The organism is Bradyrhizobium sp. USDA 4541 (assembly GCF_024171085.1).
Taxonomy (GTDB): domain Bacteria; phylum Pseudomonadota; class Alphaproteobacteria; order Rhizobiales; family Xanthobacteraceae; genus Bradyrhizobium; species Bradyrhizobium australafricanum.
The window spans coordinates 2,603,983-2,660,412 of the sequence record NZ_JALJZF010000001.1 but is presented as its reverse complement, the minus strand read 5'-3'; the positions used below and the strand labels follow the sequence as shown (position 1 = coordinate 2,660,412).

Below are 56,430 nucleotides of genomic sequence, written 5' to 3'. Positions count from 1 at the left end.
CCGCTGCGATGGGACGCTTATCGGGCGACATGCTCGATCAGCCAGTCGCCCTCGCCGCCTTGCACCCAGCAGTTACGGGCATAGCCGCCGCGCGCGACGATGGCATCGGCGTCCATGCCGGTCTCTGCTGCGACTTCCTCGATCGCCGCACGTGCGGCGAGGACGGTTCCGGATGCCGGAATCGCGCACAGCGCGGCAGCCGGCACGCCATCGACTTCAGCAATCAGGAAATGGGCGACGTGATACCATGACCGCACCCGCGCCACGGCGAGCCGTGTCATGAACGCCAGGCATTCCGCCTCGCCCCGGTCGAGCGCGATGTCGAACCAGCCGCGCGGCAACGGGCCGCGCTGCGCGGCCAGAACAATGCGGGCGATGAAGCCGGCGTCGTCGGATCGTGCGGGACGGATCGAGGATCGTCCCGCGCCGATCATCTCAGGTGTTCTTCAGCGCGACGCGGAATTCGGCCTCGGTCTTGGCCTTGACCTCGTCGAGCGTGACGCCGTCGGCGAGCTCGATCAGCGCCATGCCGTCCTTGCCGTGCTTGTCGATGGTGAACACCGCCAAATCCGTGACGACCATGTCGACCACGCGTTCGCCGGTCAGCGGCAGGTTGCACTGCTTGAGCAGCTTCGGACCGTCCTTGGCGGAATGCTCCATCACGACCACGACGCGCTTGACGCCGGCGACGAGGTCCATGGCGCCGCCCATGCCCTTCACCATCTTGCCGGGGATCATCCAGTTGGCGAGGTCGCCGTTCTGCGCCACCTGCATGGCGCCAAGGATCGACAGATCGATATGGCCGCCGCGCACCATGCCGAAGGAATCGGCCGACGAGAAATAGCTGGTCGAGGGCAGCTCGCTCACGGTCTGCTTGCCGGCGTTGATCAGGTCGGCGTCGACCTCGTCCTCATAGGGGAACGGGCCCATGCCGAGCATGCCGTTCTCGCTCTGCAGGCTGACGTCGATGCCGTCGGGGATGTAGTTCGAGACCAGCGTCGGGATGCCGATGCCGAGATTGACGTAATAGCCGTCGCGCAACTCCTTGGCGGCGCGGGCGGCCATCTGTTCACGGGTCCAGGCCATGTGGCTCTCCTGAAGGATTATGTTTTAGGCGGCGGGCCGCGGACGGGTGTTGCGGAACTCGATCCGCTTCTTGCCGGTCCCGACCTCGACGATGCGCTTGACGAAGATGCCGGGGGTATGGATGTGGTCCGGATCGATCTCGCCGGCCGGCACCAGGTGCTCGACCTCGGCGACGGTGACCTTCGCCGCGGTGGCCATCATCGGGTTAAAGTTGCGCGCGGTCTTGCGGTAGACCAGATTGCCGGCGGTGTCGCCCTTCCAGGCATGGACGATGGCGACGTCGGCGAACAGGCCGCGCTCCATGATGTACTTCTCGCCGTCGAATTCCTTCACTTCCTTGCCCTCGGCGATCAGCGTGCCGACGCCGGTCTTGGTGTAGAAGGCCGGGATTCCGGCGCCGCCGGCGCGGATGCGCTCGGCCAGCGTGCCCTGCGGGTTGAACTCGAGCTCGAGCTCGCCGGCGAGATACTGTTGGGCGAACAGCTTGTTCTCGCCGACATAGGACGAGATCATCTTCTTGATCTGGCGGGTCTCCAGCAGCCGGCTGAGGCCGATGCCGTCGACGCCGGCATTGTTGGAGACGACGGTGAGGCCCTTGACGCCGGACTCGCGGATCGCGTCGGACAGGGTCTCGGCGATGCCGCAGAGGCCGAAGCCGCCCGACATGATAATCATGCCGTCCTTGAGGAGACCATCGAGTGCCGATTTGGCGTCGGGATAAACTTTGTTCATGCAGCGAATACCTGATGGAGGGCGCGGAACGGCTGTGGCAAAGCGGATTATTAGGCGAAATCTTCGCAATGCGTCAATCACGGCCCGGTGCGGCGACGGGCGGCGGCCCGCGGCAGCAACATGGCCTTGAAAGCGACAAGAAAACCCTTCAAGTTGCGTGGGTTGGCAGGGGCCTCCGGCGAGAGCCCGCTGTGTTCGACGACGACCCGACAAAATTCAACCCGACCCGGATATGTCATTGACGATGGCCCAAGGAATTAAGCGCCTGGGGATGCCGATCGCGGCGCTTTTCGGCCTGGCGCTGGTCGGGCTGGTCGGAACGTCGTGGTTCCTCAACCGGGACGCGCTGCAGCGCGCGGTGGAGGCGCAGATCCGCGCCGTGACCGGGCTCGAGCTCGTCGTCAACGGCCCGATCGACGTCTCGGTTTTTCCGGGCAGCTACGTCTCCTTTCATAATGTCGGGCTGAAGGGCGCCGATACCATCGGTCCCGCCCTGCAGGTCGACGTGCTGACCGCCAATCTGCGCCTGCTGCCGCTGTTGCTGCGGCGGTTCGAGATTGCCGACGTCATGATGCTCCGTCCGCATATCCATGTGGTCCGCGACGGCGCCGGCGAGAGCAACTGGACGCCGTTCGTCGAGACCATCGCCAAGGCGATGACGCCCGGCGCCGAGAACCAGGTGTCGTTCTCCGAAATCCGGATCCAGGACGGCGAGCTGAACTACCAGGACGGCACCAACAACATCTCCGAGCAGCTCGGCGATATCGACCTGTCGCTGGCCTGGCCCTCGATCTCGCGTTCCTTTGCCGCAACCGGCCAGTTCGACTGGCGCGGCGAACGCGTCGACGGCTCGATCAGCGCCAGCGACTTCGTCGCGCTGTTGTCGGGTGACCGCTCCGGCCTGAAGGCACGGCTCGCCAGCGCGCCGCTGAAAGTTGCTTTCGACGGAACCGTCGCCAACCGCACCAGCCTGATGATGGAAGGCGTCGCCACCATGGACTCACCGTCGCTGCGCAACGCGTTGCGCTGGATGGGCCAGGCGCCGCCCGGCGGCGGTGGCGGCTTCGGCCGCTTCGCGCTGAAGGCCCGCGCCAATGTGGTCGGCGGCTCGGTCGCGCTCACCAATGTCAATGTCGAGCTCGACGGCAACGTCGCCGAGGGCGTGATGACCTACGCCAATAACGGCCGGCAGACGCTGCAGGCGACGCTTGCCGCCGGCAATCTCGATTTCACGCCCTACATCTCGACGTTCCGCCTGCTGGCCAGCGGCCAGCGCGACTGGAACAGGCAGCTGTTCGACCTGTCCTCGCTGTCGTCGACCGATCTCGACATGCGCCTGTCGGCGGCCAAGGTGACGGTCGGCCCGTCCAAGCTCGGCCGCACCGCGTTCGGCGCCAATCTGCGCGGCGGCGCGCTGGCGCTCAGCGTCGGCGAGGCGCAGATGTATGGCGGCATCGCCAAGGGCTCGTTCGCGATCGCGCGCTCGGATGCGGTCGCCGACGTCAGGGCGCAATTCCAGTTCACCGATGTCGATCTGCAGGCCTGCGCCAGCGAATTGTTCGGCATCAACAAGCTGTCCGGCCGCGGCAACCTGAACGTCTCGCTGACGGCCTCGGGCTCGAGCCCGTTCGGGCTCGCGTCGTCGCTCGACGGCACCGCGACGCTGAATGGACATGACGGCGCGATCGCGGGCTTCAATGTCGAGCAGCTGTTGAAGCGGCTGGAGAAGCGGCCGCTGTCCGGCGGCGGCAATTTCCGCTCCGGCTCGACGCCCTACGACAATCTCAGCATCTCGGTGAAATTCGCCGACGGCGTCGCGACCGCTGACGACATTCATGTCGAAAGCCCCACCGCGAAGATCACGCTGACCGGCACGGCCTCGGTGCCGTCGCGCGAATACGATCTCAAGGGCGTCGCCAGCCTGACCTCGGCATCGGCCGGCGGCAACGGTTTCGATCTGCCCTTCGTGATCCAGGGGCCGTGGGACGATCCGCTGATCTTCCCCGATCCGGAAAGCCTGATCCGCCGCTCGCCGGCCTCCGCCCCGCTGCTCGATGCGGTGAAGGATCGCAAGACCCGCGACGCGGTGCGCTCGGTGATCGAGCGCTTCACCGGCGGAGCCGCGCGGCCCGCGGCGGCGCCCGATGCTGCGGCAGGCGCGCCCGGCGGCGCACCGGCGGCGTCGGCCGAGAATGCGAAGTCAAACTGATCGAATCCATTCACTTTGCGCATCGATGCACCGGGACCGATCCACGCGCTCGCCGCAAACCCCTACGCAAGTCGGCGGCGCGACATCTTTATCGGGTCACGGGCATGCGCTAGTGTTTTCTCCAACCGGTTAAAAAGCCGGCCTCATGAGGGAGAACAACGTGAGATCCAAGGTTATCGGTGCGCTATCAATTGCGGTCGCCGCGGTCGGCCTGTTCGCCGCAACTGCACCCGCTCTGGCCCAGGGCAAGACGATCACCGTCTGGTGGGGCAAGGGATTTTACAAATCCGAAGACGACGCGCTGCTCGAGACGATCAAGAAATTCGAAGCCAAGACCGGCATCAAGGTCGAACTGTCGCAGTACGCGATCCAGGACATGATTCCGAAGACGGTCGCCGCGCTCGATTCCGGCACCGTGCCCGACGTCGCCTATTCCGACACCTACGACGTGCAGGCCCAGGGCAAGTGGGCGTTCGAGGGCAAGCTCGAAGACTTGTCCGACATCATGCTGCCGATGAAGGATGCCTTCGCGCCGAACACGCTGGAAGCCGCCCTGCTCTACAATGACGTCGCCAAGAAGAAGTCCTATTACGGCTTCCCGCTGAAGCAGCAGAGCATGCACGTTCAGATCTGGGGCGACATGCTCGAGAAGGCCGGCTTCAAGGCCGCCGACATTCCGACCAAGTGGGAGGATTACTGGACGTTCTGGTGCGACAAGGTGCAGCCCGCGATCCGCAAGGCGACCGGCCAGCGCATCTACGGCGTCGGCCAGCCGATGGGCGTGGAATCCACCGACTCGTTCCAGTCGTTCTACACCTTCATGGACGCCTATCACGTCAAGCTGGTCGACGACGACGGCAAGCTCCTGGTCGACGATCCCAAGGTGCGCGACGGGTTGATCCACGCGCTGAAGGACTACACCGACACCTACATCAAGGGCTGCACGCCGCCCTCCTCCACGACCTGGAAGGACCCGGACAACAATGTCGCCTTCCACAACAAGACGATCGTGATGACCCACAATTTCACGATCTCGATCGCGGCGAAGTGGTTCGAGGACTCCACCAACCCGGCGCTGACCGACGCGCAGCGCGCCGCCGGCAAGCAGGCCTATGAGCAGGACATCATCACCGCGTCCTTCCCGAAGGCGCCGGACGGCTCGACCATCAAGTACCGCTCCGACGTCAAGACCGGACTGATCTTCGCCAACGCCAAGAACAAGGCCGAGGGCAAGCAGTTCATCGCGTTCCTGATGCAGGAAGACAATGTGCGGCCCTATGTCGAGGGCGCGCTCGGGCGCTGGTTCCCGGTGACCAAGGCCAGCCAGGCGAGCCCGTTCTGGCAGGCCGACCGGCACCGCAAGGCGGTGTGGAATCAGTTCACCGGCGGCACCGCGCCGTTCGACTTCACCAAGAACTGGAAGTTCACCATCCTGAACAACGAGAACGTCTGGGCCAAAGCCATGAACCGCGTCGTCAGCGAGAAGGTGCCGGTGGACAAGGCCGTCGACGAACTGATCGCCCGCATCAAGCAGGTCGCGGGGTAACATCAACGATGACCGGCACTGCCGACACTTGCTCCGCATCGTCCCGGCGAAAGCCGGGACCCATACGCCGAGGCAGTAATTTGGGAGCAGGCTGGTCGCCGGCTTTCTGGCAACGGCCGGGCCCTGTGGTTATGGGTCCCGGCCTTCGCCGGGACGACGACGTAGGCGACATCTTAGAGTAACCGAATGGCGATCACACTCTCCGCATCCGATGCGCCCTCGCCGCCGTTGTCGGCGCGGCTGTCGCCGCCGCAGGTCTGGGGCATCGCGCTGCTCGCGCCCTATCTGCTCGTCTTCCTCGCCTTCGTGGTCTATCCGGTCGGCTACGGCCTGTGGCTGGCGCGCCATCCGGCGAGCTATGTCGCACTCTATCATGACCCGATCTTCGCGCGCGCGGCGGTCAACACGCTGATCTTCCTGGTCATCGGCATCAACATCAAGATGCTGATCGCGCTGTTCCTGTCGGGCTTCTTCGCCCAGCAGCGGCCCTGGATCAGATGGCTGTCCGTCATCTTCATCCTGCCCTGGGCGGTGCCGTCGATCCCGACCATCCTGTCGGTGCGCTTCATGCTCAATCCCGAATGGGGCGTGGTCAACCAGTTGATCTTCAAGTTCACCGGCGATGACGGCCCGAACTGGCTGAACGATCCGGCGGTCGCGCTCGCAATGGCGATCGGTGTCCACATCTGGAAGTCGCTGCCGTTCTGGACGCTGATCCTGCTGACCGGACGGCTCGCGATCTCGCACGATCTGTACGAGGCCTCCGACGTCGACGGCGCCAATTGGTGGCAGAAATTCCGCTACATCACCTGGCCGTCGATGCAGACGCTCTACATCACCTGCACGCTGCTCTCGATGATCTGGACGCTGGGCGATTTCAACAGCGTCTATCTGCTCACCGGCGGCGGGCCGGCCGACCTCACCCATGTGCTGTCGACGCTCGGCATCCGCTATCTCAGGCTCGACCAGCTCTCGCTGGCGATGGCCTCGATCGTCTGCGCCATGCCGTTCGTGCTGCCGCTGGTCTATTTCATGATGAAACGGTTGTCGCGATGAAGCTGCCCACCCTCCGCGAAGTCGGTACCGAGGCCAAGCTGCTCCTGATCGGCATCCCGGTCTTCATCTGGACCATGATTCCGATCTACCACATGTTCGTGTTCGCGATCTCGCCGAAGGAGGACGCGTTCACCGGCAAGCTGTGGCCGACGCATCCGACGCTGCACAATTTCTCGATCGTGTTCCACCAGCAGCATTACTTCCTGCGCGACTTCTGGATCCAGTTCTGGAATTCGACCGTGATCGCGCTCGCGGTCGGTGCGCTGACGCTGTTCGTCGCCACCGCCGCCGCGTTCTCGATCTCGCGGCTGCGCGTGCCGGGCGGCCGCGCCGTCATGAACTTGGCGCTGTTCACCTACTTCATTCCGGCCGCGTTCCTCGCCGTGCCGATGTACCGCACCATGGGCAATTACGGCCTGCTCAACAATCACTGGTCGCTGATCCTCGCGATGGTGACGATCGCCGCGCCCTACGCGATCTGGGTCTTGAAGCAGGCCTCCGACAAGCTGCCGGTCGAGCTCGACGAGGCCGCGACGATGGACGGCGCCACCACACTGCAGCTGTTCCGCCTGGTCTATGTGCCCTTGATGATGCCGTCGCTGGTCGCGGTCGGCACCTATGCGATCCTGCTCGCCTGGAACGAATATCTCTACGCGTTCCTGCTGCTGTCGAAGGACACCGACATCACGCTGCCGGTTGCGCTCGGCAACTTCCTCGCCGCGGACGACTCGCCGTGGGAGCTCCTGATGACCACCGGCTTCATCTACGCGCTGCCGCCGGCCGCGGTCTATTACGCCTTCAAGCGCTACATGGTCGGCGGGCTGACGGCAGGCGCCGTCAAGTCGTGACGCGCTGTCATTCCGGGATGGTGCGCTAGCACCAGACCCGGAATCTCGAGATTCCGGGTTCGATGTTTCACATCGCCCCGGAATGACGGAAATTACAGCGGCGCGGCGCTCTCGCCGCGCGCGCTCGACAGTTTCGAGGCGAACGAGGCAATCACGATGATCACGGCAATCAGCGCGATCCCCAGCGTGCAGATCGCGTTGATCTCGGGTTTCACTCCGAGCCGGACCTCGGAATAGATCCGGATCGGCAGCGTCGCCGAACCCGGGCCGGTGGTGAAGCTCGCGATCACGACGTCGTCGAGCGACAGCGTGAAGGCAAGCATCCACCCCGCCACGATCGCCGGCACGATCAGCGGCAGCGTCACCAGGAGGAACGCCCGCACCGGATCGCAGCCGAGGTCCATCGCGGCCTCCTCCAGGCTGCGGTCGAGCGTGGCGAGGCGCGACTGCACCACGACCGTGACGAAGCACATCGTCAGCGTGGTGTGGGCGATCGTCACCGTCCAGAACCCGCGCTCGGCATTGAGCGCCACGAACAAAAGCAGCAGCGACAGGCCGGAGATCACCTCGGGCATGACCAGCGGCGAATACAACATGCCGGAGAACAGTGCCCGGCCCTGGAACCGCTCGCCGCGCGCCAGCCCGATCGCCGCCAGCGTGCCCAGCAGTGTCGCCAGCGTCGCCGACACCGCGGCGACCGACAGGCTCATCCACGCCGCTTCCAGCATGGCGCGGTCGCCAAAGAACTCGCGGTACCAGCGCAGCGACCAGCCGCCCCACACCGTCACCAGCCGCGAGGCGTTGAACGAGTAGATCACGAGGATGACGATCGGCAGATAGAGGAACGCCAGCCCGAGCGCCAGCGACGTCATGTTGAAGCGGGTGAGCCTGGTGAGCCTGGTGACGGGGCGCGCCATCAGCTGTTGGCCTTGAGCTGACGCCGCTGCAGGCGATCGTAGAGTACGAGCGGCGGCACCAGCAGCAGCAACAAGGCGACCGCGGCGGCCGATGCGACCGGCCAGTCCTTGTTGGTGAAGAACTCGAGCCACAGCGTCTGCCCGATCATCAGCGAGTTGGAGCCGGCGAGCAGGTCGGGGATCACAAACTCGCCGACAACAGGAATGAAGCAGAGCAGCGCGCCGGCGCCGACGCCGGGCAGCGACAGCGGGAATGTCACCAGCCAGAACGCCTGCAACGGCGAGGCGCCGAGATCGCCCGCGGCCTCCAGCAGCGACGCGTCCATCCTGGAGAGCGTCGCATAGAGCGGCAGGATCATGAACGGCAGATAGGAATAGACGATGCCGAGATACATCGCGCTGTCCGTCGACAGCCAAACCACCGGCGCGGACACGATGTGCAGCGCCAGCAGAACCTGGTTGAGCAGGCCGTCATGCTGCAGGATGTTGATCCAGGCATAGATGCGGATCAGGAACGAGGTCCAGAACGGCACGATGACCAGCATCATCGCCACGCCCTGCCAACGCTGCGGCAACCGCGCCATGCCGTAGGCAATGGGATAACCGATCAGGAGCAGGATCAGCGTCGCGGTCACCGCGACGACGAGGCTGCGCAGATAGGACAGGATGTAGAGATTGTCCGAGATCAGCAGGCGGAAATTGTCGAACGACAATTGCGCGAACGCCGCGGCCAGCGCCGCGCGGCCCTCAGTGAACTCGAACACCGGCGTATAGGGCGGCTGCGCGATCGCGGTCTGCGACAGGCTGATCTTCAGCACGAAGCCGAACGGCACCAGGAAGAACAGCACCATCCACAGATAGGGCGCGATCGCGGCGAACCGCGCCGGCCGGGCGAAGATGCGGCGCGCGCTCATTGTTCGAGCACCAGGCAATCGTCGGCGGTGAACCATGCCACCACACGCTGGCCGGCGAGATAGGCATCTACATCGAGCCGCGCGGTGTTGGCCATCGACGCGCGCACCACCGCGCCCGTCTCCAGCTTCACCCGGTAGCTGGTCACGCCGCCGAGATAGTTGACGTCGGTGACGACGCCCTCCAGCCGGTTGATCGCCTGCGACGCGCCGCCGTCCGTTGCCGGCGCGCGGCGCGACAGCTTCACCTTCTCGGGGCGGATCGCGACGGCAACGACCTGCCTGGTCACCGGCGGCCACAGCTCGCTGACCGCCAGCCTGCCCGCATCAGCCGTCGCGACCGTCAGGCGCCCGTTCTCGCGGGACGTGACCTCGCCGTTGAACAGATTGATGTCGCCGACGAACTCGGCGATCCAGCGCGAGGCCGGCGCCTCGTAGAGATTGCGCGGGGTGGCGACCTGGACCAGACGGCCGGCATCCATCACCCCGATGCGGCCGGCCATCGTCATCGCCTCCTCCTGGTCGTGGGTGACGATGATGAAGGTCATGCCGAGCCGGCGCTGCAACTCCATTAGCTCTCCTTGCGTGCTCTCGCGCAGCTTCTTGTCGAGCGCCGCGAGCGGCTCGTCGAGCAGCAGCACCTGCGGGCGCCGCGCCAGCGAGCGCGCCAGCGCGACGCGCTGCCGCTGTCCGCCGGAGAGCTGGTCGGGCTTGCGCTTCTCCATCCCCTCGAGCTTGACGAGCGCCACCATCTCGGCGACGCGGGCCGCGATGTCGCCGCGCGCCATGCCGGCACGCTTCAGACCGAAGGCGATGTTGTCGCGCACCGACAGATGCGGGAACAGCGCGTAGTTCTGGAACATCATGTTGACGGGCCGCTCATGCGGCAGCACCTGCGCGATGTCGCTGCCGCCAAGCAGGATGCGGCCCTCGTCCGGCGTCTCGAAGCCGGCGAGCATGCGCAGCAGCGTGGTCTTGCCGCAGCCGCTCGGGCCGAGCAGCGCGAAGAACTCGCCGGCGCGGATATCGAGCGAGAGCTTGTCGACCGCGCGGAAATTGCCGAACGACTTGGCGACACCCTCGACCCGCAGCAGCGGCATGTCCGGGACGGCCGGTTCAGGCAACGGCCTTGCCGCCTCCGCACTCGCTTCGCCCGATGTCACGTCCGTCAGCCCCGATTCCCCGTAAGGTCCGATTCTGGCGGCAAGCTAGCGGTGGATCGCCACCGGCTCAACCGCCTCACGGACATCTCCCGCAATATTGTCGGCGTCCGCGCCTCTGCTAGACTCCGCAGCCAAATCCGGGAGGGCAACCGATGATTCACGACCGCTACGGCCTGCCGCTGACGACGACCTCGGACCGCGCCGCCGCCTACTATGTCGACGGCGTCGATCGCATGCTGGCGGCGCTGCATGGCGCCGATGCGGCGTTCGAGGCCGCGATCGCCGAGGACCCCGATTTCGCATTGGCCCATATCGGCCGTGCCCGCGTGCACCAGTTCAACATGGAGGGTGCCAAGGCCCGCGCCAAGGCGGCCGATGCACGGCAGCTGGCCGCGGCCGCAAGCCCGCGCGAGCGCCAGCACATCGAGATCATGGCGTCTGTGATCGAGGGCCAGGGCAAGAAGGCGATGGCCGCGGCCGAGCAGCATCTCAGCGAATATCCGCGCGATGCGCAGGTGCTGTCGCTGTTGCTCGGCGCCTTCGGCCTCTATGCGTTCTCCGGCCGGCCCGATCATGACGCCGCGCGGCTTGCCGTCTGCGAGCGTTACGCCGGCGACTATGGCGACGATTGGTGGTTCCTCACCTATCTCGGCTGGTCGAAAACCGAGGCCGGCGATATCGTCTCGGGTCGCGCCATCACCGAGCGCGGCTATGCGCTGAAGCCGGATAACGCCGGCGCCGCGCACGCGGTCGCGCATGCGTTGTTCGAGCAGGGCGACGCGGCGGAAGGCCGCAGCTTCCTTTCCGCCTGGCTGCCGGCGAATGACCGGACGAGTTTCCTGCAGGGCCATCTCGCCTGGCACCTGGCCTTGATTGCGATCGAGGAAGGCGACGCCGACAGCGCGCTCGACATTTACGAGCAGCACATCAAGCCGGCGGGCCGCCCCTATCCGCCGCTCAATATCTTCACCGACACGGCCTCGCTGCTGTGGCGGCTGACGGTCGCCGGCAAGACCGGTCTCGAGCAGCATTGGAAGGATGTCGCCGCCTATGGCGACGGCTACTTCCCGAAGGCCGGTGCGCATTTCGCCGACGTGCACCACGCGCTGGTTGCAGCCACGACCAACAACGACGCGCTCGAGGCGCGGCTGGTCGAGATGGCCACGCGCACGCCGACGGCAGACTGGCGCCGGGCCCCGCGGCGATCGGGCTCGGCCGCGGGATCGCGGCCTTCGCCGCCGGCGATCACGACGACGCGGTGCGCATCCTTGCGCCGTTGATGCCAGAGCTGGTGCGAATCGGCGGCAGCCATGCGCAACGTGAATTGTGGGAGGACACCTTCATCGTCGCATGCCTGCGCGCCGGCCAGGGCCGGCAGGCAACGAGCCTGATCTCGGAGCGGCTGCATCGCCGTCCGTCCCGGCGCGACCTCGCCTGGTCACAGGAGGCGGCCCGGCAATAGCCGCTGCTGGAGCTCTCCTCCTTCCCTGAAAGGGGGAAGGTCGGGATGGGGGTCGGCCACGAACGACACCGGTTGTCATGGAGGCAGAATCCCCACCCGCTTTGCTCTGGCGAGCAAAGCGACCTCCCCTTTTCAAGGGGAGGTTTGAATCGAGCTCAATCCATCTTCGCCATGAACGCCGCAAGCGCGTCGCGATCGGCTTGCGGCATGGTCAGCCCGAGCTTTGAGCGGCGCCACAGGATATCGTCGGCAAAGCGCGCCCATTCCTTGCGCATGAGGTAGCGCACCTCGGCGCCGGTCAGTTCGGGACCGAAGGCCGGGCCGAGATCGGCCTTCTCTTTGGCGTCGCCCAGAACATCTCTGACGTTCAGCCCATAGGCGGCCACCAGCCGCCGCGCCTGTGCCTCGCCGAGGAAGCGCCAGCGGTCGCGGACGATGTCGACCTCGGTCTCGAAGCGCTGCCACGCGAACTCGCCGCCCGGCAGCGGCGCCGTTGCGGTCCAGCGCGGCGTCATCGGATAAAACCGCGTGAACTCCGACACCGTCCGCTCGGCGCGGCGCCGCGCGGTGGTGACGTCGCCGCCGAAGATCGTAAGCAGCGGCGCCTTGCCGCGCCTGATATCGAGCAGCGCTGCGCCATCGCTCATGTGCCGGCGCGCGGGCACGGGCACGGAATTGGCACCGGAGACGGTCCGCAGCACATCGACTGGAGCGATCTGTTCGCGAAAGTAGCGATTGGCGGCGTCGCAGAGATAGGCCTCCTCGCGCACACCAATTGCGACAACCGCCGGATCACCCTTGAAGGGATGACTGACGCTGCCGATCAGGGTGAAGTCGCGCTCGTAGGGACTGGCGAAGATCAACCGGCCGTCAGGGTTCTGAAACACATAGACGTTGTCGCAGTCGAACAGGCGGCGCACCACGATCTGGCTGATCTGCACGGTCGCAAGCTGCGGCGCAGGCACCCGCAGCACGATGTCGGCGACCGAGGCGGTCCACGCGCCGGTCGCGCTGACCAGCGCCCGCGCCGTGATCACCCGCCGGTAGCCGCGGTCGATCGCGACCAGCCGCCAGGTCTCGCCGCGCTCGGCCCGGGTCACGCGCGCGCCGGTGCGGATATCGGCGCCGCGCGCCGCGGCATCGACGGCGGTGAGCACGACGAGCCGGGAATCGTCGACGACGCAGTCGGAATATTCGAACGCGGTTCCGAACGGCCGCTTCAGCGCATTGCCGACCGGATGATGGGTGACATCGAGGGTCGCCGAGCGCGGCAGACCGCTGCGCGAAGTCAGCCGTTCGTAGAGCAGCAGCAACGACCGCAGCTGCCACGGCGGCCGCTCCTCGGCATGCGCCGGGATCACGAAGCGCACCGGCCGCACCAGATGCGGCGCAATGCGCAGCAACACGTCGCGTTCCCTCAGCGCCCGGCGGACGCGGAAGAACTGCCGCCGTTCCAGCCCGGCCAGATCGCCATGGACCAGCCGCGGCGAAGCCTGCGATGCGCCGGAACCGAGATCGCCCTGCTCCAGCAGGATCACGCGCAGGCCGCGGCCGGCGGCATCACGGGCAATGCTCGTGCCGTTCAAGCCACCGCCGATGATCGCGACGTCATAGTCCGCCATGCGCAACGCCTATCGCATTTGAATGCGGACAAAAGACGGGTTCGCACGAAAAATGCGTCAAGGTGCGGCGCTGAACTACGTGATGTCTTGGTGAATCACGGCACACTCACCTTCCCGCTTGCGGGGCGAGCGTACGCTTGCATGATTTCGGAATATTGGAATAATGCCCCTGAGTTGCCCGACGTGTCAAGTAGCCTGCTCGAACGCCGCGCCGCCGCCGGCTACTTTGCATGGGGTTGTTTTCGATATTTTGGCAGCGCTCCTCCTGCGACGGCCCGCGAGCGGGAGAGGCACACCGCCTTCGCGACGGCTATCCAATCTGACGCCATCACGCGCTAGTCCGCGCCGGCCGCGGCGAAGAACTGTTCCGGTCCATCGACCTCGATCAGCTTCCTGCCTTCGATCACCCAGAACCGGTTGGCCACCGTGCGCACGAACTGGCGGTCGTGCGACACCAGGAGGCAGCTGGCCTGCTGTTCCATCAACTCGTCCTCCAGCGCCTCCTGGCCCTCGATGTCGAGGTGGTTGGTCGGCTCGTCGAGCAGATAGAAGTTCGGCTGGGTGAGCCGCAGCACCAGCATGCCGAGGCGGGCCTTCTGCCCGCCCGACAGCCGCCCGATCGGTCGGCCCTGCATCTCGATCGAGAGCCCGGCACCGGCGAGCAGGCCGCGCGCCCGCTGATCACCGACCTCGAAGCGCCGCGTCAGCATGCGCATCGGCGTGTCGCTATCGGCGAGATCGGCCAGCGCCTGATCGCAATAGCCAAGCACCAATGACTCGGTGGCCCGGATCTCGGCCGGTGCCGCTGCGGCATTCTCGATCGCCAGCCGCAGCGCCGCGACGAAGCGGGTCTTGCCGGCGCCATTCGGCCCGAGCAGCGCAATCCGGTCGCCCTTGCAGATGAACTGCTGGCCGGTCCTGAACAACATCCGGCCGTCGGGTGTGGCGATCCCGGCGTTGTCCAGCCTGATCAGGACCTTGGCATGGGTGTCGCGGTTAGCGAGCCGGATCGTTCCGGCCGAGCGTTCCAGATGCGCGGGCTTCGCCGTCTCCTCCAGTCTCTCGGCGCGCTGCTTCAATTGCCTGGTCTTCGACAGCAGAAGGTCGCTGCCGGAATTGATGCCGAGATTGTTGAGCTTCGCGGCCTGCTGCCGGAGCTGCCGCACGGCCTTCATGTCGCGCTGATAGCGTCGCTCGTCCGAGGCATCGAATTCGTCGAGCGCCGCGCGCGCCGCGGTATAGGGCAGCGAGAACAGCTGCGACCGCTCCGGGCGCAGGAACAGTGTCCGGTTGGTCGTCGCATCGAGGAAGGCGCGATCATGGCTTGCGATCACCACCGGCATCTCGCGCGGCAGCGCGTTCAGCCAGCCCTCGAGCCGGCCGATCTTGGCGAGGTCGAGATGGTTGGTCGGCTCGTCGAGCAGCAGCACGTCGGGCTCGGTCACCAGCACGCGGGCGAGCACCGCAAGCCGCAGCCAGCCGCCGCTCAGCTGCTTCAGCGGTCTCGTCCACAGCTCCTCCGGCACCTCGAGCGATTGCAAGGCGACGTCGACCCGCCAGCCCTCGCTGGCGCGCTGCTCGCCGGGAAGCGCCTCGAGCACGGCGGCATGGAACGGCGTATCCAGCAGTCTGGGCGGCGCATCCTGCTCGACATGGCCGACGGTCAGTCCGCGCGCGCGGGTTATATCGCCTTCGTTGGGCTCCATCGCATCTGCGATACAGCGCAGCAGCGTGGACTTGCCGCGGCCATTGGCGGCCACCAGCCCGATGCGGTCGCCGGCATTGACGACGAAATTCAGTTCGGAAAACAGCGGCGCGTTCAGCGTCACGCCGAGATTGCGGACATTGATGAGGGTCACGATCAATTCTCTGGTCTTGCCGGCAATCGCAACATCCCGAGGCGTCCAGCCATCATCGGATGTGCGTGTCGAAGCGCGGCGAGGGATTGATGTGCGGGCGCGAACGCTCAAGCGTCGACGCCGCACGGCCACGAAGGGCAGACCAGGAAGGATTTAGCGCGAGTTTCCGGTCAGCCCTGCAAACGCATCTGCAGGGCGTTGACGGGGCCACGCTTGAGGTGGGGATCGGTGTATCTCGCCACGACGCAGCCCTCCTTTCTCGGCTGAAATGATGTGGTGGGTCGAGATGTAGCCGGACGTGCAGCGGATGGCAAGCACAGCCGGCCGGGCGATTCAGGCCAAATTACCCGGCTCTGCGCACGGTTTCGGCAAGCTGGTCGCCGCCGACCAGCGCGGCGAATTGACCGATCGGGGCCGGCCTGCCGATCAGATAGCCCTGCACCGCGTCGCAGCCCTCTTCGGCGAGAAAGTCGAGCTGCGCCTCGGTCTCGACGCCTTCGGCGACGATCGACATTTCAAGGCCGTGGCCGAGATCGATCACCGCGCGCACGATCGCGGCCGATTGCGGGTTGCGGCCGAGATTGATGACGAAGGCACGGTCGATTTTGATCTTGTCGAACGGAAATGCCTGCAGGTAGCTCAGCGAGGAATAGCCGCTGCCGAAATCGTCCATCGAGATGCGGACGCCGAGCGCCTTCAGCCGCCGCAGCAGCGACAGGCCGCGGTCGAAATCCTCGATCAGCACGCCCTCGGTGATTTCGAGCTCGAGCCGGTCCGGCGTGAGCCCGGTCTCGAGCAGGATCGAATGCACGAGGCCGACGAGGTCGCCATGGGTGAATTGCGCCGGCGACAGGTTCACCGCGACCTGCAGCGGGATCGCCCAGGAGGCCGCCTCCCGGCAGGCTTCGCGCAGAATCCATTCGCCCATCTCGACGATCAGGCCGCTTTCTTCCGCGAGCGGAATGAAGTCGCCGGGCGGCACGAAGCCGCGCACCGGATGGTGCCAGCGCGCCAGCGCCTCGAAGCCGATGATCTGGCTGGCCGCCACGCTGCCGCCCGCGGCGGCCTGCGGCTGGTAGTAGAGCGACAATTCGCCATTCTTGATCGCGACCGACAGCTCCTGGTGCAGCACGCGGCGATCGCGAATCTGCTGGTCCATCTCCGGTTCGAAGATCGAGATCGTGCCGCGCGACTTCGCCTTGGCGCGAAACAGCGCCGCGCCGGAATTGGCCAGCAGCGAGGCCGCGTCGGATCCGTTGTCCGGGAACACCGCGATCCCTGTGGTGAGGCCGGTTCGCACCGACTTGCCGTCGATTAGGAAATCCTGCCCGAGCGCCTCGGCGGCCTGCTCGGCCAGCGCGATGCCGGCGACCGGCTGCTTGCCGTCGATGATGAGGCCGAATTCGTCGCCGGACAGCCGCGCCACCACGCCGCCGCGTGCCACGGCCTGCAGACGCTGCGCGACCTCGACCAGCACCTTGTCGCCCATCGCATGGCCGTAGACGTCGTTGATCTCCTTCAACCCGTCGAGATCGACGCAGAGCACGGCGAACTCCTCGTCGGTGCCGTCGCAGGCCTCGATCATCTGGGTCAGCGCCTGCAGGAAGGCGGCGCGGTTCGGCAGATCGGTCAGGCCGTCATGATAGGCCATGTGCGCCATCCGCGACTCGGTCTGGCGCCGGTCGGTGACGTCCTCATGGGTCTTGATCAGATATTGCGGCTCGCCGACATCGTCGAGCACGGTCATGCGGCGGGTCAGGAACAGCCGCAGGCCGTCCTTGGTCGAGATCGGGTGCTCCTCGGCGATCATGCTGCGCTTCCTGATCGCGGCCTCGTCGCGGGCGATGATCAGCTTGGCTTCACGCGCATTGAAGATGTCGGACGCGGTCAGGCCGGCGGCGTCCTCGCGGCGGCGATTGAGGATCGTCTCGGCGCTGCGGTTGGCCAGGAGGTAGCGGCCGTCGCTGACCCGCTGCACGATCAGCGAGACCGGGATGTTGTCGACCACGAGCTCGAGGAACTTCTTGTTGTTCTCGAGCTCGCGCGACAGCGAGCGGCGATCGGTGACGTCCTCGAACAGCGCGATCAGGAATTCCGGCTCGCCGGCCTCGTTGCGGGCGATCACGCGGTTGGAGGCGAGGATCCGCTTGTCCGAACCGCGTTCGACGAAGAATTCGCTGCGGTGATAGCCTTCCGCCGCGCTCAACGCCGCGCGGTCGGCGGTGTCGATGCTGGCGGCGGTCTCGGGGCGGAAGATCTCGTCGGCGCGCTTGCCCACGATGTGATCGCGCGAGAAGCGCGAGAAGCGCTCGAATGCGCGGTTGGCGAAGATGTAGCGGCCGTCCTCGATGTTCTTGGCCGCGACGCAGACCGGAACGTTGTCGAGCACCGATTCCAGGAATTGTGTGGTCGAGGCGAGCTTGCGCGACAGCTTGCGCTGGTCGGTGCAATCGAGATGGGTCGCGACCGAGCCGCCGTTCGGCAATGGAAAATACTTCACCAGCACCGACCTGCCGCCGGGCAGCTCGCTAACCAGTCCCTCCGGCGCCGCGGCCCTGGCGAAGAAATCCTCGGCGCTGACGTCGAGCACGCCGCGGTCGCGGCGCAGTTCCAGCAGCTCGACGCCGGTCATGTTGCGCCTGATGTCGGCGCGCGACAGGCCGTAGATGTCGAGATAGCGGTCGTTGCAGAACACGATGCGCTCCTGCGCATCGGTCATCACCACGCCCTGGTTCAAATGGTTGAGTGCCGACGAGACGAAGGCGTTGCGCCGCAATTGCGCGCGCTTGGCCTTGCGCAGCGCCGAGAGGATCCACAGCCCGACCGCGCCGAAAAAGGACGCCACCACCACGCTGCCGATCAGCAGCTCCCAGACCAAGCCGGGATCGAGGCTGCCTAGATAGCTCGACGGCGCGAACGCACCGGTGCCGGCCCGGGCTGCAGCGCACGGCGCGACGGCGGCGATCAGGCAGAGCACGGCCCTTGCCGGAATCGAATTCTTCCCGCCCGCCTGCACCTTCCTGCCAACCATCGATCACCCGCGGATTTCCGGGGCGAGTGTCCGGCTCCGGCGGTTTGGATCGGGTAAACGCGTACTGATGCAACCGGAAAATGCTGACTTAATTTATGGCAATTGCCCTGACATGATTAATGCTCCACTAACAGGGCATGGCTTCCCAACTATTTGAGATGGCCCAAGCACTTGCCTAATAAGCACTTGCCCAAGGCGGCCGGATCGGCTGAACGATGTTGGCGGCAACGGTCATGGCGTGGCTGGGCGGAAATTTTCGGACCTGAAGGACGAGATGGACAGGGTTGATTGCGTGATCGTCGGTGCGGGGGTGATCGGCCTCGCCGTGGCGCGGCGGCTGGCACAGGCCGGCCGCGAAGTGATTGTGCTCGAGGAGGCCGAGGGGATCGGCACGGTGACCTCGTCGCGAAACAGCGAGGTGATCCACGCCGGCATCTACTACCGCGCCGGCAGCCTGATGGCGCGGATGTGCGTCAGCGGCAAGCGGGCGCTCTACCGCTACTGCGCCGAGCACGGCATCCCGCACAAGAATTGCGGCAAGCTGATCGTGGCCACCACGCCTGCGGAGACCGAGAAGCTGCAGTCGATCCGCGCGCATGCCGAGGCCAACGGCGTCGACGACATGCAGCTTCTGTCCGGCGAGGCCGCGCGCGCGCTGGAGCCGGCGCTGAATTGCGACGCAGCGCTGCTGTCGCCCTCGACCGGGATCATCGACAGCCATGCTTACATGCTGGCGCTGCGCGGTGACGCCGAGGCGGCCGGGGCGGCGTTCGCCTTCCATACGCCGCTGCTCCACGCCAGGGCCACCGCCGACGGGTTCGAGATCGAGGCCGGCGGCGCCGCGCCGATGACGCTGGCCTGCGATCTCCTGGTCAATGCCGCCGGGCTCGGCGCGACGGCAGTCGCGCGCAACGTCGAGGGCATGCCGATCGAATTGATTCCAACGGCCTATTTGGCCAAGGGCAATTACTTCAGCTGCAGCGCCAGGGCGCCGTTCTCGCGGCTGATCTACCCGGTGCCGGAACCCGGTGGGCTCGGCGTCCACCTGACGCTCGACATGGCCGGACAGGCGAGATTCGGGCCCGACGTCCAATGGATCGATCACATCGATTACGCGGTCGACCCTGATCGGGCCGAGCGGTTCTATCCGGCGATCCGGAAATACTGGCCGGCCCTGCCGGACGGCGCGCTGATGCCGAGCTATTCGGGAATCCGCCCCAAGATCGTGCCGCCGGCGGTGGCGACCCAGGATTTCCTGATCCAGGCGCCGGCCGATCACGGCGTCGCGGGCCTGATCAACCTGTTCGGGATTGAATCGCCCGGACTGACATCGTCCCTCGCGGTCGCCGACCATGTCGGCGCGTTGGCGGAACTCTGAGCAAATACAGTAAGGCCTCCCGGGGGATGCGCGCGCGCTTGGGCGTTCATCCCTCGGTGAAAGGCCAGGCTATTTGCTAATTTGCAGGGGGGCGGTCTAGTGGACCGTGTCGTCGGCGGACAGTCTCAACCGCTCGATTTGATCCTTGACCATCAACTTGCGGCGCTTCAGCTCGCAAATATGCAGGTCGTCTACAGAGGGGTGAACGAGCGCTTCGTGCAGTTCGTTCTCGAGTATTTTGTGTTTACGCTCCAGCTCAATGAGATGGGCCTGTATTGCCATTGCGAACACTCCTCGGTGCGTTAAACCTCAGGTTCGATCCGGACCGCCGAGTGTACACGAGTGGACGGCGCTGTCGATGGGGGACGCGAAATGCCGCACGCACTCATTTCGGTTTATCTGTAACCAATCGTGACTATGGAACCGGTCCGGCTTGCGCGGCGCGCGTTCAAGGAGGATATTCCGGCGAGCGGCGACTTCAGCCGCAACAACCTTATCGTGCTTATCAGTTAATACACAACCATGAACGATCAGGATGAGCGCGAACTAATCGCCGAACTCGCGCGGCTGCAACAAGAGCACCGCGACCTCGATGCCGCGATCGACGCGCTGCATCAGTCGCCGGCGCCGGATCTCTTGATGCTGCAGCGCTTGAAGAAGCGGAAGCTGCAACTGCGCGATCGCATCGCCTTTATCGAAGACCAGATCACGCCCGACATCATTGCCTGACGCGTGCCGCGGCGCGGGCCTTCGCGGTTCGGCGCTTCCGGTTCAGACCGGGCGACGGTTTTCCCCGTCATCCACAGCGCCTCGCCGGCTTCACGTTCGCGGCAACGGACGGAAGGCGGTTTCCCGGCGCTTGACTCCACATGAACAAAAAGAGAACATGCCAGCCCAGCCGCCAGCCATCAGAGGGAGTTTCGCCATGTCCGCACCGCCTTCCCTGCCCGACAACAGCCGCTACGAGAAGGCCTGCGATCAGGCGATCGCGATGTGCGACGGCAACCTGCGCAGCACCATCAAGGCGCTGATCATGGCCAACGAATATCTGGAAGCCGAGCTTGAGGAATTGCAGGCCGCGATCACCGCCGGCTGCGTGCCGGCGCAGACCCGGGCGGCGAGCGATGCCGCCTGATCCTTGGCCTGATCTTCAGGGAGCACAGCGATGGCCGATGTAACGTATTACGTGGCACTGCCCTTCATGCAGGATGATGACGGCACGCCGGTCGCCGGCAATGCCGAGGAATGCCAGAGCTCGGCGGTCGCGCTGCGCCGCGCGGAGACCATGTCGCGGATGCCCGGCAGCATCGGCGCCGTCGCGTTCAGCCGCACCGGCGATCCTGCGATCGGCGAATTCGGCGATGCCAAGCTGTTGCGTGCTTACGGAAATGTGCCGGAGGATTTGAGCGCGTTATAGTTCTCGGGATTCGTGGCGCCGCTGGGCCTTGCGCACATACATCGCACGGTCGGCCTCATCGAGCACGCGATCGATATCCGAGTGCGCGGTAAGGATAGCAACGCCCGCGGAGGCGCCTGCGGTGACCTGGCTGTTACGAAACATGAAGGTCAACCGATCGATCGCCTCTTCCAGCGCAGCCGCCTTGGCGCGGGCATCGATCTCGCTGAGATTCCACAGCAGCACGGCGAACTCGTCACCGCCGAGACGGCCGATCACATCGGAAGCGCGCACCTGATCCGATATCGCGGCAACGATCGCCTTCAGCACCTCGTCGCCCGCCGCGTGGCCGAAGGCATCGTTGATCGGCTTGAGGCGATCGACGTCGAGCACGATCAGCGCACCGGAGGCCTGATAACGCTTGATGAAGGAGAGCGAACGGGCGAGCTCGCGCTCGAATCCGCGCCGGTTGAAGATGTCGAGCAGGAAGTCGGTCTCGGCGGAGGCCTGCAGCTCCTCGATCCGGGCCTGCGCCCGCGCCAGCTGCGCCCGCAAGCTGCGGATGGTCGATTTGTCGCCGGATGCGACCGCGCCTCGCGTGGAAGCTCCGGTTCCAGCCCGTTTGGTTCCAGCCCGCTTGGCTGCAGTCTTGCCCGGCCTGGATTTGCGCGCGGCGGGCGCGCCTTTCCGTCGTTTCGCGGCCCCGGAGGCGGCCGACGTCGTCTTCTTCTTCATGCGCATCCTTGTTGAGGCCTGCTTATGAAGGCTTGCCGGGATTCACCAAGACAGGATAGTCCATTCTAACTCCCTTGCCACGCCTTGGATGACGCCCGGGCCGTCCCTATAATCGGCCTATGCTTTTGGATTCCTGCACAGAATTGAAGAGATGACCGCTCCGATCGCCATCATCATGGGAAGTCAGTCCGACTGGGAAACCATGCGCCATGCCGCCGAGACGCTGGCTGCGCTCGGCGTGGCCTGCGAAACGCGCATCGTTTCGGCCCACCGCACCCCGGATCGGCTCTATGCCTTTGCCAAGGGCGCCAAGGCAGCCGGCCACAAGGTGATCATTGCCGGCGCCGGCGGCGCCGCCCATCTGCCGGGCATGACGGCCGCGCTGACGGAGCTTCCGGTGTTCGGGGTTCCCGTCGAGTCGAAGGCTCTGTCGGGCGTCGATTCGCTCTATTCGATCGTGCAGATGCCGGCCGGCGTCCCGGTCGGAACGCTGGCAATCGGCAAGGCCGGCGCGATCAATGCCGCGTTGCTCGCGGCGAGCGTGCTCGCACTCAACGATCCGGCTCTGTCGGCCCGCCTTGCGGCCTGGCGCAAGCAGCAGACCGACGCGGTCAACGAGCATCCGGAGGGCGCGGCGTGACGGCTTCGAACGCAGTGAAGCTGAAGCCGGGCGACACCATTGGAATCCTCGGCGGCGGACAATTGGGCCGGATGCTGGCGATGGCCGCGGCGCGCCTCGGGCTCCGCTGCCAGGTGTTTTCGCCGGATCCGGACTCCCCGGCGTTCGACGTGGTGCAGAACGCGACCTGCGCGGAATATGCCGACGTCGAGGCGCTCGAACTGTTCGCCAACGATGTCGACGTCGTCACCTATGAGTTCGAGAATGTCCCGGCCGCGACCGCGATGGTGCTCGCCGCGCGGCGCCCGGTGCTGCCGGCCTACAAGATCCTGGAGACCACGCAGGACCGGCTGATCGAGAAGGATTTCATCAGCAAGCTCGGCATCGGCACGGCCGACTACGCCGACGTGTCCTCGGTCGGCACGCTGCGCACGGCAATCGAACGCATCGGCCTGCCCGCGGTGATCAAGACCCGCCGCTTCGGCTATGACGGCAAGGGCCAGGCCATCATCCGCGAGGGCGATGACCTCGAACAGGTCTGGGAGGACCTCGGCACCAAGTCGGCCATCCTCGAGGCCTTCGTGCCGTTCGAGCGCGAGATCTCGGTGATCGCGGCCCGCTCCGCGTCCGGCGAAGTCGAATGCTTCGACGTCACCGAGAACGAGCATCGCGACCACATCCTGAAAATTTCCCGCGCGCCGGCCGCAATCCCCGATGAGCTTGCCGTGCAGGCGCGCGCGATCGCCGAAGAGATCGCCTCGGCGCTCGACTATGTCGGCGTGCTCGCGGTGGAGATGTTCGCGGTGCCCGGCAACGGCAGCAAGGCGACGGTGCTGGTCAATGAGATCGCGCCGCGCGTGCACAATTCCGGTCACTGGACGCTCGACGGCGCCTCGATCTCACAGTTCGAGCAGCACATCCGCGCGATCGCCGGCTGGCCGCTGGGCAAGCCGGTGCGCCACGGCGACGTCGTCATGACCAACCTGATCGGCGACGACATCCTGAGCTACGAGCAGTGGCTCACCGTTCCCGGCGCCACAGTGCATCTGTACGGCAAGGGCACGCCGCGCCCCGGCCGCAAGATGGGACACGTCACCGAAGTGACGCCGGCCCGCAAGGGATAATTCCACAGGCGGCCGATAGCCGCCTTCGTCGCATCGATGGAAATGGGATCGTGGCAACCACGATCCATTAGAGCAACGGTTCTGATTGAATCAGAACCGATGCTCTGGATTTTTGTTTACCCGTTTTCTTCACGCGAACCGGCGTCCACTTAGCTCGAAAACGCTCTCGCCGATCACGCCGTCTTCGCGCCGGCGACGATGCCGGTCGGCTCGTCGCTGAGCCAGCGATAGATCACGCCGCCGAGCGCACCGCCGATCAGGGGTGCGACCCAGAACAGCCAGAGCTGCCCCAGCGCCCAGCCGCCGACGAACAGCGCCGGCCCGGTGCTGCGCGCCGGATTCACCGAGGTGTTGGTGACGGGAATGCTGACGAGATGGATCATCACCAGCGCGAGGCCGATGGCGAGCGGTGCGAAGCCGGCGGGTGCCTTGCCATGGGTCGATCCCATGATGATGAACAGGAACATCATGGTCATCACCACCTCGGTGATGAAGCACACCACCATGTTGTACTGGCCGGGTGAGTGCGCGTCATAGCCGTTGGAGGCAAAGCCCTTGCTGACATCGAAGCCGGGCGCGCCGCTCGCGATCACATAGAGCAGCCAGGCCGCGATGATTGCGCCCACAACCTGCGCGATGATGTAGGGCAGCACCTGGCCGCCCGGGAAACGCCCACCCGCGGCGAGCCCGACCGTCACCGCCGGGTTGAGGTGGCAACCCGAGATATGGCCGATCGCATAGGCCATGGTCACCACGCTCAGCCCGAAGGCCAGTGACACGCCGACCAGGCCGATCCCGACCTGCGGAAAGCCGGCCGCGATCACCGCGCTGCCGCAACCAGCGAATGTGAGCCAGAACGTACCGATGGCCTCGGCAGCGTATTTCTTCATCTCCATCTCGCATCTCCCCTATTTCCAATGTCCGGGTTATCCAAAACGCCGGGAGCGGCCCTCATCTGGGCGCCAAACCACCCAAATCAGGGCCGCACAATGGCATTTTCGCCCTATTTCGTGGCTTTACTAGGCCCGAAAGTCACTCGACCGGTGGACATCTGCGCGTTTGTCTGATACATGCGCGCGCCTAGGGTTAAGAGGCAGGCCTTTTGCCGTCCCTTCACCTCGCCAGAATTCCGAACCGATCAATTCAAAAGAGGATGCCGCGTGCAGGTTCTCGTCCGCGATAACAATGTCGACCAAGCCCTGAAGGCGCTGAAGAAGAAGATGCAGCGCGAGGGCATTTTCCGCGAGATGAAGCTCCGCGGTCACTACGAAAAGCCGTCTGAGAAGAAGGCTCGCGAAAAGGCCGAAGCCGTGCGCCGCGCGCGCAAGCTGGCGCGCAAGAAGCTGCAGCGCGAAGGCCTGCTGCCGATGAAGCCGAAGCCGGTGTTCGGCGCTGGCCCCGGTGGCGACCGCGGCGGCCGTCCGGGCGGTGCAGGCGCCGGTCGCGGCCCTCGCTGAACCGTTTTGCCGATATGGAAGTCTAACAGCGCGGGCCACGGGCCCGCGTTGTCGTTTTGAAGCACGCCGCGTTCCGGGGTACCCATGCAAAACGACCGGCAAGAGCATTTTGCATGACGGCTGATCCGGTAGCCCGCCCGCCCTTTCCAGGACCCGCGCAGCGCCGTTGCGCGCCGCATCTCGTCATCATTGCAGTGCTTCTCGGCCTGCCGCTCGCAGGCTGCTCCTTCGACCTCGGTTCATGGGGCTCCTCGGACGACAAGCCGAAGCCCGCTGCCACCGCCGACAAGCCCGCCGCCGACACCATCACCCCGCAAGACGTCAACAGCGCCAAGGATCACACCACGCGTGCGCAGGCGCTGGCGCGCTCCGGCAAGCTCGACGAGGCGATGGCGGAGTTCGAACAGTCGCTGGCGGCCGACCCTTACAACATCCAGGCGCTCTACGGCCGCGCCCTGATCTATCAGGGCCGCGGACAGCATCAGCAGGCGATCGACGATTTCACGGCAGCCAGCGGGCTGTCGCCGCAGAGGGCCGAGCCCCTGGTCGGCCGTGCCACCAGCTACCTCGCGCTCGACAAGGCCAAGCAGGCCGCCAGCGATCTCGACGAGGCCGTGCAGGCCGATCCCGGCAATGTTGGGGCGTGGAGCACGCGCGGCCAGGCCTATGAGCGGCTCGGCGACAAGGCCAAGGCGGCGGCGTCCTACAATCGCGCGCTCGCGCTGCGGCCAGGCGACGGCAATGCGCGCAGCGGGCTGGCGCGCACCGGCGGCTAGCCCTTGGCGTGAAGACAATCCGTCAGAAACGATCGAGCGGCGCTGCGGCTACTTCGGCAGGACGGCGTGGAACATCGACTTCATGCCGGAGAACATGTCGTCGGTCACCGACGTGCGCTCGTTCTTCTGCGCCGGCATGATCGCCTCGGCGCGCAGGTCGAGCGGGGCCTGCACCACCGGGACCGGAATGTCGGCCGGCGGCGTCAGCCGGTTGGAATCCTGGCCGCCGGCGGCATAGGGCGGACGCGGCTGCGAGGATTGATCGACATTGTCAGTGGACGGGCTCGACACCATGATCGGCGGCGGCAACGGCCGGATCGCCGACGTGGCTGCCGGACGCTGCGCCTCAGGCAGGCGGGCGAGATCGGTGCGCGTGGCATCCTGGGACCGCGCCGCCTCCTGCGGACGCTCCTTGCGCAGCCGCTCGATGGCGGCGCGTGCGAGGTCGTTGGCGTCGCGGCTTTCCTCGGGCGTCACAGCAGCCTCGACCGGCGCGGCTGACGTCGCGGGCGCGGCCGGCTGCGGCGCGGCGGGCGCGACCTTCGCGACCGCCTTCGGCGCCGCCGGGTGATGGCGGGTGTCGGCGGGGATGCTGGCGGTATCTGCCGGCGCGTCAGGCTTTGCGTCGGCCGATTTGGGTTCGGCCGATTTCTCGGCAGGCTTCTCGGTGACGGTGGCCTTCTCGGACGCCGACCGCTCAATCAGCGTGCGCTCGGACATGCCCTTGGCCTTCACACCGGCTTCGGGGAGGCTGCTGACGACGGTGGCGGGCTTGGCGGCGGCTTTCGGATCTGCCTTGGAATTTACCTTGGGATCGACTGCGGCGGTCAAGGCTGCGGCTGACGGTGCTTCCGGCTTGGCCACGATGTAGTGATTAACGATGTATGCCCCGATGATGGTCGCTGCCACCGAGGGTAAGATGTCCATCACGAATTTCTTCAGGTAACTCAGCATGACCTGCCACTCCCCACCCCGCTACTACATGCTGGAACTTTGAGGCACATTCAGGGATCAACTGCGTCGGATCGGTGGCAAAACCCCGTTCCGACGTCACCTTTGGTGTCGCTTTGGTTTCAGCCGGAGGCGTCCCCTGCGCAGGCCGCATCCGCCTGCTAGATCATCGCGCAGCCGTTAACGGGTTATGAATTTCCACAGCCGCGCCGGCTCGGACCTGCCATTCGGCGGGTGCAGGGTTCCTTGCTTGGTTCTCGCGCCGCGTCAGGGCTTGAGTTCGACCTCGAGGAACACGATCTCGCTGGCCGTCTCGTTGAGCACGTCGTGCTGGACCCCGGCCTTGCGGAAATAGGATTTGCCGGCTCCGAGCTGCGCCTTCGAGCGCTCGCCGTTCGACGCCACGATCGTCATCTCGCCCGCCGTGATCGGAACGATGACATAGTCCATCTCATGGGTGTGGTGGCCGGTGGCGCTGCCCGGCGCGAGGCGCCATTCGGTCACCCGGACTTCCGCCGTATCCACCTGCACATCCGATTTGGCACTGAGCATCGTCATTTTCTCCAATTTTTTTTAAGCGGATCATGCTCTACGGCACGAAAACCATGAACACGAACACGGCGAACACCACCATGTGAACCAGCCCGAACAGGATGTTGGTGCGGCCGGTTCCGAAGGTGAGCATGCTGACCATGAAGGTGAGCAGCAGGATCAGCATATGCTGGTTGCTGAGCCCGAGCACCAATTGCTTGTCGAGCGCATAGGCGGCTACGGCCACCGCGGGAACCGTAAGCCCGATGGTGGCGATCGACGAGCCGAGCGCAAGGTTGATGCTCTTCTGCAGGTCGTTCTTGCGCGCCGCCGACACAGCGGCAACGCTCTCCGGCAACAGGATCAGGGCCGCCACCACCAGGCCGGCAAAGGCCGGCGGCGCGCCGATCTTGACGGTAACGACATCGACCACCAGCGAGAATTTCTTCGCCAGCAGCACCACCGCCAGCAGCGAGACCAGCAGCAGTGCAACGCTGATCGCCGTCATGCGGTCCGACATCACCTCGCCATGCGCCGCTGCCTCATTGGCGCCGCTGACGAAATAATCGCGGTGACGGATGGTCTGGGTGTAGAGGAACACCGCATAGAGCAGCACGGTCACTATGCTGACCACGGCGAGCTGGGCCGTGGAAAACACCGGGCCCGGAGAGGTCAGCGTGAAATTGGGCATATCGAGCGTGATGGTCGCGAGCACGAACAGCACGCTGAGGTAAAGGTTCGCCCCGGTGATCTGGAAATCCTGCTCCTTGTAGCGCAGGCCGCCGATGAAGATGCAGAGCCCGACCAGGCCGTTGCAGACGATCATCACCACCGCAAACACCGTGTCGCGGGCCAGCGTCGGCGCCGGCGTTTCGCCCAGCATGATGGTCGAGATCAGCGCCACCTCGATGATCGTCACCGCGAGCGTCAGCAGCAATGTGCCGAACGGCTCGCCGATCCGCTCGGCGATCATCTCGGCATGGTGGACCGCCGCGAACACGGTGCCGAACAGAATGACCAGCAGCACCGCCGCAAACACCCAGCCCCCGGCCGATGGTGCGAAGCTGTAGCCGGTGGCCGTGACCGCGGCAAACAACAGCACCGCCAGAACGGGATACAGCCAGGCCGACCGCGGCATCGGTCCGTGTGCACTCATCGTGGGGTCCCCTCACTTCGGTGGCGCGATTATGCGACAGACAATCGCCGCCGTCAGCCTCTTGCGGCGCCGATAAACCGCCGCGCCGTCGCCGTCGCACCGAAATCGTCGAGATTGTCGTGCCCGCCACCGGGCAGTCGCACGAATTGCTTGGGCTCATGGGCGAGATCGAACAGGCGCTCGCCGAAGCGAATCGGGATCACCGGATCGTCGGTGCCATGCATGATCAGGAGCGGCGCCTTGACCTGCGCGATGAGCCGGTCGGAGTGGAATTGATCGCGCATCAGGAGGCTGACCGGCACATACCAGAAATGCGCGCCGGCGACGTCGGCCGTCGACGTATACGGCGCCTCGAGGATCAGCTTGCCGAGCGGATGTTCGGCGGCGAGCGCGACCGCAACGCCGCTGCCGAGCGAGAAACCCCAGGCCACGATCTGCTCGGCGCGGTAGCGCGCGATGGTGAAGGCGTAAGCCGCTGCGGCGTCCTGCAGCAGTCCTTGCTCGCTCGGAGACCCGCTCGACCCTGCGTAACCCCGAAAGGACAGCGCCACCAGCCCGGTGCCGTCGGCCGTGATGGCCTTGAAGCGCGCCACGCGCCCGGCAAGGAAATCGCCGTTGCCATGAAAGAACAGCGCGACGGGCCGGCCCGGCTTCGCCGGCACGTGCCAGACGATGACCTTCTCGCCGTCGCCCGTGGTCAGGACATGCTCTTCCGCTTCGGGAAGGCCCGCGGCTGCCGGCGCAGTCCGTCCGACCGGCGGGATCGGAAACAGCAGCTCGCGCTGCTTGACGTAGAGCACCGCGAGCCCGCCGAGATAGACGACGACCGCGGCGATCAGGAACCATTTCAGGATTGCGAGTGCCAGTGCCATCAGCGGTGGCCGCGGCTATGTCTTGCCGTGGAGCTTGAGCAGCTTCTCGACGTCCGCCTTGATGCTGTCGGGGACCGGCCGGTACGCGCATGCCGCCGCATGCGCGACGTGCCACTTGATGCGCTGCTCGCGCGTCGCCCGGGGCGGCATGCGATGCGCTCGATGCCACTCCCGGTTCAGCGCCATCGCTACCGCCTTACATCGCCTTGACGATGTTCTCGGTGACCTTCTTGGCGTCGCCGAGCAACATCATGGTGTTGTCGCGGTAGAATAGCGGGTTGTCGATGCCGGCATAGCCCGAGGCGAGCGAGCGCTTGATGAACATCACGGTGCCGGCCTTCCAGACCTGCAGCACCGGCATGCCGTAGATCGGCGAGGTCTTGTCCTCTTCCGCCGCCGGGTTGGTGACGTCGTTGGCGCCGATCACGAAAGCGATGTCGGCCTGGGCGAACTCCGAGTTGATGTCCTCGAGCTCGAACACCTCGTCATAGGGCACGTTGGCTTCGGCCAGCAGCACGTTCATGTGGCCGGGCATGCGGCCCGCCACCGGGTGAATGGCGTATTTCACCTCGACGCCTTCCTTCTTCAGGATGTCGGCCATCTCGCGCAGCGCGTGCTGGGCCTGCGCCACCGCCATGCCGTAGCCGGGCACGATGATGACTTTGGAGGCGTTCTTCATAATGAAGGCGGCGTCATCCGCCGAGCCGAGCTTGGCGGGCTTCTGCTCGCCCGAGCCGCCGCCGGCTGCGGCAGTCTCGCCGCCGAAGCCGCCGAGGATCACCGAGATGAACGAGCGGTTCATCGCGTGGCACATGATGTAGGACAGGATCGCGCCGGAGGAGCCGACCAGCGCACCGGTGATGATCAGTGCCGAATTGCCCAGCGTGAAGCCGATGCCGGCCGCGGCCCAGCCGGAATAGGAGTTCAGCATCGAGATCACGACCGGCATGTCGGCGCCGCCGATCGGGATGATCATCAGCACGCCGAGCGCCAGCGCGATGATGGTGATCAGCCAGAAGTCGAGCGCGCTGCCGCTCATCACGAGGCCGACGATGAAGAACACCAGCGCCAGCGCCAGCACGATGTTGATGACGTGGCGGAACGGCAGGATGATCGGCGCGCCGCTCATCCGTGCCGACAGCTTCAGGAACGCGATCACCGAGCCGGTGAAGGTCAGCGCGCCGATCGCGACGCCGAGCGACATCTCGACCAGGCTCTGCGGATGGATGTGGCCGGGCGTGCCGATGTCGAACGCCTCGGGCGCATAGAACGCACCGGCGGCGACCAGCACCGCGGCCATGCCGACCAGCGAGTGGAACGCGGCGACGAGCTCGGGCATCGAGGTCATCGGCACCCGGCGCGCGATGACGGCGCCGATGCCGCCGCCGATCGCGACCGCGAGGATGACCAGCACCCAGGCCACGCCGTCGGCCGGCGGATGGCTCGCCAGCGTGGTGCCGACGGCGATCGCCATGCCGATCATGCCGAACATGTTGCCCTGGCGCGACGACGCCGGGCTCGACAGGCCGCGCAGCGACAGGATGAACAGCACCCCCGCCACGAGATACAACAGTGCAGAGAGATTGGCGCTCATCTCAGGTCCCCCAAAATCCTCATCACCCCGAGGTGATTGCCGCTCACTTGGCTTTCTTCTTGTACATCGCGAGCATGCGCTGGGTGACCAGGAAGCCGCCGAAGATGTTCACGCAGGCGAAGATCAGCGCGACGAAGCCGAAGCCGCGGGCCCAGCCCGAACCGCTCGAGACCATGCCGACGCCGACCGCAAGCAGCGCGCCGACCACGATCACCGACGAGATCGCGTTGGTCACGCTCATCAGCGGCGTATGCAGCGCCGGCGTCACCGACCACACCACGAAATAGCCGACAAACACGGCGAGCACGAAAATCGACAGCCGGAACACGAACGGATCGACGGCCTGCGCGAGATGCTCCATGGCTTCTCTCCTTACTTCGGCTGGAAGTTGGGATGGATGACGGCGCCGTCCTTGGTCAGCGCAGTGGCCTTCACCAGCTCGTCGTCCCAATTGACCGCGAGCGCCTTGTTGGCCTTGTCGACCATCGTCTCGATGAACGAGAACAGGTTGCGCGCGTAGAGCCCCGAGGCCGACGCTGCGACGCGGCCGGCGACATTGGTGTAGCCGACGATCTTGATGCCATCGGTCTCGACCACTTCGCCGGGCCTCGCGCCCTCGACATTGCCGCCGCGCTCGACCGCGAGATCGACCAGCACCGAGCCGGGCTTCATCGATTTCACCATCTCGCCGGTGACGAGCATTGGTGCCGGACGGCCCGGGATCAGCGCGGTCGTGATCACGATGTCCTGCTTCTTGATGTGCTCGGCGGTCAGCGCGGCCTGCTTGGCCTGGTACTCCTTGGACATTTCCTTGGCGTAGCCGCCGGCGGTCTGCGCGTTCTTGAATTCCTCGTCCTCGACGGCGAGGAATTTCGCGCCGAGCGATTCGACCTGTTCCTTGGTGGCCGGGCGCACGTCGGTCGCGGTGACGACGGCCCCGAGCCGCCGCGCGGTCGCGATCGCCTGCAGGCCGGCGACGCCGACGCCCATCACGAACACCTTGGCGGCCGGAACGGTGCCGGCGGCGGTCATCATCATCGGGAAGGCGCGGCCAAACGCCTCGGCGCCCTCGATCACGGCGCGGTAGCCGGCCAGATTGGCCTGCGAGGACAAGACGTCCATCACCTGCGCGCGGGTGATGCGCGGCATCAATTCCATCGCGAAGGCGGACACGCCGGCATCGGCCATCGCCTTCAGGGCGGCCTCGTTGCCGTAGGGATCCATGATCGCGATGACCAGCGCGCCGCGCTTGTATTTGGAAAGTTCGGAGGCTTCCGGCCGCTTCACCTTGATGATGATGTCGGCGTCCTTGAGCGCGTCCGCGCTGACGGTGGCGCCAACCGCGGTGAACTCCGAATCGGGAAGGCCCGACTTGATGCCCGCGCCCGGCTCGACCGCGACCTCGGCGCCGAGTGCCCTGAACTTCTTCACGGTATCGGGCGAGGCCGCAACCCGCGGCTCGGACGGATCAATTTCCTTGGCAACGGCAATCTTCATGGGCCCTCCGGCGGCGCGAGCGGCGCACGCGTCTTCAAACTAGCGTTATTTTCGCCAGATTTGGATACCCGGTTTTTACATCCGGGTTTCGACAGCAATTCCGGCACCGCCGCGGGACGGCGGCGCCGCTAGCCGATCTAAGGATCAGACCAGGAAATAGGCCATCAAGGCGAGAATAATGGCGACGCTGATGGTGCCCCATTTGACCAGCATGAGAAACCCTTCATAGGTCTGCTCATGCGCCACGTAATCGTTGCCGTCGGCGGTCGTGTAGGCCACTTCGCTATGGTCTGCCATCGCTGTCCCCAGTCAGAAATTCGCGTTCCTCCGCGAGCCATTACCGCAAACGGATAGGCAGGGCAACGGCGCGGTCCCGATCGGGCGATTTGAAGCGCAAATCGTCCCCGATCCACGTTCGAGCGACGACGCCGCGGCAGCCCCTCGGCAGGATTGGCCTCCCAAACGCAGGCATCATGGAACGATCATGCCGCCAGGCGCAAAAAAACGCCGAAAGAAACTGGCACGGGACCGGCTGCCGCCCGGCCCGGCCGGAACGCCGATGGGCCTCAGCCCATCGCCTCCAGCTCGTCGATCATGCCGGCGATGACGGACAGGCCGCCGTCCCAGAATTTCGGGTCCTTGGCATCGAGCCCGAACGGCCGCAGCAGCTCGGAGTAGTGCTTGGTGCCGCCGGCGGCGAGCATGTCGAGATAGCGCTCCGCAAAGCCTTCGGACGCGTGCTCGTAGACCGCATAGAGCGAGTTCACGAGGCAATCGCCGAACGCATAGGCATAGACGTAGAACGGCGAGTGGATGAAGTGCGGAATGTACATCCAGAACGTCTCGTAGCCCGGCTTGATCTCGATCGCCGGCCCCAGGCTCTCGCCCTGCACGCTGAGCCAGATCTGGCCGATCCGCTCGGGGGTGAGTTCGCCGTTCTTGCGCTCGGTATGAACCGCGCGCTCGAATGAATAGAACGCGATCTGCCGCACCACGGTATTGATCATGTCCTCGACCTTGCCCGCGAGCAGCGCCTGGCGCTGCTTGGCGTTCCTGGTCTGGGACAATAGCCGCTTGAAGGTCAGCATCTCGCCGAACACGCTTGCGGTTTCCGCCAGCGTCAGCGGCGTCGGCGCCATCAGCGCGCCGTTCTTCGCCGCCAGCACCTGATGGACGCCATGACCGAGCTCGTGCGCCAGCGTCATCACGTCGCGCGGCTTGCCCTGATAGTTCATCAGCACATAGGGATGCGCCGACGGCGTGGTCGGATGCGAGAACGCACCGGGCGCCTTGCCGGGACGGACCGGCGCATCGATCCAGCGATCGCTGAAGAAGCGCTCCGCGATCTCGGCCATCCTGGGCGAGAAGCCGCTATAGGCCGACAGCACCATGTTGCGCGCCTCGGGCCAGGCGATGGTGCCGGTCGCCGCGAACGGCAGCGGGGCGTTACGGTCCCAGTGCGGCAGCTTCTTCTTTTTGAACCAGCCGGCCTTCAGCGCGTAATAGCGGTGCGACAGCTTCGGATAGGCCGCGCGCACCGAGGCGACCAGCGCATCGACCACCTCGCGCTCGACGCGGTTGTTGAGATGGCGGGAGTCCGCGACATCCTGGAAGCCGCGCCAGCGGTCGGAGATTTCCTTGTCCTTGGCGAGCGTATTGGTGATCAGCGCGAAGCTGCGCTCATTGTCCTTGAAGGTCTTGGCGAGCGCCTGCGCGGCAGCCTTGCGCTTGTCCCCCGCCTTGTCCTGCAGCAGGTTCAGCGTCGGCTCGATCGCGAGCTCCTTGCCGCCGACCTTGAAACGCAGACCGGAGATGGTCTGGTCGAACAGCCGGTTCCAGGCCGCGTAGCCGCTTTGCGCCTTTTCGTGGAACAGCTGCTCGACGCGATCCTCGAGCTGGTACGGCTTGTCCTTGCGCAGATCCTCGATCCACGGCCGGTAATGGCCGAGCTCGGGTTCGGCCATCGCGCGCTCGATCACGTCGTCGTCGACGCGATTGAGCTCGAGCGAGAAGAACAACAGATGCACCGACGCGGCGGTCAGCCGCTCGGAGACATCGCCGTAGAATTTCGAGATCGCGGGATCGACGCTGTCGCCGGCATGGACCAGGCCGGCGTAAGAGCCGAGACGGCCAGCCAAATCGTCGATCGCCTCATAGCGCCTGATCGCCTCGGCCAGCCACCTTCCGCCGCCTTCCTTGGCGGTATTTTCGGCAAGCTTGCCCTTGTAGTCGGTCTCAAACGCGACGCAATCTGCGTCCATTTTCTGCAAGTCGCGTGCGACCTCAGGCGCATCGATACCGGAGTAGAGATCTGCCAGATTCCATTCCGGAAGCTTGCCGGTCTTGCTGGCTGCCTTTTTCGCCGCCGGACCGCCTGCGGACGATTTGCGTTGCGCGGCCGTTTTGCGCAACGCGGCTTCCTTGCGAAGAGCGGCCTTGCTGAGGGCAGACTTGTTGGATGCAGTTTTGGAGCGCGAGGTCATCTTGTTCGTAACCTTAGTTCAGTCGGAAAGATGTCGGCGGCGGCGGAATGAATGCGGGTTTGCAACATTTAAGAGTGCGTTAATCGGCATCGGCGACATTGCCCCGATTCGAGACAAATAAACGTAGCGTGCGGGGAAAACCATGGCTGCCACCATTTTGATCGCCGATGACGACGCAGTACAGCGCCGTTTGGTTGAAAACATGGTGCAGAAGTGCGGCTATGAGCCCCTCGTCGTGGACAGCGGCGACGCGGCGATCGCGGCCCTGACCGCATCCGAGACGCAGGCGATTGACGCCGTCGTGCTCGACCTCGTGATGCCGGGCCTCGACGGTCTTGGAGTCCTCGCAAAAATTCGTGAAGCTGGTTTGACCGTCCCGGTCATCGTGCAGACCGCGCATGGCGGCATCGACAATGTCGTGTCGGCGATGCGCGCCGGTGCCCAGGATTTCGTCGTCAAGCCGGTCGGCTTCGAGCGGCTGCAGGTTTCCCTGCGCAACGCCCTCAACGCCTCGGCGCTGAAGGGCGAATTGCAGCGGATCCGCCACAGCCGCGAGGGCCGGCTGACCTTCTCCGACATCATCACCCGCAGCGAGGCGATGGCCGGGGTGCTGCGCACCGCGCAAAAGGCCGCGTCCTCGACGATCCCGGTGCTGATCGAGGGCGAATCCGGCGTCGGCAAGGAACTGTTCGCGCGCGCCATTCACGGCAGCAGCGAGCGCAAGGCCAGGCCGTTCGTTGCGGTGAATTGCGGCGCGATCCCGGACAATCTCGTCGAATCGATCCTGTTCGGCCACGAGAAGGGCGCCTTCACCGGCGCCACCGAGCGCCATCAGGGCAAGTTCGTCGAAGCGCATGGCGGCACGCTGTTCCTCGACGAGGTCGGCGAATTGCCGCTGGCCACGCAGGTGAAATTGCTGCGCGCGCTGCAGGAAGGCACCGTCGAGGCGGTCGGCGGCCGCAAGCCGGTCAAGGTCGATGTTCGTATCATCTCGGCGACCAACCGCAAGCTGCTCGATCTCGTGAAAGGCGGCCAGTTCCGCGAGGACCTGTTCTATCGCCTGCACGTGCTGCCGCTGACCATTCCGGCGCTGCGGCAGCGGCGCGAAGACATCCCGCATCTGCTGCGGCATTTCCTGGCGCGATTCTGCGCCGAGGAGAACCGCAACATCACCGGCATCAGCGGCGAGGCGATGGCTCACCTCTCGCAGCTCGACTGGCCGGGCAACATCCGCCAGCTCGAGAACACGGTGTATCGCGCCGTGGTGATGAGCGATGGCGACCAGCTCGGGCTCGCCGATTTCCCGCAAGGAACGGCGCATCCGGCGCCGGACGGCAAATCGCTGCAGGGCGAGCCGCTGGTGGTGTCGCCTTCCACGGCCCCCGCCATGATTTCCGGTAATGAGATACCGGTTGCCGCCTCCCTGCCAACCGCCGGCGGCCTTTCCATGCTCAATGCCGCGGGCGAGGTGCGCCCCCTGGAAGATCTCGAGAACGAGATCATCCGCTTTGCGATTTCGCATTATCGCGGACAGATGTCGGAGGTCGCGCGCCGCCTCAAGATCGGCCGCTCGACGCTCTATCGCAAGCTCGACGAAGCTGCGGCCGGCGCGCGCGCAAGCGACGCCACTTAGCTCTCGAGGCCGACAGGCCGCACCAGGGAACCTTTTGAACCGTGTCGTGGCGGTGACAGACAAAGGCTGTGCCGCGTGGCAAAAACGCACAGCCCGGAGCGAAATCAGCTGCTTCGAGGTCAGTTTGTCGTGAGTTGCCCCGCATGGCGCTGGCTGCATGAGAGGGGCAAAGGTATCGTCTGCGTTCGTTGTGTGCAGGCGTGCGAGTCGATCGAGAGGCCGGCGCTTTCGCGCAAGCTATGAAACCAAATTCTGATTTGAACTGTTCCAGCTTGATGAGGGGCAGTTTCACCCAGGGGGTGTGACGATGCGTGACTGTTCGAACAACCGTCGAGGATTTGACCGCGTATTGATGGCCGTCGCGGCAACCTTCCTCACGGTGTCCGCGACCGCGGCCTTCGCGCAGGACACGCCGCACTCCAGCGCCTCGGAACTCGCGATCGACGCGGCGATCCCGCGCCCCGAACCGGCCAACGTGCCGCCCCCCACCGCAAGCGATTTCAAGGCCGACACCACCGCCGCGCTGCCCGATGCAGCCAAGCCGGCCGACGTGAAGCCAGCGGATGTGCATGCCACCGAAGCCAAGCCTGCTGAGACAAAGCCGGTCGACGCCAAGCCGGCAGAGCCGAGCGCGACTGCAAAGGCCGTCGAGCCGAAGCCCGCCGATGCCGTAACCGCGCCGGCGACGAAGCCCGCCGACGCGCCAAAGACCGATACCGCCGTCGCGCCGGCGGCGGCCACCCCCGCCCCTGCAACGGCCACCGCGCCTGCCGCAAGCCCCGCGCCTGCAACGGCAGCGGCGCCGACCACAGCTCCTGCTCCCGCGACCGCCGCAGCGCCGGCGGGCGAACCGGCGAAGGCGGCGAGCAACGTCGCCGCCGAGGACCAGCCGGTTGCCGACAAGGTGCGCGAACTGCTCGCCAGCAAGTCGCTGCGTAGCTTTGACCGCAAGAACGAGCGCGCAGCGGCCGAGAAGTTCTATTCGGCTCGCGAATACGCGCCGGTGTTCACCAAGGCCGGCAAGCTGACCGACGCCGGCAAGGGCGTCATCGCCCGCCTGAAGGACGCGGCCGCCGACGGCCTCGATGCATCAGACTATCCGGTGCCGGATTTCGCCGCGGCGACCTCGCCGGACGCGCTGGCCGACGCCGAGCTGAAGCTCGCCGCCAGCATGCTGGACTACGCCCGCCAGGCCCAGAGCGGCCGCATGCACTGGTCGCAGGTGTCGGCGGACATTCTCTATCCGGAGCACCCGATCGATCCGGCGGAAGTGTTCGCCAATGTGACCTCCGCCAAGGACGCCTCCGCCGCGCTCGACGGCTACAACCCGCCGCAGAAGCTCTACAAGGAGCTGAAGAAGAAGCTCGCCGAGCTGCGCGGCCAGGGCGACGGTCCGGTCATCACGATCGCGGACGGTCCGACGCTGAAATATTTGCCGGCGCGCAAGAAGCAGGCTGCGGTCGAGATGGACGATCCGCGCGTGCCGGACCTGCGCAACAAGCTCGGCATCACCGAGGATGCCGACAGCACCAAGTATGACGCGACGGTCGCGCGGGCGGTGGAGAAATTCCAGAGCAGCGTCGACCTCAAGCCGACCGGCGTTCTCGACGAGCGCACGGTCAAGGCGCTGAACAATCCGAAGCGCGACCGGCAGATCGACACCGTGATCGTCAACATGGAGCGCTGGCGCTGGCTGCCGCGCCAGCTCGGCGCCGCCAGTGTCGGCAATGCCTATGTGATCCTCAACATCCCGGACTACACGCTGAAGGTGATGCAGAACGGCGCGCCGGTCTGGACCACCCGCGTCGTCACCGGAAAGCCCGGCCAGCATGCCACGCCGCTTCTGACCGAGACGATGAAGTACATCACGGTCAATCCGACCTGGAACGTGCCGCCGTCGATCATCTACAACGAATATCTGCCGGCCCTGCAGCAGGATCCGACGGTGCTGCAGCGCATGGGCCTCAGGCTCGAGCGCAACCGCGACGGCTCGATCCACATTTCGCAGCCGCCGGGTGAAGCCAACGCGCTCGGCCGCATCCGCTTCAACTTCCCGAACAAGTTCCTGGTCTATCAGCACGACACGCCGGACAAGTACCTGTTCGCGAAGGACGAGCGCGCTTTCAGCCACGGCTGCATGCGCGTGCAGAATCCCGATCAGTACGCCGCCGTCCTGCTCAACATTACCGAGCCGAACCAGCACTACACGCCGGAGCGGATCCGCAGCATGTACGGTTCGAGCGAGGTCGACCTGAAATTCCCGACGCCGATCCCGGTGAACATCACCTACCAGACCGCGTTCGTGGACGATGCCGGCAAGCTGCAATTGCGCAGGGACGTTTACGGCCGCGATGCCAGCATGCTGTCGCTGCTCAGGAACAACCGCGGCAAGGATCTCGAGACGGTGGTGGCGCACGCCCAGCCGAGCTACTCGCGTCCGCCGAGCAGCAGCCTGCCCGCCGGCGTCAATGTCGCCGGCGACAACGGCTTTGGCTCCTCCGGACCAAACTTCTTCGAGCGCCTGTTCGGAGGATTCGGACAGCCGGAGCCGCAGCCGATCCGTCGCGGGCAGGCCCAGCAGCAGCGCCGGGTGATCACCCGCTAATCTGCATTTCCGCCCGATTGGGATAAATTTTGAAGCAAAATCAACGATCTCGCTCAAAAGGCGAGATCGTTTACGTTAACCATTTCGGGTCTCGGCCGGGGAGCAGGGCTATCTTTTGCCACAGTCGCCCAGTTAGTTAAGCCTAACTTGGGGGCGGGTCGGTAAACCTCGGTTAACCCTCCCGCTTTAAGAAAGCGTTCACCGTCTTCCGCAGGGGGTCTGCGAAAGATGCCGACCGAACGCTCGTCGACTGGGTGGGCTCATAGTGCTGGCTGTCTTCGCACGCCGCTGCAATCCGCTGTCGTTGCCTAAGGCCGGATACCAAGTCGGCCTGACTGCGCTATTGCTGTTGGCGGGCGCAGGATCGGTGCACGATGCCACCGCGCTGAACCAGACCCGCACCCTCTCCTTCCACCACACCCATTCCGGCGAAGACCTCACCGTCACCTTCAAGCGCGAGGGCCGCTACGACGAAGGCGCGCTGAAGCAGCTCAACCACTTCCTGCGCGACTGGCGTTCCCAGGATGAAACGGTGATGGACCGTCACCTCTTCGACATCCTGTGGGACGTCTATAACGACGTCGGCGGCAAGCAGCCGATCCAGATCATCTCCGCCTATCGCGCCCCTGCCACCAACGCCATGCTCCGCCGCCGCTCCTCGGGCGTCGCGCGCCACAGCCAGCACATGCTGGGGCATGCGATGGACTTCTTCATCCCGGGCGTGCCGCTGGAGCAGATCCGCTACGCCGGCCTCCGCCTGCAGCGCGGCGGCGTCGGCTTCTATCCGACCTCGGGCTCGCCGTTCGTCCATCTCGACACCGGCAGCATCCGCCACTGGCCGCGCATGACCCGCGATCAGCTGGTCAGGGTGTTCCCCGACGGCCGCACCGTCCATGTCCCGACCGACGGCACGCCGCTCAAGGGCTATGAGCTTGCCAAGGCCGATATCGAGCGCCGCGGCAATGGTGACGATGCCGCGACCATCGGCAAGCCGAGCCTGTTCGCGAAGCTGTTCGGTGGCGGCAAGTCGAGTGACGATGAAGACGAAGGCGCGGCCAGCGTGAACGACAAGCCCGCCGCCAACACCGTGGTGGCTGCCGCCGCGCCCGCCAAAGCCGCCGATCCGGTTCCGCTGCCGCGCGCCAAGCCGCAGTTCGCCGCCGCCATCCAGCTCGCCGCCGCCGACGCCCAGCTCGTGCCGATGCCGAAGGCGAAGCCGGCGGTGCAAGTGGTGCAGGTAGCCGAGAACACCGCGCCGCAATCCCCTGCCGACATCATCAATGCCCGCGGCTTCTGGGGTGACGAGGGTGAGGCGCCGAAGCAGGCGTCGGCGGCGCAGATTGCCGCGCTGAAGGCCCGCGAGGCGGTCGGCGGTAGCGATCCGCAGACCACTGCGAGCACGACAACCGAAAACTTCAACAAGGCGCTGGCCTATGCGCCCGCGGCCTCGCCGGTCGATCGGGCCAACATCGTCGCAGCGACCGCGCCGATCCCGCGCAACGTGCGCCCGACGCGCAATGGTGCGGTCCCTAGCACCGAAATCAACACCGTCGTTGCCAAGGGCGCACCGAGCCAGGGCGTGATCACCACCTCCGCGCGGATCTCGGCTGCCAAGGGCAACGATATCTGGATGCGCGTGGTGATGCTGGCGCCGAGCGCCAGCAATGCCATGCTGACCACGGTGCTTGGCGACACCGACATGACCATGATGCGGGCTCATTTCGTGAAGCCGCAGGCCGCCGTCGTCATGACCTTCTCGGAAGATCCGATGATGGGCATGACCTGCGACCGCTTCTCGGGCTCGGCGACCGCCCTCCTGACGACCCAGTCCTTCGTGCTCCGCACCGCCTCGCTGCGCTGAGCCGCGCTTCTGCCGACAAGATAGCTTTCCGCCCCTTCAGGCCGGCAGCCCTGCCTTGAGCAGGCCGGCCTCGTAGCGTGCCCGATCGGGCTCATACTTGTAGCGCTGGGTTGTCAGATGCGCGGCAACCGAGAAGGTCGGTTCGCGCTTCAGCACCTCGGCGGCGTGGGCAGAGGCCGCCACCGTGTTGCCCATCTGCGCGAAGGTCGCCGCGAGGAAGGCATGATGGGTGTGGTCGGGGCGCGTGATGCGCGAGAACGCCTCGACGGCGTCGGCGTATTTCTCGGCGCAATAGCAGGCCCGGCCGAGATGACTCCAGAAGCGCTCCGGATGGAACGGATTGAGGCGCATCGCCCGCTTGATCCAGTCGATGCCCTCCTCGGGCCGCCCGAGCCAGGTCAGGAGCTCGCCCTGCTGCACGACGACGAGGTCGTAGTTCGGGTTCAGCGCGAGCGCGCGCTCCTGGTGGAAGGCCGCCTTGTCGTGGTCGTCGCGGTTAAGGTTCAGCGCGGCGAGGATCCGGTGCACGTCACTGTCATTGTCGTCGAGCTTGAGCGCGATCTCGAGCTCTGCGGCGACCTGCGCCATGGTCGCGTCGCGGTCGGTGCACCAGTTGTAGACCCAGGTCTGGCCGAGCACGCAGGCCCGCCAAGCGTGGGCATGGGCATAGTTTGGGTCAAGCACGATGGCCCGCTCGAGCAAGCGTTGCGCCTCCGCGTTGTCGTCCCGTGCCGAGCGATGATGCAGCACCTTGGCGGCAAGCACGCATTCATAGGCCGCCATGTTGTCGGTCGGCTTGCGCTTGACGCGGTCATGCGCGGCAGCCTCGACGCGCCCCGGCAAGGTCGCCACGATCGCGCGCGTCATCTCGTCCTGGATCGCGAAGATGTCGGCAAGCTCGCGGTCGTAGCGTTCGGCCCAAACGTGCCGGTCGGCCACGGCGTCGATCAGCTGCACGGTGACGCGGATCCGGCCGCCCGCCTTCCGCACGCTGCCTTCCAGCACATAGTCGACGGCGAATTCCTTCGCGACGTCCTGCACCTTCACGGCCTTGCCCTTGTACACGAAGCTCGAGTTGCGCGAGATCACCAGCAGATCGTGGAAGCGCGACAGCTCGGTGATGATGTCCTCGGTGAGCCCGTCGGCGAAGAATTCCTGCTCGGGATCGCCGCTCATGTTGACGAGCGGCAGCACGGCGATGGAGGGCTTCTTGGCGACGACAGGGGCGGCCACCGCACTCGGGTGCTCCGGAACGGGCCTGGCACCGGATTCGAGATGAACGCGAAAAACCCGGATCGGGCGCGCGATATTCTTGACGGTCTGGTCGCCGAGATCCTCGAAGCTCAGATCTTCCAGGCGATCGCCGACCTGATCGCGCACCGCGCCGGAAATGCAAATGCCGCCGGGCTCGGCCAGCGTCTCCAGACGGGACGCGACGTTGACGCCGTCGCCGAAGATATCGGCGCCGTCAACGATCACGTCGCCAAGATTGATGCCGATGCGAAACTGCATCCACCGCGCCGGCGCGACGTCGGTGTTGCGCTTCGCCATCCGGCTCTGGACCTCGGCCGCGCACAGCACCGCATCGACGACGCTGTGGAATTCGACCAGCAGGCCGTCGCCGGTGGTCTTGATGATGCGGCCGCGATTCTTGGCGATGGCCGGATCGATCAGCTCGATGCGATGGGTTTTGAGGCGCGCAAGGGTGCCCGTCTCGTCAGCCTCCATCAGGCGGCTATAGCCGACCATGTCGGCGGCGAGGACCGCAGCGAGCCGGCGCTCTGGTCCTGGCACGTCCATCTGAACGATCTGCCCGGTTACCTCACCGCCAGTGTAGCAAATCCCGTGATTTCACCCAAGCCTCGACAGGAGGCCTTCCAGGAGCATCGACCTGAGCCTTGGGGGGCTTGGAGCGCCTTGGCAAACGCCAGCAGGGGTGGCCGCTGGCCGCCTCAGAGCATCCCCAGCGCCTGCATGTAGGTCTCCAGGATGGTCTCCTGCTCCTGGCGCTCGTTCGGATCCTGCTTGCGCAGACGGATGATGGCGCGCAGCGCCTTGACGTCGAAGCCGTTGCCCTTGCTCTCGGCATAAACGTCGCGGATGTCGTCCGAGATCGTCTTCTTCTCTTCTTCCAGCCGCTCGATGCGCTCGATGATGGACTTGAGCTGGTCCTTGGCAAATCGCGTTGCGGGCTCTTCCTTGACGGCGGCAGACGTGGTGGCCATCGCGCACTCCTGAACTGGCATTGAAATGTTACGCGAATACGCGCCTTGCGCACCGCTTGCTGCGGGCGACCCTCGATTTTGGCGCGCGTTCCGTCAAGGAAACATCGCGCTCATCCACAGCGCGCCCACAGGAGATGCTGGTCTTTCAGGTATAAACGTCATTCCGGGGCGATGCGGCAGCATCGAACCCGGAATCTCGAGATTCCCCGATGCGCAATTGCGCATCTGAGGTCTGGTGCTAACGCACCATCCCGGAATGACGTTGCTCGGCTTAATGCCCGCTTTGGGCTTTCTTCATCGCCGCGAGTTGCTCCGGCGTCGCGCTGCCCTGATACTTCGCCTTCCATTCCTCATACGGCATACCGTAGACCGCCTCACGGCTCTCGTCCTTGCTCACGGCAAGGCCCTTGGCGTCGGCCTCTTCCTTCATCCAGTTGGACAGGCAGTTGCGGCAGAAGCCGGCGAGGTTCATCAGGTCGATGTTTTGCACATCGGTGCGGTTGCGCAGGTGACTGACGAGACGCCGGAAGACCGCGGCCTCGAGTTCCGTTCTGGTTTTGTCGTCAATGCTCATGATCGTGATCCCGTGTGTCGCGCTCACCATATTGATATCAGGTGGGAATTGTCACAGATTTTGCCATATCGGCGCGCAAAACGGACCGGTCCGGCCACCCCGGCCATGGTCCGACAGCGTCGCAGACGGGCGCCCGCCCGTTGACAGTGCCGGCCGGGCACGCGAAATCGTCCATGATTTGATATAGCTTCGCTGCATGAGCCCAACAGATTCCCTTGCCTCAGCTCCCCGCAATATCCGTCTGACGTTGGCCGGCCTCCTGCCGGTGCTGGCGCTGGTCGCGGCCTGCCTGTGGACGAGCCCGGCGGCGGCCGATTTCCGGCTCTGCAACAACACCTCGAGCCGCGTCGGCATCGCGCTCGGCTACAAGGACGCCGAGGGCTGGACCACCGAGGGCTGGTGGAATGTGTCGTCGCGCACCTGCGAGACCTTGCTGCGCGGCAACCTTGTGGCGCGCTACTACTACATCTACGCTCTCGACTATGATCGCGGCGGCGAATGGTCCGGCCAGGCCTTCATGTGCTCGCGCGACAAGGAATTCACCATCAAGGGCACCGAAAATTGCCTGGCGCGCGGGTTCGACCGCACCGGCTTCTTCGAGGTCGACACCGGCGAGCAGCGTGCATGGACCGTCCAGCTGACCGAAGCCAACGAACAACAGCCGCAGAAAGTACCGGGAATGCCGGGCGGCGTGGGTCCAGGAAGTCCCGGGGCGATGCCGGGCCTGCCCAACCCGCCGCCGGGCGCAGCGCCGCCGGGCGCGTCTGGTCTGCCGCCAGCCGCACCACCCGGAAACAAACCATGAGACGACTGCGTCGAATCAAGATCCTCGCAACGCTCGGCCCGGCCTCCTCAGACAGCGCGATGATCCGCAAGCTGTTCGAGGCGGGCGCCGACGTCTTCCGCATCAACATGAGCCATACCCCGCATGACAAGATGCGGGAGCTGGTCAAGACCATCCGCAATGTCGAATCGAGCTACGGCCGGCCGATCGGCATCCTGGTCGACCTGCAAGGGCCGAAGCTGCGGCTTGGCTCGTTCGCGGAAGGCGCGACCCAGCTCAAGAACGGCCAGAGCTTCATTCTGGATTCCGACAAGACGCCGGGCGACAACAGCCGCGTCCAGCTTCCGCATCCGGAGATCCTCGCGGCGCTCCGCCCGGGCCATGCGCTGTTGCTCGACGACGGCAAGGTGCGGCTGATCGCCGAGGAAACCTCGCCCGAGCGCGCGGTCACGCGCGTCGTGATCGGCGGCAAGATGTCGGACCGCAAGGGCGTCAGCCTGCCCGATACCGATCTGCCGGTGTCGGCGATGACCGCAAAGGACCGCGCCGACCTGGAAGCCGCGCTGCCGGAGGGGATCGACTGGGTCGCGCTGTCCTTCGTGCAGCGCGCCGAGGACGTGATCGAGGCCAAGAAGATGATCCGCGGCCGCGCCGCCGTGATGGCCAAGATCGAGAAGCCGCAGGCGATCGACCGCCTTGCCGACATCATCGAAGCGTCGGACGCGCTGATGGTGGCGCGCGGCGATCTCGGCGTCGAACTGCCGCTGGAACGGGTACCGAGCCTGCAGAAGCAGATGATCCGGATGGCGCGCCGCGCCGGCAGGCCGGTGGTGGTCGCAACCCAGATGCTGGAATCGATGATCCAGGCGCCGGTGCCGACGCGCGCCGAAGTCTCCGACGTCGCCACCGCCGTCTACGAAGGCGCCGACGCCATCATGCTGTCGGCGGAATCCGCCGCCGGCAAATTCCCGGTGGAGGCAGTCTCCACCATGAACCGCATCGGCGAGGAGGTCGAGCGCGACCCGACCTATCGCAACGTGATCAACGCGCAGCGCGTCGATCCCGAAGCGACGGTGGGTGACGCCATTGCCGACGCCGCGCGGCAGATCGCCGAGACGCTCGACCTGTCGGCGATCATCTGCTGGACGTCATCAGGCTCGACCGCGATCCGGGTGGCGCGCGAGCGGCCTAAGGTGCCGGTGGTCGCGATCACGCCGAACCTCGTCACCGGCCGCAAGCTGTCGGTGGTGTGGGGCGTCCATTGCGTGGTCGCCGAGGACGCCCACGATCTCGACGACATGGTCGACCGCGCCGGCTCGATTGCGTTCCGCGACGGTTTTGCCAAGGCCGGCCAGCGCGTCATCATCGTCGCCGGCGTGCCGCTCCGCGCCCCCGGCACCACCAACATGCTGCGTATCGCCTCGGTCGGCCCGAAGGGCGACGCGCAGCTCTAGATTCCTGTTTGGCGCGTTTTCTTCACGCGTACCGGTGCCTATTTCGCTCGAAAACGCTCTAACCCGCCGCGCCGCGATCAGCCCTGCAATGACGCGTCGAGCGTGATCTTGGTGTTGAGCAGCTTCGACACCGGACATCCGGCCTTCGCCTTGCCGGCCAGTTCCTGGAACGTCGCGTTGTCGGCGCCCGGGATCTTCGCCGACAGCGTCAGATGCACCGCGGTGATGGCGAAGCCGTCGGCAACCTTCTCCAGGGTCACATCGGCCTTGGTCTCCATATGCTCCGCCGTGAGCTTGGCTTCTCCCAGGATCAACGACAGCGCCATCGTGAAGCAGGCGGCATGCGCCGCGCCGATCAGCTCCTCCGGGTTCGAACCCGGTTTGCCCTCGAAACGGCTGGCGAAGCCGTAGGGGTAATCCGAGAGCGCGCCGCTCTTGGTCGAGATCGCGCCCTTGCCGTCCTTGATGCCGCCCTGCCATTTGGCCGAGCCATGGGTTGTCGTCATGGGTTGCTCCGTGAGGTTGGTTGAACCCAGCCCGCAAAACTACAACGCCAATGCGACAGAAGTGTTCTTCGCGCGCGTTGGCCTCATCCTGGACTCAGGCGCCGACCAGCGCCTTCGCCGGAGTCGTCGCCTGCACCACGAGGCCACGCGCGCGTGCGTCCATCACGCCGACCGCGCGCAGCGCTAGCAGCGTCACGGTCTGCACCGCGTCACGCAGCTTGATCGGATCGTCGAGATTGGCCGGCGCCAGCGGGCCGACCAGCGCTTCGTGCAGCGCGCCGAGCAAGGCGGTGGCGGCCAGCGCCGTGTCCTGCGCCGGCAGGTGCCCGGCGCGCACCGCGGCATCGATGCGCATGGCAAGCTCGCCGGAAATATCGCGGCGGCTGGCGAGGCGCGAGGCGGTGACGTCGACGTCGACCGGCTCGGCCAAAATGCCCCAGGCGAGCTTGCGCTGCGACAGCACGTGGACCGCGATCGTCGTCACCGCGGCGGCAAGCGCCGATGACGGCCCCGGCGCAGCATCGGCGGCACGCCGAATCGCCGTGAGCTCGTCGCGCGAGACTTCCGTGATCAATTCCGAGATCAGCTCGGCCTTCGACGGGAAATAGCGGTAGACTGTTCCCGCCGCGACATTGGCCCGCACCGCGACGGGTGCGATCTGGACCGCCGCCATGCCGCCCGCCGCCGCCGCGTCCCGCGCAGCCGACAGGATGGCGCTGCGCCGCGCGGCCAGCCGTTTCACGACCTGATGAGTTCGCCGGTAAACCATGGCGTTCCGTCCCCCCGCCGTGCGCCCCGGCCGGCGCCCACCGGCAGAACACACGAGTCTTCAACGTTTTGAGCGATTGATCCCGCAATCGCCTGAAGAAGTGAACAACTATTCAGACTGGTTGACAAGCTGGAATTGTAAGGATTTTTTTGCAACCTCTGGTACCACCTCTGATTGAGCCGGCGGTGCTTCGGGCCTCTCCCCGACCGGTTCAGGGCCGCGATGGTAAATCGCCGGCTAAGGTGATCGCTCGAAATCGAGACATCTGATCTTGCGCACACTCGCGATATCGCCGCGGCATTTACCCGAATTTATCGGAAGCCGTGGTCGAGTGCGCGCCAGCATCACGCGTGGCGTTGGCTCTGGATGCCCCCGGCCGAAACAAGCAAGAAAGCGCATGTCACTCTCCATCACCAGCAGCGTGAGCAGCCGTAGCGCGGCGCGAGGACTGGTGCCGCTGTGCGCCGCCGTGGGCGCCTATCTGTTTTATCTCTCGGCCGGCGAAATCCTGCTGCGCGATTCCGACACGATGTGGCAGATCCGGGTCGGACAGTGGATCCTCGAACACGGCGCGATGCCGACATCGGACGTGTTCTCGTTCACCCGTTTCGGCGAGCCCTGGATCTCGAGCTCGTGGCTGTCGCAGGTGGTGTACGCGCTCGTATACGGCGGCGATTGGGCCGGGCCGGTGATCCTGTCGTCGATGGCGATCGGCGCGACGGTCGCAATCTTCCTGCATCTGTTGAGCCCGTATTTCGATCCGGCGCGCGCGCTTCTGATCGCGGCGCTGGCGCTGCTGTTGTCGACGATCCACTTCTTGGCGCGGCCGCATGTGTTGGCGCTGCCGGTGCTGCTGGCGTTCATCGGCGGCCTGCTCGTGGCCGCGGATCGCCGCGCCTCACCGTCATGGTGGCTGCTGCCGCTGATGACGCTGTGGGCCAATCTGCATGGCGGCTTCGTTCTCGGCCTGGCGCTGATCGGACCGATCGGACTGGAGGCGGTGTGGAACGCGGAGCCCGGCCGCCGCCGCCAGCTTGTCGTGCGATGGGGCCTGTTCGGCCTCGCCGCGCTGGCCGCGAGCTGCCTGACGCCCTATGGCTGGAACAGCCTGCTCGGCGCGACCAAGATCCTCAGCCTCGGCAAATTGCTGACGCTGATCGGGGAATGGAAGCCGGCGGATTTCAGCAAGCCCAGCTTCTTCGAAGCCACGCTGCTCGGCCTGATCGGCCTGATCTGCTATCGCAGGCTGACGCTGTCGGTGCCGCGGATCCTGCTGCTGCTCGCGCTGATCTGGATGGCGCTGAGCCATGTCCGCAACATCGAGGTATTCGCGTTCATCGCTCCGCTGGTGCTCGCCAAGCCGATCGCCGAGCAATGGGGAACGGCAGGCGCCACCGCCGCCCGCTTCGGAGAAACGCGCGCATTCCCCGTCGTCACGATCCTGGCTGTGATCGCGATGGTGATCGGCGCGTGGGTGACGACGGGGATGTTCGTCGCGCAGCATCAGTTCAAATTCCTGCCGATGTTCTCGCCCGTTGCCGCGGTCGATGTGCTGCAGCAGCACAAGGCGCAGCGCGTGTTCAGCACCGCGCCGTTTGGCGGCTACATGGTCAGCCGCGACATGAAGGTGTTCATCGACGGCCGCGCCGAGCTCTATGGCGAGCAATTCGTGCTCGACTATTACGATGCGCTCGACGCCCGCGACGTCGGCCGGCTGCTGGGCCTGCTCGACAAATACCGGATCGATGCCACGCTGCTGAGCTCGGACTCGCCCGCCGGCAACGCGCTGGATCACCTGAAGGGCTGGAAGCGGCTGTACAAGGACGACATCGCCGTGATCCATGTACGCTCGGACGAGACGAAGACCGGCGCGGCGGCGGCGGGTCAGAGCACGAACTAACCGACGCCGCACAAGTCCAAAATCGCATCGTCGTCCCGTCATCCTGAGGTGCGAGCCTTGCGGCGCAATTGCGCCGCCGGGCGAGCCTCGAAGGATGAATCGGCCACCAGTCGGGCCGTCGATCCTTCGAGACGCCGCTGCGCGGCTCCTCAGGATGACGGGTTTGATCCCCGGCGCTCACAGTTCAAGCGCGATCAGCCCCACCCTCAATTCCCTGTCTGAAGCTCGCCGAAGCGATCCCAGGTCTTGCCGTTGAAGCGCATCAGTTGCATCTGATCGACCGGCACGTGGTCGGCCGGCGAGGTGTTGACCTTGATGCCCGGCAGCAACATCGGCAATTCCAGGCCCTTGATCGCGAATGCCTGACGCAGGATGTTCTCGGTCGAGAGATCGTCGCCGCAGGCCTTCAGCACCGCCTCCAGCGCCATCGCGCTGTTGTAGGCGTTGACGTAGTTGGTGTCGTGCTGGTCGCCTTCCGGCACGTATCTGGTCATGAACTCGCGCCAGCCCTTCATGCCGGGATCGTCGCTCCATGCCGGGTCGTCCGGATCCTTCACATAGGCCGTGGAGATGATGCCGGTGCCGGCCTCGAGGCCGGCAGGCTGCATCACGGTCGAGATCCACACCGCTGTGTTGGACAGGAAAGTCATCGGCCGCCAGCCGATCTCAAAGGCCTTGCGGATCGACTGCGCCGCGAATTTCGGCGTCGCCGCGATCACGAAGACGTCGGCATTGGTGGCCTTCAGCTTGACGATCTGGGAGTCGATCGTCGGGTCCGTGATCTCATAGGTCGCAACCGTGACCAGAGACTCATACTTCTCGCCGAGCACGTCCTTGAGGCCGGCGAGATAGTCGCGGCCGTAGTCGTCGTTCTGCGAGATGACGGCGAACCTTGCATTCGGATTCTTCGCCAGCGCATAGCGCGCATAGAGCCGTGCCTCGTAGCGGAACGGCGCCTGCACGCCCATCGTCGCCTGCGGGAATTGCGTGACGCCGCCGAATTTCGAGGCGCCGGAGGCCAGGAACAGCTGCGGGATGTTCTTGCCCTGCAGGTACTTTGCGATCGCGGTGTTGTGCGCGGTGCCGATCGAGGAGAAGATCAGCGCGACCTCGTCGCTCTCGACGAGGCGGCGCGTTTGCTCCACCGTCTTCGGCGGCGCGTAGGAATCGTCCAGCGAGATGAAGTTGATCTTGCGGCCATTGATGCCGCCGCGCTCGTTCAGCATCCTGAAATAGCCGGCTTCGCCCTTGCCGAGTGCGCCGAACGCCGACACCGGCCCGCTATAGGGCATGGTCTGGCCGATCCTGATTTCGGTTGATGTGACGCCCCGCATCTCGTCGGCGAGAGAAGACGTGGGCAGCAGCAGGAACGAAATGGCGCCAAGCGCGCCGAATGCCTTGCGCATCGGCCTCCCCTTCCCTTTTTCTTGCCGCGCCTTCAGACATCGCGGCTGTGCCGTTTGACGGCTTGGCGGGAGGATGCCACGGCGTTGCAGCGGAGGCCACGGATATTCGAAAGGCGCGATTTCAGCGCTTGCCGCGGTCCCTGACCGGGATCACGAATTTCAGCCCCGACCAGACGTTATCGACCGCACAGACCTTGACGTCGACCAAGCCGTTCGCGAGCCCGGTTGCGCGGACCTCCTTCTCCGTAAGGTCGGTCGCGACACCCGAACTCTTCTTCGGCCACGATACCCAGATCATGCCGTCAGGGGCGATCGCATGACGGTAACGCCGCAGCCTGGCCGCAAGCCCCTCGGCCTTGGCGGCGAACAGGTGCACGGCATCGAGCGGTGCCCGTGCGGTCTTCGCTACCAGCACATCGGCGGGCAGCTCGCCGACAACGTCGCCATAGGGAACGGACAACCCGTCGACAAAAATACAAAAGCCCGGCTTGAGGCCGAGCTTTTGCACAACTGGTCTGCCGGAAGTGCCGGCCATCGCGGGCGAGGCTTACGCCTGCGGCTGCGGCTCCATGCCGGTGTCCGGATCGGGACGCGGGCGCGGCTTGCCGGCCGGCGGCACGGCGGATGCGCGCGGCGTCGACGGCTCCAGCACCGACTCGCGATTGGGCTTCTTGCCCTTCAAGAGGTCGATGATCTCGTCGCCGGTCAGCGTCTCGAACTCGAGCAGGCCCTTGGCGAGCGCCTCGAGATCCTCGCGCTTCTCGGTGAGGATCTTGGTCGCCTCGTTGTAGCCTTCCTCGACCAGACGCCTGATCTCGGAGTCGATTTTCTGGACGGTCGCCTCGGACGCATTCTGCGTGCGCGAGACCGACATGCCGAGGAACACCTCGTCCTGGTTCTCGCCGTAGGAGACGGTGCCGAGCTCTTCCGAGAGGCCCCAGCGCGTCACCATCATGCGGGCAAGGCGGGTCGCCTGCTCGATGTCGGAGGCGGCGCCCGAGGTCACCTTCTCGCGGCCGAAGATCAACTCTTCGGCGACGCGGCCACCCATCATGATGGCAAGGCGCGAAGTCATCTGCTCGAGCGACATCGACAGCTTGTCGCGCTCCGGCAGCTGCATCACCATGCCCAGCGCACGGCCGCGCGGAATGATGGTCGCCTTGTGGATCGGATCGGTCGCGACGACGTTGAGGCCAACGATGGCGTGGCCGCCCTCGTGATAGGCCGTCAGCAGCTTCTCTTCCTCGGTCATCACGAGCGACTTGCGCTCGGCGCCCATCATCACCTTGTCCTTGGCCTCTTCGAACTCGGCCTGCGTCACCATCCGCTTGTTGCGGCGGGCGGCGGTCAGCGCAGCCTCGTTGACGAGGTTCATCAGGTCGGCGCCCGAGAAGCCCGGGGTGCCGCGCGCGATGGTCTTGAGGTTGATATCCGGCGCCAGCGGCACCTTGCGGACGTGAACCTTGAGGATCTGCTCGCGGCCGACGACGTCCGGGTTCGGCACCACGACCTGGCGGTCGAAGCGGCCGGGACGCAGCAGCGCGGGATCGAGCACGTCGGGACGGTTGGTCGCCGCGATCAGGATCACGCCCTCATTGGCCTCGAAGCCGTCCATCTCGACCAGCAACTGGTTCAGCGTCTGCTCGCGCTCGTCGTTGCCGCCGCCGAGGCCGGCGCCGCGATGACGGCCGACCGCGTCGATTTCGTCGATGAAGATGATGCAGGGCGCGTTCTTCTTGGCCTGCTCGAACATGTCGCGGACGCGGCTCGCGCCGACGCCGACGAACATCTCGACGAAGTCAGAACCGGAGATGGTGAAGAACGGCACGTTGGCTTCGCCCGCGACCGCGCGCGCGATCAGCGTCTTGCCGGTGCCGGGAGGGCCGACCAGCAACACGCCGCGCGGAATCCGTCCGCCGAGCCGCTGGAATTTGCCGGGGTCGCGGAGGAATTCGACGATCTCCTGCAGATCCTGCTTGGCCTCGTCGACACCAGCGACGTCCTCGAAGGTGACGCGGCCATGGGCCTCGGTCAGCATCTTGGCGCGCGACTTGCCAAAGCCCATCGCCTTGCCGGCGCCGCCCTGCATCTGCCGCGACAGGAAGATCCACACGCCGATCAGCGCGATGAACGGCAACCAGGAGACGAGCAGCGAGACGAACCACGGGACGTTATCGCCGGGCGCCTTCGCGGTGATCTGCACCTTGGCGTCAAAGAGGCGCTTCACGAGCGTCGGATCGCTCGGCGCGTAGGTCTGGAAGCTCGTGCCGTTGTTGAAGGTGCCGTGAATCTCCGGCCCCTGGATCACGACGTCGCGGACATGGCCCTGATCGACCTCAGTGAGAAGCTGCGAGAACGAGATGTCCGAGGACGACGAGCGCTGGCCAGGATTCTGGAAAAGCGTGAACAACGCCAGCAACAGCAGGACAATGATGACCCAGAGGGCGAAATTCCGCAGATTGGCGTTCATGGTCTTCCTTCGTGGTCGCGCGGATCGCGGCCTCTCTCTATCCTTGGGCAGGCTCTGTGGGAATCCCCAGGGAATCCATCCCGTCGATGGCATACAATTTAGGTGCCGCTGGGGTAGATGCCAAGGGAACCACGCACGACTATTTACCGCATCCTAGCGCGATTCCCGGTCAAAAAATGGCGCTGAATCCGGTGTTTTTCCGGGGTGGTTAAGCCTCTTTGCCCGATTATGACAGCGATTGAAACAATCGAACCCGGCTCAGCGGGAGCGCGCCCGGCGGGGCGGTGCCGGGCCGATCCTGATCCGGCCGGCAGCGATGCTGATGACCGCTCCGGCAAGGGTCTGTTTCAGCCTGGATTCGCGTTTTCCCAAAGTCCCATCCAAGGCCTCGTCCATCGCGGCGAGCAGGGTTTCGACCTTGCCGAGCTCGGCCGGGCCCTCATGTCCGACGCGGTCGATGGCGCGCTTGAGCAGACGGACGCGAATTTCCTCGGGCATTACTGCGAACAGTGCAGCATCGAAGCCCGTGCCAGAGTTATCCTCGCTCTTCAACGCAAGATAGTGCTCGGCGCCGTCGACCAGCACCTCCAGGGCGGCGTTGGCGCGCGCGATCCGCGCGGCAAGCCGCGCCAGGTTCCGCGCGTCGCCGCCCTCCGCCGCGAGCATCTGCATCAGCGCGCGCAGCCGCGGACGCATGAAGGTTCGATCGCGGTTGGTCGGATCGTCGGCAAAGCCGATGCGCGCCTTCTGCAGCGTCGCGATCAGCTGGGCCTTGGAGATGTCGAGCAGCGGCCGTGTCAGCAAGACGCCATCGCGCTCGGTCTCGCGCGCCATTGCCGAGAGGCCCGCAACGCCGCTGCCGCGCAGCATCCGCATCAACAGCGTCTCGGCCTGATCGTCACGGGTGTGCGCGGTCAAAATATGCGTGGCGCCATGCTTGCGTGCGGCCTGCGCGAGCAGTCGATAGCGGGCCGCGCGCGCGGCCGCCGGCACGCCGGTTCCAGGCTTTGGTCCAGTCCAACGCAACGTGTGATGCGGCAGCTCGAGACTTCGCGCCAGCCGCTTGACGTCGCGCGCCTCGCGAGCCGCTTCAGGACGCAGGCCGTGATCGACCGTGACCGCCACCAGCCGCGGTCCCTGCGCGAGCGCGCGGCGCCAGCGCGCGGCGAGCCACATCAGCGCGACTGAATCGGGACCGCCGGACACCGCAAGCAGGAGCGCCGGCGCGCCCGCAAGGCCTGCGAACAGGCGCTTGGCGTCCCTTGCCGGGATGGCGGATTGATCGTCGGGCATCGCAAAACCAGCTGCTGGCGGAGAGGCCGGAAGCGGCCTTCCCGCATCTGGTTTAGCACTTCACGCGCTTCTGCTCGCGATCAACCGCAGCCTTGACCCCGCCGGACGCGCGCGGGTACTTCCGCGTGATCTCGCCGAACGCGGCGCAGGCCGCTTCCTTCTCCTTCAGCGCCGCCAGCGACTGGCCGAGCCGCAGCAGGGCGTCGGGCGCCTTCGCGGACTTGTCGAACTTGGTGGTCACGCCGAGGAAGGTCTCCGCAGCATCGCGATATTGCTGGCGCTGGAAATAGCTTTCGCCGAGCCAGTATTGCGAGTCCGCCACCAGGGGATCGTTCGGATACTTCTGGCCGAAGTTCTTCATCGTCTCTTCGGCGAGCGCATAGTCCTTGCGCTGCATATAGCCGATGCCGAGGTCGAACTCGTCCTTCGACGTCGCCGACGGCGGCAGCGTGGTCAGGGCTGCGCTCGCGCCGGGCGCACGCTGCGGGCTGGTGTTGCCGAGATTGAGCGGCTCGCCTGCCCCACGGCCGCCGGGCGCACCAACCGCCGCCTCACCGGGCATCGGCATCCCGCCGCCGCCAAGTGCGCGCGGCGCCCCTGGGGCATTCGGGTTCTGGTTCGGATCGAAGGCATCGCCGCGGCCGCGGCGGCCGGAAGCCGCCGGCGCCGGCTCCTGCGCGATCGGCGCAGGCGCCGCGATCTGCTGCTGCTGGTCATAGCCGCCCTGCGGCGGCCTGCCATATCCTTGCTGCGGCTGGCCGTAGCCTTGCTGGGGCTGGGCGTAGCCCGGCTGCGCTTGCGGGTAGGCCTGCGGTTGCTGCGCCGGTGGCGCCGCCGCAACGGGTTGGCCCGCCGGAGCCTGTCCAGCTGGGCCGGGCGGTTGCCCGCCAAGCTGCCGCAGCCGCTCCTCGAGCTGGCGGTTACGGTATTGCAGTTCCTCGTTCTGGCCGGTCAGCTGCCGCAGCTGGTTCTCGAGCCGCTCGATCCGCATTTCAGCATCGGAATCGTCGGATTGGGCAAACACTGGCGCGGAAACGGCGAGCAACGCCGCGATCGCCGCGGCGGAGGAAAGAAAATGAATCCTGGATGACATTTTGCCCTGACGACGAGATCGACGTGAAAAGCGAGCGACATTGAAAGACGGAGTACGCCGGAATTGTGACTGGCACTTCAAATCCGGGACAGCGTCGCGGGATACCGGTTTAGTACGGACGCTGGAACAAGCAAGCGGCCAATTGCGCGCAGCTTCGTTCATCTTGATGACGGCGGGCCGGGCCTTCACGCGGCCAAAACAAAAACCGGCGCCCTGAAGGCGCCGGCTTGAAAACACTCATTCAGGTTCGCGTCAGGAGCTGGCGTTCAGCACGGTGACGGCGCGACGATTCTGCGACCAGCAGGAGATGTCGTTACAGACCGCGACCGGACGCTCCTTGCCGTAGGAAATGGTGCGCATGCGGCTCGGATCGATGCCGCGCGAGGCAAGGTAAGCGCGGACCGACTGGGCACGGCGGGCACCGAGCGCGATGTTGTATTCGCGGGTGCCGCGCTCGTCGGCATGACCTTCGATGGTGAAGGAGTAACGGTTATAGGTCTGCAGCCACTGCGCCTGCTTGTCGAGGGTCGCCGTCGCCTGCGGGCTGAGATCGGTCTGATCGCTCTCAAAGAACACGCGGTCGCCGACATTGACCACGAAATCCTGCTGGCTGCCCGGGGTCGCGGCGCCCCCAATCGCGCCATTGGCGTCCAACGGGTTCTTGTTGGCGCAGGCGCCCATCGACAGCGCCACCGCCAGAACCGCAACCAGCTTCATACCCTGGAGATAATTCATTCCCGGAGCCTCCACGCTCGCGCTCTTCGTACTACCCAATCGGTCTACAGGGCGATGGTTAAGCGAACGTTCCGTCAACCTTGACGAGACCTTGCTGAACCCCATCAAATG

At 65.6% G+C, this 56,430-nt stretch carries 53 protein-coding genes; 20 read left to right on the top strand and 33 right to left on the bottom strand.

Features of this window, described 5'->3' with window-relative positions; all coding sequences use genetic code 11:
- Positions 1–17 precede the first annotated feature (17 nt).
- From J2R80_RS12360 to J2R80_RS12350, 3 genes are read right to left on the bottom strand one after another with little or no spacing between them, the layout of a single operon-like run.
- Entirely contained in the window at positions 18–434 is a 417-nt protein-coding gene (locus tag J2R80_RS12360; protein WP_253638625.1) for a hypothetical protein, read from the bottom strand.
- Position 435: 1 nt separating this feature from the next.
- A complete protein-coding gene (locus J2R80_RS12355; protein ID WP_018268725.1) occupies positions 436–1,086 on the bottom strand; it encodes a 3-oxoacid CoA-transferase subunit B in 651 nt (216 codons plus the stop codon).
- Between the two features lie 24 nt (positions 1,087–1,110).
- Positions 1,111–1,818, bottom strand: coding sequence for a CoA transferase subunit A (locus tag J2R80_RS12350; protein ID WP_253638624.1), 708 nt, complete (start codon positions 1,816–1,818; stop codon positions 1,111–1,113).
- A 244-nt stretch (positions 1,819–2,062) separates the two neighbouring features.
- Here J2R80_RS12350 and J2R80_RS12345 point away from each other — a divergent pair, with 244 nt between their 5' ends.
- The 4 genes from J2R80_RS12345 (at position 2,063) to J2R80_RS12330 (ending at position 7,477) form a co-directional block, all read left to right on the top strand.
- Positions 2,063–4,027, top strand: coding sequence for an AsmA family protein (locus tag J2R80_RS12345; RefSeq protein ID WP_253588857.1), 1,965 nt, complete (start codon positions 2,063–2,065; stop codon positions 4,025–4,027).
- A gap of 160 nt (positions 4,028–4,187) precedes the next feature.
- A complete protein-coding gene (locus J2R80_RS12340) occupies positions 4,188–5,573 on the top strand; it encodes an ABC transporter substrate-binding protein (RefSeq protein WP_253638623.1) in 1,386 nt (461 codons plus the stop codon).
- Between the two features lie 186 nt (positions 5,574–5,759).
- Entirely contained in the window at positions 5,760–6,629 is an 870-nt protein-coding gene (locus tag J2R80_RS12335; RefSeq protein WP_253638622.1) for a carbohydrate ABC transporter permease, read from the top strand.
- Positions 6,626–7,477, top strand: coding sequence for a carbohydrate ABC transporter permease (locus tag J2R80_RS12330; protein WP_057019024.1), 852 nt, complete (start codon positions 6,626–6,628; stop codon positions 7,475–7,477). The genes J2R80_RS12335 and J2R80_RS12330 overlap by 4 nt, the downstream gene beginning before the upstream one ends.
- A 92-nt stretch (positions 7,478–7,569) precedes the next feature.
- On the opposite strand, the gene J2R80_RS12325 is transcribed toward J2R80_RS12330, so the two are convergent.
- From J2R80_RS12325 to J2R80_RS12315, 3 genes are read right to left on the bottom strand one after another with little or no spacing between them, the layout of a single operon-like run.
- On the bottom strand, positions 7,570–8,394 hold the full coding sequence (locus tag J2R80_RS12325; RefSeq protein ID WP_253638621.1) for an ABC transporter permease: 825 nt from the start codon (positions 8,392–8,394) through the stop codon (positions 7,570–7,572).
- Positions 8,394–9,308 (bottom strand): ABC transporter permease, encoded by a 915-nt coding sequence (locus J2R80_RS12320; protein WP_057019022.1) that lies wholly within the window; start codon positions 9,306–9,308, stop codon positions 8,394–8,396. The genes J2R80_RS12325 and J2R80_RS12320 overlap by 1 nt, the downstream gene beginning before the upstream one ends.
- A complete protein-coding gene (locus tag J2R80_RS12315) occupies positions 9,305–10,405 on the bottom strand; it encodes an ABC transporter ATP-binding protein (protein ID WP_253590554.1) in 1,101 nt (366 codons plus the stop codon). Before J2R80_RS12315 ends, J2R80_RS12320 begins: the two co-directional genes overlap by 4 nt.
- A gap of 215 nt (positions 10,406–10,620) precedes the next feature.
- Between J2R80_RS12315 and J2R80_RS12310 the strand changes: the two genes are divergently transcribed.
- Complete coding sequence (locus tag J2R80_RS12310; RefSeq protein WP_309143750.1) at positions 10,621–11,748, top strand: tetratricopeptide repeat protein; 1,128 nt, start codon at positions 10,621–10,623, stop codon at positions 11,746–11,748.
- Positions 11,748–11,930: a hypothetical protein gene (locus tag J2R80_RS43430; protein WP_309143749.1), complete on the top strand. Its 183-nt coding sequence runs from the start codon at positions 11,748–11,750 to the stop codon at positions 11,928–11,930. The genes J2R80_RS12310 and J2R80_RS43430 overlap by 1 nt, the downstream gene beginning before the upstream one ends.
- 155 nt (positions 11,931–12,085) lie before the next feature.
- Here the strand turns inward: J2R80_RS43430 and J2R80_RS12305 are convergent, their stop codons facing one another.
- The 3 genes from J2R80_RS12305 to J2R80_RS12295 form a co-directional block, all read right to left on the bottom strand.
- A complete protein-coding gene (locus J2R80_RS12305; RefSeq protein ID WP_253638620.1) occupies positions 12,086–13,552 on the bottom strand; it encodes a glycerol-3-phosphate dehydrogenase in 1,467 nt (488 codons plus the stop codon).
- A 335-nt stretch (positions 13,553–13,887) separates the two neighbouring features.
- Positions 13,888–15,411: an ABC-F family ATP-binding cassette domain-containing protein gene (locus J2R80_RS12300; protein ID WP_229191708.1), complete on the bottom strand. Its 1,524-nt coding sequence runs from the start codon at positions 15,409–15,411 to the stop codon at positions 13,888–13,890.
- 343 nt (positions 15,412–15,754) lie between these two features.
- Positions 15,755–18,442 (bottom strand): EAL domain-containing protein, encoded by a 2,688-nt coding sequence (locus tag J2R80_RS12295; protein ID WP_141342312.1) that lies wholly within the window; start codon positions 18,440–18,442, stop codon positions 15,755–15,757.
- A gap of 274 nt (positions 18,443–18,716) precedes the next feature.
- Here J2R80_RS12295 and J2R80_RS12290 point away from each other — a divergent pair, with 274 nt between their 5' ends.
- Positions 18,717–19,820, top strand: coding sequence for an NAD(P)/FAD-dependent oxidoreductase (locus J2R80_RS12290; protein WP_057019051.1), 1,104 nt, complete (start codon positions 18,717–18,719; stop codon positions 19,818–19,820).
- Between the two features lie 96 nt (positions 19,821–19,916).
- On the opposite strand, the gene J2R80_RS12285 is transcribed toward J2R80_RS12290, so the two are convergent.
- Entirely contained in the window at positions 19,917–20,102 is a 186-nt protein-coding gene (locus J2R80_RS12285) for a YdcH family protein (protein ID WP_016847370.1), read from the bottom strand.
- A gap of 240 nt (positions 20,103–20,342) precedes the next feature.
- Between J2R80_RS12285 and J2R80_RS12280 the strand changes: the two genes are divergently transcribed.
- From J2R80_RS12280 to J2R80_RS12270, 3 genes are all read left to right on the top strand, one after another.
- Positions 20,343–20,549, top strand: a complete 207-nt coding sequence (locus J2R80_RS12280) for a YdcH family protein (RefSeq protein ID WP_016847372.1) — start codon at positions 20,343–20,345, stop codon at positions 20,547–20,549.
- A 196-nt stretch (positions 20,550–20,745) separates the two neighbouring features.
- Positions 20,746–20,955 (top strand): hypothetical protein, encoded by a 210-nt coding sequence (locus tag J2R80_RS12275; protein WP_028336001.1) that lies wholly within the window; start codon positions 20,746–20,748, stop codon positions 20,953–20,955.
- A 30-nt stretch (positions 20,956–20,985) separates the two neighbouring features.
- Positions 20,986–21,237 (top strand): hypothetical protein, encoded by a 252-nt coding sequence (locus J2R80_RS12270; RefSeq protein WP_018268738.1) that lies wholly within the window; start codon positions 20,986–20,988, stop codon positions 21,235–21,237.
- Here the strand turns inward: J2R80_RS12270 and J2R80_RS12265 are convergent.
- Positions 21,232–21,957, bottom strand: coding sequence for a GGDEF domain-containing protein (locus J2R80_RS12265; RefSeq protein ID WP_057019015.1), 726 nt, complete (start codon positions 21,955–21,957; stop codon positions 21,232–21,234). The two genes, J2R80_RS12270 and J2R80_RS12265, sit on opposite strands and share 6 nt — an antisense overlap.
- A 145-nt stretch (positions 21,958–22,102) precedes the next feature.
- On the opposite strand from J2R80_RS12265, the gene purE reads away from it, so the two are divergent.
- A complete protein-coding gene (gene purE, locus J2R80_RS12260) occupies positions 22,103–22,591 on the top strand; it encodes a 5-(carboxyamino)imidazole ribonucleotide mutase (protein ID WP_028335999.1) in 489 nt (162 codons plus the stop codon).
- A complete protein-coding gene (locus J2R80_RS12255; RefSeq protein WP_253638619.1) occupies positions 22,588–23,694 on the top strand; it encodes a 5-(carboxyamino)imidazole ribonucleotide synthase in 1,107 nt (368 codons plus the stop codon). Before purE ends, J2R80_RS12255 begins: the two co-directional genes overlap by 4 nt.
- A gap of 173 nt (positions 23,695–23,867) precedes the next feature.
- Here the strand turns inward: J2R80_RS12255 and aqpZ are convergent, their stop codons facing one another.
- The gene (aqpZ, locus tag J2R80_RS12250) at positions 23,868–24,590 is read right to left on the bottom strand and encodes an aquaporin Z (protein ID WP_057019013.1); all 723 of its coding nucleotides are present in this window, start codon (positions 24,588–24,590) and stop codon (positions 23,868–23,870) included.
- Positions 24,591–24,854: 264 nt separating this feature from the next.
- On the opposite strand from aqpZ, the gene rpsU reads away from it, so the two are divergent.
- Positions 24,855–25,151, top strand: coding sequence for a 30S ribosomal protein S21 (gene rpsU, locus J2R80_RS12245; RefSeq protein WP_021078544.1), 297 nt, complete (start codon positions 24,855–24,857; stop codon positions 25,149–25,151).
- A 113-nt stretch (positions 25,152–25,264) separates the two neighbouring features.
- A complete protein-coding gene (locus tag J2R80_RS12240; protein ID WP_253638618.1) occupies positions 25,265–25,927 on the top strand; it encodes a tetratricopeptide repeat protein in 663 nt (220 codons plus the stop codon).
- Between the two features lie 48 nt (positions 25,928–25,975).
- Here the strand turns inward: J2R80_RS12240 and J2R80_RS12235 are convergent, their stop codons facing one another.
- The 10 genes from J2R80_RS12235 to J2R80_RS12190 form a co-directional block, all read right to left on the bottom strand.
- On the bottom strand, positions 25,976–26,881 hold the full coding sequence (locus J2R80_RS12235) for a hypothetical protein (RefSeq protein WP_253638617.1): 906 nt from the start codon (positions 26,879–26,881) through the stop codon (positions 25,976–25,978).
- Between the two features lie 264 nt (positions 26,882–27,145).
- Positions 27,146–27,430, bottom strand: coding sequence for a cupin domain-containing protein (locus J2R80_RS12230; RefSeq protein ID WP_253638616.1), 285 nt, complete (start codon positions 27,428–27,430; stop codon positions 27,146–27,148).
- A 37-nt stretch (positions 27,431–27,467) separates the two neighbouring features.
- On the bottom strand, positions 27,468–28,565 hold the full coding sequence (locus J2R80_RS12225; RefSeq protein ID WP_057019011.1) for a calcium:proton antiporter: 1,098 nt from the start codon (positions 28,563–28,565) through the stop codon (positions 27,468–27,470).
- 53 nt (positions 28,566–28,618) lie between these two features.
- Entirely contained in the window at positions 28,619–29,437 is an 819-nt protein-coding gene (locus tag J2R80_RS12220) for an alpha/beta hydrolase (RefSeq protein WP_253638615.1), read from the bottom strand.
- Between the two features lie 15 nt (positions 29,438–29,452).
- Positions 29,453–29,623 (bottom strand): hypothetical protein, encoded by a 171-nt coding sequence (locus J2R80_RS12215; protein WP_253638614.1) that lies wholly within the window; start codon positions 29,621–29,623, stop codon positions 29,453–29,455.
- A 10-nt stretch (positions 29,624–29,633) separates the two neighbouring features.
- Positions 29,634–31,031, bottom strand: coding sequence for an NAD(P)(+) transhydrogenase (Re/Si-specific) subunit beta (locus J2R80_RS12210; RefSeq protein ID WP_253638613.1), 1,398 nt, complete (start codon positions 31,029–31,031; stop codon positions 29,634–29,636).
- A 43-nt stretch (positions 31,032–31,074) separates the two neighbouring features.
- Entirely contained in the window at positions 31,075–31,392 is a 318-nt protein-coding gene (locus tag J2R80_RS12205; RefSeq protein WP_016841609.1) for a proton-translocating transhydrogenase family protein, read from the bottom strand.
- An 11-nt stretch (positions 31,393–31,403) separates the two neighbouring features.
- Positions 31,404–32,528, bottom strand: a complete 1,125-nt coding sequence (locus J2R80_RS12200; protein ID WP_229192827.1) for a Re/Si-specific NAD(P)(+) transhydrogenase subunit alpha — start codon at positions 32,526–32,528, stop codon at positions 31,404–31,406.
- 144 nt (positions 32,529–32,672) lie between these two features.
- Positions 32,673–32,825 carry an aa3-type cytochrome c oxidase subunit IV gene (locus tag J2R80_RS12195; protein ID WP_092080774.1) on the bottom strand — a complete coding sequence of 51 codons (153 nt, stop codon included), beginning with the start codon at positions 32,823–32,825 and terminating at the stop codon, positions 32,673–32,675.
- Positions 32,826–33,094: 269 nt separating this feature from the next.
- Positions 33,095–35,011, bottom strand: coding sequence for a M3 family oligoendopeptidase (locus J2R80_RS12190; RefSeq protein WP_253638612.1), 1,917 nt, complete (start codon positions 35,009–35,011; stop codon positions 33,095–33,097).
- Between the two features lie 142 nt (positions 35,012–35,153).
- On the opposite strand from J2R80_RS12190, the gene J2R80_RS12185 reads away from it, so the two are divergent.
- From J2R80_RS12185 to J2R80_RS12175, 3 genes are all read left to right on the top strand, one after another.
- Positions 35,154–36,644, top strand: a complete 1,491-nt coding sequence (locus J2R80_RS12185) for a sigma-54 dependent transcriptional regulator (protein WP_253638611.1) — start codon at positions 35,154–35,156, stop codon at positions 36,642–36,644.
- Between the two features lie 307 nt (positions 36,645–36,951).
- On the top strand, positions 36,952–39,249 hold the full coding sequence (locus J2R80_RS12180) for a murein L,D-transpeptidase (RefSeq protein ID WP_253638610.1): 2,298 nt from the start codon (positions 36,952–36,954) through the stop codon (positions 39,247–39,249).
- Positions 39,250–39,514: 265 nt separating this feature from the next.
- Positions 39,515–41,110, top strand: coding sequence for a DUF882 domain-containing protein (locus J2R80_RS12175; protein ID WP_168855430.1), 1,596 nt, complete (start codon positions 39,515–39,517; stop codon positions 41,108–41,110).
- Between the two features lie 36 nt (positions 41,111–41,146).
- On the opposite strand, the gene J2R80_RS12170 is transcribed toward J2R80_RS12175, so the two are convergent.
- The 3 genes from J2R80_RS12170 to J2R80_RS12160 form a co-directional block, all read right to left on the bottom strand.
- Positions 41,147–42,910, bottom strand: coding sequence for an adenylate/guanylate cyclase domain-containing protein (locus J2R80_RS12170; RefSeq protein WP_057018127.1), 1,764 nt, complete (start codon positions 42,908–42,910; stop codon positions 41,147–41,149).
- A gap of 152 nt (positions 42,911–43,062) precedes the next feature.
- Positions 43,063–43,335: a DUF2312 domain-containing protein gene (locus tag J2R80_RS12165; RefSeq protein ID WP_016841616.1), complete on the bottom strand. Its 273-nt coding sequence runs from the start codon at positions 43,333–43,335 to the stop codon at positions 43,063–43,065.
- A 271-nt stretch (positions 43,336–43,606) separates the two neighbouring features.
- Positions 43,607–43,909 (bottom strand): DUF1244 domain-containing protein, encoded by a 303-nt coding sequence (locus J2R80_RS12160; protein ID WP_050422684.1) that lies wholly within the window; start codon positions 43,907–43,909, stop codon positions 43,607–43,609.
- 196 nt (positions 43,910–44,105) lie between these two features.
- Between J2R80_RS12160 and J2R80_RS12155 the strand changes: the two genes are divergently transcribed.
- Both J2R80_RS12155 and pyk read left to right on the top strand, forming a co-directional pair.
- A complete protein-coding gene (locus J2R80_RS12155) occupies positions 44,106–44,714 on the top strand; it encodes a DUF1036 domain-containing protein (RefSeq protein WP_038377731.1) in 609 nt (202 codons plus the stop codon).
- The gene (gene pyk, locus J2R80_RS12150) at positions 44,711–46,147 is read left to right on the top strand and encodes a pyruvate kinase (RefSeq protein WP_076828028.1); all 1,437 of its coding nucleotides are present in this window, start codon (positions 44,711–44,713) and stop codon (positions 46,145–46,147) included. The genes J2R80_RS12155 and pyk overlap by 4 nt, the downstream gene beginning before the upstream one ends.
- A 77-nt stretch (positions 46,148–46,224) precedes the next feature.
- On the opposite strand, the gene J2R80_RS12145 is transcribed toward pyk, so the two are convergent.
- Positions 46,225–46,653 (bottom strand): OsmC family protein, encoded by a 429-nt coding sequence (locus J2R80_RS12145; protein ID WP_016841620.1) that lies wholly within the window; start codon positions 46,651–46,653, stop codon positions 46,225–46,227.
- A gap of 94 nt (positions 46,654–46,747) precedes the next feature.
- The gene (locus J2R80_RS12140) at positions 46,748–47,422 is read right to left on the bottom strand and encodes a TetR/AcrR family transcriptional regulator (protein WP_026191806.1); all 675 of its coding nucleotides are present in this window, start codon (positions 47,420–47,422) and stop codon (positions 46,748–46,750) included.
- Between the two features lie 397 nt (positions 47,423–47,819).
- On the opposite strand from J2R80_RS12140, the gene J2R80_RS12135 reads away from it, so the two are divergent.
- Positions 47,820–49,322, top strand: a complete 1,503-nt coding sequence (locus J2R80_RS12135; RefSeq protein ID WP_076828024.1) for a hypothetical protein — start codon at positions 47,820–47,822, stop codon at positions 49,320–49,322.
- 206 nt (positions 49,323–49,528) lie between these two features.
- Here the strand turns inward: J2R80_RS12135 and J2R80_RS12130 are convergent, their stop codons facing one another.
- The 6 genes from J2R80_RS12130 to pal all read right to left on the bottom strand — a co-directional run bounded on the left by J2R80_RS12130 (position 49,529) and on the right by pal (position 56,319).
- Positions 49,529–50,728, bottom strand: a complete 1,200-nt coding sequence (locus tag J2R80_RS12130; protein ID WP_253638609.1) for an ABC transporter substrate-binding protein — start codon at positions 50,726–50,728, stop codon at positions 49,529–49,531.
- A gap of 121 nt (positions 50,729–50,849) precedes the next feature.
- A complete protein-coding gene (locus J2R80_RS12125) occupies positions 50,850–51,236 on the bottom strand; it encodes a DUF3052 domain-containing protein (RefSeq protein WP_244558820.1) in 387 nt (128 codons plus the stop codon).
- A 39-nt stretch (positions 51,237–51,275) separates the two neighbouring features.
- Entirely contained in the window at positions 51,276–53,198 is a 1,923-nt protein-coding gene (gene ftsH, locus J2R80_RS12120) for an ATP-dependent zinc metalloprotease FtsH (RefSeq protein ID WP_057018122.1), read from the bottom strand.
- A gap of 258 nt (positions 53,199–53,456) precedes the next feature.
- Entirely contained in the window at positions 53,457–54,491 is a 1,035-nt protein-coding gene (gene tilS / locus J2R80_RS12115) for a tRNA lysidine(34) synthetase TilS (RefSeq protein ID WP_057018121.1), read from the bottom strand.
- Positions 54,492–54,543: 52 nt separating this feature from the next.
- Complete coding sequence (gene ybgF, locus J2R80_RS12110) at positions 54,544–55,584, bottom strand: tol-pal system protein YbgF (RefSeq protein ID WP_076828018.1); 1,041 nt, start codon at positions 55,582–55,584, stop codon at positions 54,544–54,546.
- 252 nt (positions 55,585–55,836) lie between these two features.
- The gene (pal, locus tag J2R80_RS12105; protein ID WP_016846948.1) at positions 55,837–56,319 is read right to left on the bottom strand and encodes a peptidoglycan-associated lipoprotein Pal; all 483 of its coding nucleotides are present in this window, start codon (positions 56,317–56,319) and stop codon (positions 55,837–55,839) included.
- Positions 56,320–56,430 lie beyond the last annotated feature (111 nt).

Coding starts and splice junctions, on each gene's coding strand:
- pyk (WP_076828028.1), top strand. CDS start 44,711: ATGAGACGACTGCGTCGAATCAAGATCCTCGCAACGCTCGGCCCGGCC.
- J2R80_RS12285 (WP_016847370.1), bottom strand. CDS start 20,102: ATGGCAATACAGGCCCATCTCATTGAGCTGGAGCGTAAACACAAAATA.
- J2R80_RS12190 (WP_253638612.1), bottom strand. CDS start 35,011: ATGACCTCGCGCTCCAAAACTGCATCCAACAAGTCTGCCCTCAGCAAG.
- J2R80_RS12240 (WP_253638618.1), top strand. CDS start 25,265: ATGACGGCTGATCCGGTAGCCCGCCCGCCCTTTCCAGGACCCGCGCAG.
- J2R80_RS12185 (WP_253638611.1), top strand. CDS start 35,154: ATGGCTGCCACCATTTTGATCGCCGATGACGACGCAGTACAGCGCCGT.
- J2R80_RS12320 (WP_057019022.1), bottom strand. CDS start 9,308: ATGAGCGCGCGCCGCATCTTCGCCCGGCCGGCGCGGTTCGCCGCGATC.
- J2R80_RS12335 (WP_253638622.1), top strand. CDS start 5,760: ATGGCGATCACACTCTCCGCATCCGATGCGCCCTCGCCGCCGTTGTCG.
- J2R80_RS12200 (WP_229192827.1), bottom strand. CDS start 32,528: ATGAAGATTGCCGTTGCCAAGGAAATTGATCCGTCCGAGCCGCGGGTT.
- J2R80_RS12165 (WP_016841616.1), bottom strand. CDS start 43,335: ATGGCCACCACGTCTGCCGCCGTCAAGGAAGAGCCCGCAACGCGATTT.
- J2R80_RS12215 (WP_253638614.1), bottom strand. CDS start 29,623: ATGGCGCTGAACCGGGAGTGGCATCGAGCGCATCGCATGCCGCCCCGG.
- J2R80_RS12160 (WP_050422684.1), bottom strand. CDS start 43,909: ATGAGCATTGACGACAAAACCAGAACGGAACTCGAGGCCGCGGTCTTC.
- J2R80_RS12130 (WP_253638609.1), bottom strand. CDS start 50,728: ATGCGCAAGGCATTCGGCGCGCTTGGCGCCATTTCGTTCCTGCTGCTG.
- J2R80_RS12210 (WP_253638613.1), bottom strand. CDS start 31,031: ATGAGCGCCAATCTCTCTGCACTGTTGTATCTCGTGGCGGGGGTGCTG.
- J2R80_RS12265 (WP_057019015.1), bottom strand. CDS start 21,957: ATGCGCATGAAGAAGAAGACGACGTCGGCCGCCTCCGGGGCCGCGAAA.
- aqpZ (WP_057019013.1), bottom strand. CDS start 24,590: ATGGAGATGAAGAAATACGCTGCCGAGGCCATCGGTACGTTCTGGCTC.
- J2R80_RS12180 (WP_253638610.1), top strand. CDS start 36,952: ATGCGTGACTGTTCGAACAACCGTCGAGGATTTGACCGCGTATTGATG.
- J2R80_RS12290 (WP_057019051.1), top strand. CDS start 18,717: ATGGACAGGGTTGATTGCGTGATCGTCGGTGCGGGGGTGATCGGCCTC.
- J2R80_RS12230 (WP_253638616.1), bottom strand. CDS start 27,430: ATGCTCAGTGCCAAATCGGATGTGCAGGTGGATACGGCGGAAGTCCGG.
- J2R80_RS12325 (WP_253638621.1), bottom strand. CDS start 8,394: ATGGCGCGCCCCGTCACCAGGCTCACCAGGCTCACCCGCTTCAACATG.
- J2R80_RS12275 (WP_028336001.1), top strand. CDS start 20,746: ATGTCCGCACCGCCTTCCCTGCCCGACAACAGCCGCTACGAGAAGGCC.
- J2R80_RS12330 (WP_057019024.1), top strand. CDS start 6,626: ATGAAGCTGCCCACCCTCCGCGAAGTCGGTACCGAGGCCAAGCTGCTC.
- ftsH (WP_057018122.1), bottom strand. CDS start 53,198: ATGAACGCCAATCTGCGGAATTTCGCCCTCTGGGTCATCATTGTCCTG.
- J2R80_RS12205 (WP_016841609.1), bottom strand. CDS start 31,392: ATGGAGCATCTCGCGCAGGCCGTCGATCCGTTCGTGTTCCGGCTGTCG.
- J2R80_RS12225 (WP_057019011.1), bottom strand. CDS start 28,565: ATGAGTGCACACGGACCGATGCCGCGGTCGGCCTGGCTGTATCCCGTT.
- J2R80_RS12145 (WP_016841620.1), bottom strand. CDS start 46,653: ATGACGACAACCCATGGCTCGGCCAAATGGCAGGGCGGCATCAAGGAC.
- J2R80_RS12305 (WP_253638620.1), bottom strand. CDS start 13,552: ATGGCGGACTATGACGTCGCGATCATCGGCGGTGGCTTGAACGGCACG.
- pal (WP_016846948.1), bottom strand. CDS start 56,319: ATGAATTATCTCCAGGGTATGAAGCTGGTTGCGGTTCTGGCGGTGGCG.
- J2R80_RS12315 (WP_253590554.1), bottom strand. CDS start 10,405: ATGCCGCTGCTGCGGGTCGAGGGTGTCGCCAAGTCGTTCGGCAATTTC.
- J2R80_RS12135 (WP_076828024.1), top strand. CDS start 47,820: ATGTCACTCTCCATCACCAGCAGCGTGAGCAGCCGTAGCGCGGCGCGA.
- J2R80_RS12235 (WP_253638617.1), bottom strand. CDS start 26,881: ATGCTGAGTTACCTGAAGAAATTCGTGATGGACATCTTACCCTCGGTG.
- tilS (WP_057018121.1), bottom strand. CDS start 54,491: ATGCCCGACGATCAATCCGCCATCCCGGCAAGGGACGCCAAGCGCCTG.
- J2R80_RS43430 (WP_309143749.1), top strand. CDS start 11,748: ATGCCAGAGCTGGTGCGAATCGGCGGCAGCCATGCGCAACGTGAATTG.
- J2R80_RS12195 (WP_092080774.1), bottom strand. CDS start 32,825: ATGGCAGACCATAGCGAAGTGGCCTACACGACCGCCGACGGCAACGAT.
- J2R80_RS12155 (WP_038377731.1), top strand. CDS start 44,106: ATGAGCCCAACAGATTCCCTTGCCTCAGCTCCCCGCAATATCCGTCTG.
- J2R80_RS12280 (WP_016847372.1), top strand. CDS start 20,343: ATGAACGATCAGGATGAGCGCGAACTAATCGCCGAACTCGCGCGGCTG.
- J2R80_RS12170 (WP_057018127.1), bottom strand. CDS start 42,910: ATGGACGTGCCAGGACCAGAGCGCCGGCTCGCTGCGGTCCTCGCCGCC.
- J2R80_RS12140 (WP_026191806.1), bottom strand. CDS start 47,422: ATGGTTTACCGGCGAACTCATCAGGTCGTGAAACGGCTGGCCGCGCGG.
- J2R80_RS12220 (WP_253638615.1), bottom strand. CDS start 29,437: ATGGCACTGGCACTCGCAATCCTGAAATGGTTCCTGATCGCCGCGGTC.
- J2R80_RS12345 (WP_253588857.1), top strand. CDS start 2,063: ATGGCCCAAGGAATTAAGCGCCTGGGGATGCCGATCGCGGCGCTTTTC.
- J2R80_RS12360 (WP_253638625.1), bottom strand. CDS start 434: ATGATCGGCGCGGGACGATCCTCGATCCGTCCCGCACGATCCGACGAC.
- J2R80_RS12310 (WP_309143750.1), top strand. CDS start 10,621: ATGATTCACGACCGCTACGGCCTGCCGCTGACGACGACCTCGGACCGC.
- purE (WP_028335999.1), top strand. CDS start 22,103: ATGACCGCTCCGATCGCCATCATCATGGGAAGTCAGTCCGACTGGGAA.
- J2R80_RS12350 (WP_253638624.1), bottom strand. CDS start 1,818: ATGAACAAAGTTTATCCCGACGCCAAATCGGCACTCGATGGTCTCCTC.
- ybgF (WP_076828018.1), bottom strand. CDS start 55,584: ATGTCATCCAGGATTCATTTTCTTTCCTCCGCCGCGGCGATCGCGGCG.
- J2R80_RS12355 (WP_018268725.1), bottom strand. CDS start 1,086: ATGGCCTGGACCCGTGAACAGATGGCCGCCCGCGCCGCCAAGGAGTTG.
- J2R80_RS12295 (WP_141342312.1), bottom strand. CDS start 18,442: ATGGTTGGCAGGAAGGTGCAGGCGGGCGGGAAGAATTCGATTCCGGCA.
- J2R80_RS12270 (WP_018268738.1), top strand. CDS start 20,986: ATGGCCGATGTAACGTATTACGTGGCACTGCCCTTCATGCAGGATGAT.